Below are 45,801 nucleotides of genomic sequence, written 5' to 3'. Positions count from 1 at the left end.
CCACTACATCTTGCGATGCCTCATCCACTCCGGACAACTACAGGACAAAATCAACGCACTCTAAAACCGGAAGGGCCCCTTTAGCTAGTTTCAGAAGCTGCGCCATTGGGCTCCCGCGCGCCGGGCTCAACATGACACAACCCACGGAATCCGTGAAGGAAACCGTGGGTTGTTTCTTTGTACTGAGTGCTAAAAGAAGAGGTCAGAAACCCAAAAATCCTTTAGCAGTCGTAGTACATCTCAAATTCCTGCGGAGTCGGGCGCAGGCGGACCGGTGCGATTTCGTTCTCACGCTTGTAGTTGATGTAGGTCTCGATGAGATCCTCGGAGAAGACATCGCCCTCAGTGAGGAACTCGTTGTCCTCCTCAAGCGCTGCGATGGAGGCCTCCAGGGAGGTCGGCGCCTGCGGGATGGACGCAGCTTCTGCCGGCGGCAGCTCGTAGAGGTCCTTATCCACCGGAGCGTGCGGCTCAATGCGGTTCTTGATGCCGTCGAGGCCTGCCATCATCATGGCAGCGAAGCCGAAGTAGGGGTTGCCCGACGGATCCGGCGCGCGGAACTCAATGCGCTTGGCCTTCGGGTTAGAACCGGTAATCGGGATACGGATAGCAGCCGAGCGGTTGCGCTGCGAGTACACCAGGTTAATCGGTGCCTCAAAGCCCGGAACCAGACGGTGGTAGGAGTTCAGAGTGGGGTTAGTGAACGCCAGCACAGCCGGTGCGTGGGTCAAGATGCCGCCGATGTAGTAGCGAGCCATATCAGACAGACCGGCGTAGCCAGCCTCATCGTGGAAGAGCGGCTTGCCGTCCTGCCACAGGGACATGTGGGCGTGCATACCGGAACCATTATCGCCGGCCAGTGGCTTCGGCATAAAGGTTACGGACTTACCGAACTGCTCAGCGGTGTTCTTGATGATGTACTTGAAGGTCTGAATATCATCAGCCGCGTGCAGCAGGGAGTTGAAGCGGTAGTTGATCTCGTTCTGGCCGCTGCCCACCTCGTGGTGGAAGCGCTCGATAACAAAGCCGGCCTTCTGCAGCTGCTCCACCATGGCATCGCGGACCTCGCCGTGCTTGTCGACGGGTGCCGTAGGGAAGTAGCCGCCCTTCACGCGAGTCTTGAAACCGGTGTTCGGGGTGCCATCGAAGTTGGTCTCAGAACCGCGGTTCCACCATCCCTCATCGGTATCAACCTCGTAGAAGCCGTTGTGTACGTCGGTGCCGTAGCGAACCGAGTCGAAGATGTAGAACTCAGCCTCGGCGCCGAAGTTACAGGTATCCGCGATACCAGTCGAGGCGAGGTACTCCTCAGCCTTGCGCGCGATGTTGCGCGGGTCGCGGCTGAAAGGCTCCAGGGTAAACGGGTCGTGGACGAAGAACTTGATGTTCAGGGTCTTCGCGGTGCGGAAAGGATCCACGAAGGCGGTCTTCGGATCCGGCAGCAGCGTCATATCGGACTCATCGATGGTGGTGAATCCGCGGATGGAAGAACCATCAAAAGCGAGGCCTTCGGCAGCTGCGTCCTCAGTAAACTCCTCGGCCGGAATAGAGAAGTGGTGCTCAGTGCCGGGGACGTCCGTAAACCGGATGTCAACGAACTTGACGTCCTCTTCCTTGATGAATGTGATGACGTCCTGGATTGTCTCAAAGGACACGGTGGTCTCCTGTTGGTTGACGTGTAGTACTCCCGACTAGTTTACAGGTATTGGCTGCTTCACTGGGGTGCCTGGGGCACCTAGATGTAAATTTTCTGCTTCGCGGAGCCGACGGCTAGATTGGTGAACATGGCAGATAACAACGACGGCTTTGAGCACGGGCAGTGGCCTGGGCAAACAATGGGCTTGCCCAAGGAGGGGCCAGGTGCCCTGGCTTCTGTAATGCGGCGCACTCTTGGCGTGCTCATTGACTGGATCTTGGCGATGATCATTGCCAATCTTCTTGAGCTCTTTACGGATTCGCTCGGCGGCCCAGCCTTCTTGGGTTATGCAGTGTGGGTAGTCATGGGCATCGTGTGCGGATGGCTCTTCGCTCGCACCCCGGGAATGGCCATGCTGGGTATGGGCGTGGCCCGCCTCGACGTGCCGGGTACCTCTGTCGGTTTGTGGCGGGCGGCGGTCCGCACGCTGCTGACTGCTGTGCTGTTCCCCGCAGCGATGGTCGATGCCGACGGCCGCGGCCTCCACGACCGCGCCACCGGCACCGCCGTCATCATGGCCTAAAGCTTGTTCAGCGCCAGCCGGTCGTATCCACCACAAGCTTCGCGCGGGGTATGGGGTCAGATGGCTTCCAGCGAACGGTATCTGGCAAATGGCACCTGGTAAAAGACGTCTGGCTAAAGGCATCTGTTGTATGGCGTTTTCAGGGCTAAAGACGCCTTTTGGGAGATGCCAAGTAGAAGGTGCTTGCTGAGCAGAAGATTCTGCTGTGGCCAATGCAGGGAACAAGGCTCAGGGACGTCCTTAAAGCCAATGAAAAAGGGGTCCCTTCCGAGAATCTCGGAAGGGACCCCTTCTTGTGCGGAACGAGGTGGCTTATTTGCCGCCCTTGCGCTCCTGCATGCGGCGCATGCGGCGGTTCATGCCCGCCATGTTCTGAGCCTGGCGGGGCATCGGGCCCTTCGGCAGACCCGGAGTAGTACCCGGCAGATCATCCATGGCCTCGATGCGGCGAATGTTGTCGTAGGTTTCGTTCTTGTTGTAGTTGCGCGGCAGCTTCATGATGTGAGTGCGCAGCTTGGACACCGGCACCTCATCCTCACCGCTGCCCACGAAGACCTCGTAGACCGGCACGCCGCCAGCTAGGCGGTCAACGCGCTTCTTCAAACGGTTGAGAGTAGGGGCGACGCGCTTGCGGTCACCTTCGACGACGAAGATGACGCCCGAGTTACCAATCACGCGGTGCACCAGATCCTGCTGGCGGGTCGCCGCCACGCCCGGCTTGACCTTCCACACCACGCCCACGGTGTTGCGCAGCTGTTGCTCCAAAGCCCAGCCGGCGACACCAGGCTGGTCCTCCACCTTCTTGTACATGTCGCGCTCGAGGCGGCGAGTGAACAGGAACATAGCGAGCATTGCGCCAAGGCCCAAGCCGATGATGAGCATGAACCACTGGCCGTTGAAGAGCAGGCCGATAAGGAAGAAGAGCAAGCCCACACCCAAGAATGCAGCCAGCATGATGGGGATGAGAGCCTTGTCCTGCTTGCGCTGCATGTTGAACGCTTGCCACATCTGTGACCAGTTCTGCTTGCGCTGGGCGCGCTTGGCTGCCCGCTCTTGCTTCTTCGCTTCCTTGAGCGATGCCTTGTCGTCGTTAGCCATGGCTCCTACTTTAGAGGTCAGAGGGTGAAAAAGAGAATCGAACTAGCGAATGGTGGACGCCGCCGAGTTCCGGTTCGCTGCACCGGCTGGGGTCTTGACCATGCGGGTCGTCACTGGGGTCTCCTCGGAGGGGCCGTACTTCTCCAGCAGGGTGGAAGCTTCTTGGGCGGTAGCGCCCTGGGAAGTCTCCGCTAGGTGCTTCAGGTTCTCCGGAAGCTCGAGACCGCGTGCCTCCATGGCTTGCACGTAGAGGCGGCCAGCACGGTAGGAGGAGCGGACCAGCGGGCCAGACATGACGCCGCCGAAGCCGAGCTCCTTGGCCAGCTTGGAGTGCTCCACGAACTCCTCTGGACGCACCCAGCGCTCGATCGGGTGGAAGCGCGGACCAGGGCGCAGGTACTGGGTGATCGTGATGATGTCGCAGCCTGCCGAGCGCAGGTCGCGCAGTGCTTCCTCGATCTCCTCTGCGGTTTCGCCCATGCCCAGGATGAGGTTGGACTTGGTGATCAAGCCAAAGTCGTGGGCCTGGCGGATGACGTCGAGTGAACGCTCATAGCGGAAGGCCGGGCGGATGCGCTTGAAGATGCGCGGCACGGTTTCCAGGTTGTGAGCGAAGACCTCGGGGCGGGCCTCAAAGACCTCTTGGAGCAGGTCCGGCTTACCGGAGAAGTCCGGGGTGAGGTTCTCCACGCCGGTGTGCGGGTTGAGCTCATGAATCTTGCGCACCACCTCGGCGTAGAGCCAGGCACCCTCATCCGGCAGATCATCGCGGGTCACACCCGTAATGGTGGTGTAGTTGAGATCCATTTCCTGGATATTCTCTGCCACACGACGCGGCTCGTCTCGGTCCAGTTCCTCCGGCTTGCCGGTGGCGATATCGCAGAAATCGCAGCGGCGGGTGCACTTGTCACCGCCGATGAGGAAGGTGGCCTCGCGCGATTCCCAGCACTCATGAATATTGGGGCAGCCAGCCTCCTGACACACGGTGTGCAGGGAAGCACCAGACACGCGAGATTTCATGTCCTCATACCCAGGGCCGGTGCGAACCTGGTTGCGGATCCAACGCGGCTTCTGTTCGATGGGAGACTCCGCATTCTTCTTCTCAATGCGGAGCATCTTGCGTCCTTCAGGCTTAACAGTCACGAAACCTCACTTTAGGTGTTGAACTAGCTCTTTCTAATACAAGCCCTGCGGGTGGTTGCTTTATTCCACCGAGGGGAGCCGCTATTTTCTTGCGCGGCTTTGCGGGCTTGGCGGGCCTTCTCGTTGGCCACTTTGATGGGATCAGGGGCCGAGGCAAAGGTGTGGTCGGCCACCGTTAATTCCCCGGAGAGGGCTTTGAGGAGGGCGTCGAGAAGCGGCGCTTCTGCCTCCTCCATAGTCACCGGGCGGCCCAGCTCAAGCGACAGCGTGGACACATCCGCATCATCGATGCCACAGGCCACGATGTGCTCGTAGTACTCCAAGGTGTTGGTGCAGTTGAGCGCTAGGCCGTGCATGGTCACGCCGCGGGTCACGCGAATGCCCAAGGCACCTAGCTTGCGGTCGCGCTTCGGGGCGGCGGGGTCGGCAGCCTGGGTGGTGGAAGGAACCCATACGCCAGAGCGACCATCGATGCGCCCAGCGGTGCTCACACCGAGTTCGCGGACGGCTTGGATGATGGCCTCCTCAAGGCGGCGGACGTAATCGACAACGTCTACCGGCTCGGCCAGCTTGATAATGGGGTAGACCACCAACTGGCCCTCACCGTGCCAGGTGATGCGTCCTCCCCGGTCGACATCAATGACCGGCAGGCCATTATCAGGCATATCCTCCGGCTGCGTGCGCTTGCCAGCGGTGTAGACGTTGGGGTGCTCCACCACGAGGATGACATCACCCTGCGTACCCGCCGCCCGCGCCGCCGCGAGCTCAGCCTGCAGATCCCAGGCCTCTTGGTAGCCCATGCGGCCCAAGCGGCGGATCTCCAGTTGTTCGTCGGAAGCGCGGATGGAGCGATCAGCGGGAAAGAAAGGTTCGCGGGGAGCAGTCATGAACCCAATCCTAAACCCCGCGAAAAATCAGCCCGAAAGGGGCTGAGTCTGCGCTGCTCAAACGTTGTTTTAGTCAACGCCGTTGGCGGAGGCGTACTCGTCGGCGGTCATCAGCTCGCCGACCTCGGTGACCTCGACCTCGAAGAGCCAGCCCTCACCGAAGGGATCGTTGTTGATGACTGCGTAGTCATCGTGCACGCCCTCATTGACGGCGGTCACGGTGCCGGTGACCGGGGAGTAGAGGTCAGACACGGACTTGGTGGACTCGACCTCGCCGCAGGTCTCGCCGTGCTCGACGGTATCGCCCACGGCAGGCAGCTCAGCGAAGACGACCTCACCCAGGCGGTCGGTGGCCACGGAGGTGATGCCGATACGGACGGTAGAACCAACGACGGAGTCAGCGGTGGCGTTAATCCACTCGTGGTCCTCGGAGTAGGAGAAATCGGAAGGAAGATTAGCCATGAGAAGGGGTGTCCTTTCGGTAGTTGACTTCAGTAGTGGAGTTTACTTATCGCGCTTGTAGAAGGGCAGCGCGGAAACTTCGAAGGGGTAGCGCTTGCCGCGGATATCCACCTCGACTGCCGCACCCGGCTCGAGTCCAGAGGCGGTATCGATGAGCGCGAGTGCCACCGGGTGCCCCAGGGTGGGGGAGGGCTGACCAGATGTAACCGTGCCCACCTTGTTCTCACCCACGTAGACCTCGGAGCCGGCACGGGCGGCGCGGCGCTGGGAGGAGACAAGTCCGGTGATAACGGCCTGCGGGCCCTCCTCAGCGCGCTGGCGCAGCACCTCAGCGCCCACGAAGTCCTGCTCCTTCTTGGCAAAGGCGCGGGACATTCCGGCCTCCACTGGGGTGATATCGCGGGTGAGCTCGTTACCGTAGAGCGGCATGCCAGCCTCCAAGCGCAGGGAGTCGCGCGCTGCTAAGCCACAGGGCTTGATGCCGTATTCCTCGCCGGCCTTGAGCAGCTCTTCCCACAGCTCCGGGGCATCGGAGTTGTAGACGATGAGCTCGAAGCCGTCCTCACCGGTGTAGCCGGTGCGGCAGATGAACGCATACTTACGGGCCACCTTGCCGGTCATCGCGGCGTAGTAGGGCAGGTCCATCACGGCCTGCTGCTTGGTGTCCTCCACCAACGGGACGAGGATCTCCAGCGCCTTCGGGCCCTGGACAGCAATCATCGCCACATCGCGGGACTCGTTCTTCAGGTCCACGTCGAAGCCCTCGGCGCGCTGGTTAAGCGCCTCCCACACGGTATCGGCGTTGCCGGCATTGGGCACGACGAGGAACTTGGTCTCCTCCAAGCGGTAGGTGATGAGGTCATCGATGATGCCGCCATCCTCAGCGCAGATCATGGAGTACTTTGCCTTGCCCTCCTTAAGGGTGGCGAGGTTGGAGATGAAGCAGTAGGAGAGGAAATCGGCGGCATCCGGGCCGTTGACCCAGATTTCACCCATGTGGGAGAGGTCGAAGAGACCAGCGGCATTACGTACCGCGCGGTGCTCCTCAAGCTCGTTGTCATACTTCAGCGGCATCTCCCACGGCCCGAAGGGGGTGAAGGTAGCACCGAGTTTCTCGTGCTCAGCGTGTAGCGGGGAGTGCAGGTAGTCAGTCATTGCTTAAACCTCCTGGTTGTCGTCGGAGTAGTCAAAAGCCTCTGGCGGCGGGCAGGTGCACACCAGGTTGCGGTCACCGTAAGCCTCGTCGATGCGGCGCACCGGCGGGAAGTACTTATTAGCGCGCAGGGAGGTCACCGGGTAGGCGGCCTGCTGGCGGCTAAAGGCATAGTTCCACTCGTCGGCGGCGACGGATTCGGCGTTGAACGGTGCATGGTGGATGACGGAGTCCTCGTAGGCCACCTTGCCGTCGATGATCTCCTGGATTTCAGCGCGGATGGAACGCATGGCTTCGATGAAGCGGTCCAGCTCACCCAGGTCCTCAGACTCGGTGGGCTCCACCATGAGGGTGCCGGCCACCGGGAAGGACAGGGTCGGTGCGTGGAAGCCGTAGTCCACGAGGCGCTTGGCCACATCGGCGGCGGTGACACCGGAGGCGTCGGTCAGCTCGCGCAGGTCAAAGATGCATTCGTGGGCGACCAAGCCGGCATTACCCGTGTAGAGAACGGGGAAGGAATCCTTCAGGCTCTGCGCTAGGTAGTTCGCGCCGAGGATGGCATGGCTCGTGGCCTCCGTGAGTCCTTGCGAGCCCACCATAGCCAGGTAGGACCAAGAAATCGGCAGCACGCCGGCGGAACCGTAGCGCGATGCGGTGGACGGAACGCCGGTGCCCTCCGCAGCCGGCTGCGCGGGGTCCAGCTGGGGGTCGTTGGCATCCGTCGGCAGGAAAGGCACCAAGTGCTTGGCGACGCCCACCGGGCCCACACCCGGGCCACCTCCGCCGTGCGGGATGGTGAAGGTCTTGTGCAGGTTGAGGTGGGACACATCGCCACCAAAAGCACCCGGGCGGGCCCAACCGGTCAGCGCGTTCATGTTCGCGCCGTCGATGTAGACCTGGCCGCCGGCTGCGTGGATTTTGTCGCAGACCTCGCGCACCTCTGGGTCGAAGACGCCGTGAGTGGAGGGGTAGGTAATCATGATGCCGGCGACGTGCTCGCCGTGCTGCTCGAGCTTGGCGTCGAGGTCGGCAACATCAATGGAGCCGTCGTCAGCGGTCTTGACCACGACAACGCGCAGGTTTGCCAGGGTGGCCGAAGCGGCGTTGGTGCCGTGCGCGGAAGCCGGAATGAGGATGACATCGCGGCCGTGATCACCGTTGGCAACGTGGTAGCGGCGGATGGCCAACAGGCCTGCCAGCTCGCCTTGGGAACCAGCATTGGGCTGGATGGAAACCTGTGCGTAGCCGGTGATTTCGGCGAGCCAGGACTCGAGTTCGTCGATCAGCGCGCGCCAGCCAGCGGTGGTTTCCTCCGGGGCATAGGGGTGGATGCCCGCGAACTCCGGCCAGGAGATGGGTTCCATGGCGGAGGTGGGGTTGAGCTTCATTGTGCACGAGCCCAGCGGGATCATGGTGCGGTCGAGAGCCAGGTCATTATCTGCCAGGGTGCGCAGGTAGCGCAACATTTGGGTCTCGGAGTGGAGGGAGTTGAAGATCTCGTGCTGCAGCGGCTCCTCGGAGCGCTGGACGGAGGACGGAATCTCGAAGGAGGCGGCGGTCGCCGCAGCGGAGTCCGCGGCGCCGAAGGCGCCGGCGAGGATGTTGACATCCTCGCTGGTGGCGGACTCGCCGAAGGAGACCGAGACCTTGTCCGCGCCGATGGCGCGCACCAGGTAGCCCTGCTCCTGCAGCTGGGTCTTGATAGCGGCGGCATCCACGCAGGTGACGGTGACGGTGTCGAAGAAGTCGCGGGAGACAATCTCCTTGCCTGCGCCGGTGACTGCCGCGGCGAAAGCAGAAGCGCGGTCATGCACGCGCTGGGCAATCTCCTTCAGCCCCTTCGGGCCATGGTAGACCGCATACATGGAGGCCACGTTGGCCAGGAGGGCCTGCGCAGTACAGATATTGGAGGTGGCGCGCTCACGGCGGATGTGCTGCTCGCGGGTCTGCAGCGCCAGGCGGTAAGCGGGGCGGCCGGCAGCGTCCTTGGACACGCCCACGATGCGGCCCGGCAGCTGGCGCTTGAGCTTATCCGTGACGGACATGAAGGCTGCGTGCGGGCCGCCGAAGAAGAGTGGGACACCGAAGCGCTGCGAGGAGCCGAGGACAACATCTGCCCCCATCGACCCCGGGGCTTCCAGAAGCAGCAGGGAGAGCGGGTCAGCGACAACGGCAGCTAGGGCGCCGCGGGTGTGCAGCTCTTCGATGGCAGCGCGCGGGTCGACGATATCGCCCTCGGTGCCGGTGTAGGCCAAGACTGCGCCGACGAGGTCTTCGCCGACGATGCCATCGCGGACATCAGCAATCTCGACCTCCAGCTCGATGGCGCGGGCGCGCTCGGCGGCCACGGCCAGAACCTGCGGGTGCAGGCGCGAATCCAACAGCACTCGGCGGCCCTTCTTGACCGCGCGGGCCATCAGGCCGACGGCTTCGGCGGTGGCAGAGGCTTCGTCGAGAAGCGAGGCGTTGGCGATAGGAAGGCCGGTCAGGGACTCAATCATGGTCTGGAAGTTCAGCAGTGCCTCGAGGCGGCCCTGCGAAATCTCCGGCTGGTAGGGCGTGTAGGCGGTGTACCAGCCGGCATCCTCCAGCAGGCCGCGGCGAATGACCGCCGGGGTGAGGGTATCGGAGTAGCCCTGGCCATAGAAGGACTTCAGCACGACGTTCTGGGAGGCGTACTCGCGCAGCTTCGCCTGCGCATCATCTTCGCTCAAAGCCTCCGGGAGGTTCAGCTCCTCGGTGGCGCGGATAGAGGTAGGCAAGGCGGCATCGACCAGCGCGTCCACGCTGTCATAACCCACTGCCTTGAGCATCGTCTCACGCTCGGCTGCATCCGGGCCGAGGTGACGAGAGATGAAATCCATATGGTGAATCTCCTTCGTGGCGTTAGTTTGTGTGACCTAAACTGCCCCCAAGTATAAGGCGGATGCCATGACATTAACCCCGGTTACCCCTGATTCGGAGATGTAGCGCCACGGCAGTCAGCGCCGCGACCGCGAGTCCAATGATGAAGGCGGTGGAATAGCCTGTGATAGGGCCCAAAAGGGAGAGGATGAAGGGGGCAAAGAAGCCTAGATAAGTTAGCGAATAAACCACCCCCGTTGCTGCCCCGAGCTCCGCTGGGTCGGCGATGGCTTGGGTTTCTGCGAGCCCGCTGAGCATGCCGATTCCATAGGAGCTACCCATGATAATGGCTGCGAGAGGCAGGAGGAATACTGCCCAGCCGTGGTGTGCTGACACGACGACGATGAGACACAGCACCATGCCTAGTGCGGCCAGCACCATGCCGTGGAAGGCGTTAACCCGGATACGTCCCGCCAGCTGTTGGATGATCACGCCGCTGCCCATGGTGAGCAGCGCGCACAATCCGGCGATGAGAATGGGGTGGCGCAGATGCTCGCTGAGCTGTGCAGGCAGGAACACGAAAGCGGTGGTGGCGGAGCCGAAGACCCACGGCGCGTAGGCCACGACGGGTAGGTAGCTAGGAGTAATCAGGCTTGCCGGTATGAAGGTGCGCCGCTGCGTCCGCGGTGTTCTTGTTTGCTTTTCGGGCACCGTCCACACGAGTGGGACCACGACGAGGGCAAGTGCGATGTGTAATAGATAAGGCAGGACGGTGGGCCAGGGAAGGAATTCCGCGGCGATGCCAGCGACTCCAGGCGCGGAGGCGAAGCCGGCCGACAGGGCAATGGAGGAACGCTTGGCGCCCACGCTGAGGTGGGTGCTGAGCTCCTTGATCCACGCAGCGCCGGAAGACATGGCCAGTCCCACCGCAGCCCCGGCACATAGGCGGCCAATCAACAAGGGGAGGAAGGCGCCGCCTGCGCCAGCGAGGAAGACCAGTGAGCCAGCAGTGGTGGTGAGGACGGCTGGGCGCATGACGGCGCGGCGCCCCAGTGAATCCGAGAGTGGGCCGCCAATGAAGAGAGCCACCATGATGCCGAGGGCATAAATGCCAAAGAGGAAGGTCGTCTGCAGAACTCCCAGATCCGTGGTGACTTGGTAGACCACGACCATAGGGGCGAAAAGATTGGCGCCGCACGCGACGAGGAACATGCCTAAAGCGACGCGGAACCACTTCTGAGAAACCATGCGCCACAGTCTAGTGTGCTGAGTCACAGTTAGGCATGGAAATGGAGCAGCGGGGCTCGGAAGGCGCCTATCTGCCAAAGTTATTGAACTCGCCGCAGCATCTGCGGCAACTTTCGTCAGGTAGGCGGGGTGCTGGCATGAGAGCGCTTGTCGCTGGGCCGCCCTGGGCCGCTGTGCGGCGTTGGAGGAGAGAAGCAGCGCGCACAACGACGAAGCTCCCCCGCCGCAGTGGCGGGGGAGCAGCCTCTTAAGAGTTGGAGCCTTGTAAAGACTTAGAGGTCAAGGTCGGCTTCGAAATCAGCGGTCTCGAGGCGGTCCTTGATGGTGGTGATGAAGCGACCAGCGTCGGCACCGTCGACCACCTGGTGGTCGTAGGTGAACGGCAGGTAGCACATCTGGCGGATAGCAATCGCGTCCTGGCCGTCCTCGGTGACGACGACCGCGCGCTTGGTAATAGCGGCGGTGCCCAGGATGCCGGCCTGCGGCGGAACCAGAATCGGGGTATCCAGCAGGGCGCCCTCGGAGCCGATGTTGGTCACGGTGAAGGTAGCACCGGTCAGATCATTCGGCTTGAGCTTGTTGTTGCGTGCCTTATCAGCCAGCTCGGCGATCTTCTGGGCAATCTCCGGCAGCGTCAGCTCCTGGGCCTTGTGGATGACCGGAGTCAGCAGGCCGCGCGGAGTATCCACGGCGATGGCCACGTTGACGTCAGCGTGGTAGGTCATCTCCTTGGTCTCCGGGTTGTAGGACGCGTTGACGTTCGGGTGGGAGACCAGTGCTTCAACGGTGGCCTTCACGATGAACGGCAGGAAGGAGAGGTTGGCCTCGTACTTGTCAATGAACGCCTGCTTGGACTGCTTGCGCATATCCCAGATAGCAGTCATATCGACTTCCTGAACGTGGGTCAGCTGAGCGGAAATCTGAAGGGCCTCAACCATCTTGGACGCCGTGATCTCGCGGATACGGTTGACCTTCTGGGTGGTGCCGATGAGCTCCTGCTTCTCCGGATCCACGGACTTGGTGGACCAGCGAGCGCGCGGGTTGCTGGAGGAGGCGCTAGCGGAGGAAGCCGGTGCCTCGCCCTCGCCAGCAGCGGCCAGGACGTCCTGCTTGCGGATGCGGCCGCCGACGCCAGTGCCGGAGACGGTGGACAGGTCAACGCCGTGCTTCTCAGCCAGCTTGCGCACCAGCGGGGTCACGTACGGGACGTTATCGCCGTTGTTGACCTTGGTGGAAGTCTCAGAAGTCTTCGGCTCGGAGGACTGGGAAGCAGCAGGCTTCTTCTCTTCTGCCTTCGACGCTTCCTTCTTCTCCTCAGCCTTGGGCTCTTCCTTCTTTTCCTCTGCCTTTTCTTCCTTGGCAGCGGGCTTCTCGGAGGCTGCGGCGGAGCCGTCGCCGACGCGGGCGATGACGGCGCCGACGTCGACGGTGTCGTCTTCCTCGGCGAGGATTTCAACGAGGGTGCCGGCGACCGGGGACGGGATTTCGGTGTCGACCTTGTCGGTGGAGACCTCGAGGAGTGGTTCGTCGACCTCGACGGTGTCGCCGACGGACTTCAGCCACTGGGTGATGGTGCCCTCGGTGACGGACTCACCAAGCTCCGGCATCTCTACGTCGGTGGCGTCACCAGAAGCAGCCGGCTTGTCCTCAGGCTTCTCTTCAGCCTTGGGTTCTTCCTTCTTTTCCTCTGCCTTTTCTTCCTTGGCAGCGGGCTTCTCGGAGGCTGCGGCGGAGCCGTCGCCGACGCGGGCGATGACGGCGCCGACGTCGACGGTGTCGTCTTCCTCGGCGAGGATTTCAACGAGGGTGCCGGCGACCGGGGACGGGATTTCGGTGTCGACCTTGTCGGTGGAGACCTCGAGGAGTGGTTCGTCGACCTCGACGGTGTCGCCGACGGACTTCAGCCACTGGGTGATGGTGCCTTCGGTGACGGACTCACCAAGCTCCGGCATCTCTACGTCGGTGGCGTCACCAGAAGCGGCCGGGGCCTCAGACTCAGCGTCCTCAGCAGGCTTGTCCGGGGTCTCAGCAGCCTTCTCGGAGGAATCCTCGGACTCCTCAGCAGCCGGTGCGGACTCGCCCTCATCACCGATGATGGCGATGACCTCGCCCACGTCTACGGTGTCATCTTCCTCAGCCTTGATTTCGAGGATGGTGCCGGCGACCGGGGAGGGGATTTCCGTGTCGACCTTGTCGGTGGAGACCTCGAGCAATGGCTCGTCGACCTCGACGGTGTCACCGACGGACTTCAGCCACTGGGTAATCGTGCCTTCGGTTACAGATTCGCCCAGTTCGGGCATCACAACAGAGTGTGCCATAAGTGTTAAGACTCCTCGAAAGTTGGAATTAGTGAAACGCTAGTGATTGATTCTACAGCGTGTTTATAAAAGCTGCGCATGGGTGGGGTGAATTGGGGCATCCTCCGCACGAAGAAGCTGAAGGTGGCCTCCGGTAGGCTAAAGAGCCATGTTCAACCCCTTCCGCCGCAATAGCTCTAAGTCCCAACTGCGCCCGCCCCGCGCACCGGGGGAGACCATTCGCGCAGAAGACGCTCAGGAGCTCCAAGCTTGGGCGCAGGGACGCGCTTATATTGAGGCTTTTGTGGAGCCGGAGACCGTGGTCAACGAGATGTCGGTTGTAGTAGTTGATGAAGGCGGTGCTTTCATCCGCCGCCGCATTGGTGGGCCCAAAGGGATTGACGCGGTGGCCAAGCTTCTGCGCTGCGATGTGTATGACGTCGAAGAGACTGGCTATCCCCAGCGCATGCGCGAGCGCATCGAGCGAGAGCGCATTCTGCGCAAGCGGGAGGAGCAGCGCGAGCGCCGCGAACGCTTTGAGCAGCGCCAGCAGCAGAACCAACAGGGCGATAGCTAAACAGCCACAACGCCTGTTGCCTATTCGCTAACGATGGTGGCGCCTGCCTTGGCCAGTTCCTCCAGGGCGGCAGCGCCGCGGGTCTCGTCGACGGGCGCGCAGTAGTCCGCCAGAACTCGCACGGTGAAGCCTTCCTTAAGGGCATCGGCAGCCGTCGCGCGCACGCAGTGGTCGGTGGCAATGCCAACGATGTCCACGGCGGTGACATTGTGCTCGCGCAGCCACTCTGCCAGGGGAACACCGTCGGCCGCGCCCTCGAAGCCCGAGTAGGCGGCGGTGTACTCACCCTTCTTGAAGTAGGCCTGGGCGGGTGCGATGGCCTCGTGCATGGCGGCGCCGAAAGAATCAGCTACGCAGTGCGTGGGCCAGGTATCGACGAAGTCGGGATTCTCAGAGAAGTGGGTGCCTGGATCGATATGCCAATCCTGTGTGGCTACGACAGTTTCATAAGAGGCTTGGAGAGCGCCAATGCGCTCAGCAACTTCGTTGCCGCGTTCGGTGCCGAGGGCTCCGCCGGGGCAAAAATCATGTTGGACATCGACAATGATGAGTGCAGGTGTCATACGGGGCAATTCTATACCCTGGGAAGCGATGAAGACACCGATTCCTTTTTATCTACAGAAAATCCTCGATGGCGTTCACGATCACGATTCCGGGGAAGTCGCGGACTATATCCCGGAACTGGCCAGCGCAAACCCAGACCAGTTGGGCGTTGCGCTGTGCTCTGTCACAGGCCACCTGTATAGCGCCGGTGACGCAGAAAACCGCTTCACCATCCAATCCATCTCCAAACCCTTCGTCTACGCCCTCGCTTTGAGTGAGCTGGGCTTAGACGCGGTGCGTGACGTCGTCGGCCTCGAGCCTTCTGGGCAGGCTTTCAACGAGCTTTCCCTCGCCAAAGATCACCGCCCAGTAAACCCGATGATTAACGCCGGTGCCATTGTGGTCAACCAGCTCATCAACGGAGTGGACTCCAGCGTGGAGGACCGCGTGGAAAAGATTCGTTCCTTCATTTCACAGCTGGCGGGGCGCGAGGTGGATGTCGACAAGCGCCTGTGTGACTCCGAACTTGAGCATGCCGAGCGTAACCTCTCCCTCGCACACATGCTGCGCTCCTATGGCATCATTCAGGACGATGCCCACGATGCCGTGCTGTCCTATACCTCGCAGTGCGCGCTGTCGGTCGATGTGCGCGACCTTGCCGTCATGACCGCGACCTTGGCCAATGGTGGGCGCCAGCCGGTAACAGGAGAGAAGATTCTAGACGCCGATGTCTGCCGCATGACCCTGGCGGTGATGAGCTCTTGCGGCATGTACGACGGCGCTGGGCGCTGGATGGCGGAGGTGGGAATCCCCGCGAAGTCCGGCGTATCCGGCGGGCTCATTGGTACGCTGCCGGGGCAGAGCGGCGTGGCGACGTTCTCGCCGCGCCTTGATGAACAGGGCAATAGCGTGCGCGGCACCGCAATCTTCCGTGAGCTCTCCTCGGACATGGGCCTGCACCTGATGTCCACAGAGAACCGCTTCGGTGTGCACCCAGTACGCAGCGTTGATGAAGATGATGAGACGGCGATCATTCGACTGCAGGGTCATATCAACTTCACCGCCACGGAAGCCATCCTCCACGAGCTGGAGGAGCGCCAGTTCTCCGGCAAGCGCTTGGCCTTGGACTTCTCCCAGGTCTCTGGGCTGCACAAGGTGGGCCGGCGCATGCTCAAGGAAGGCCTGCGCCGCCTGCGTGAGGAAGACAACGAGGTCGCGCTTGTCGACGATGACGGGCTCGTCACCGACCGCGCCATGTCAGATGGCACCGTCCTCCCGTTGGCGGACAAGGAGGACTACGTCATCGCCGGCGAAGAAGTGTGAGCGGCCTCAAGCCGCTCACACGAAGGGCCGAATTGACGACGCTCTGATCTAGGCTTCTGCGATCTCGCGTAGCGCTGCCACCACGGTGCGCACCGGCACACCGGTAGCGCGCTTCGGGGTGTAGCCGCGCGGGGCGGAACCATTCCAGGACGGGCCGGCGATATCGATGTGGGCCCACTCGATGCCCTCGCCCACGAATTGCTTGAGGTAGGTGCCGGCGAATTCCATGCCGCCCTCGCGCTTAGCGTTGATGTTGCGGATGTCTGCGGCCTGGGACTTGATCTCCTCGTCGTGCTCTTCCAGCAGCGGCATGGCCCAGGCGCTCTCGCCCACCTCGCGGCCGATTTCGGCCAGGCGATCGCGGAAAACCTCGGAGCCCATGATGCCGGAGGTGCGCGAACTCAGCGCCACGATCTGTGCGCCAGTCAGCGTCGCGGTCTCGATGAGGTAATCCGGCTTATCCTCGCTGGCGCGGGCGATGGCGTCCGACAGCACGAGGCGGCCCTCAGCGTCGGTGTTGAGGACCTCGGAGGTCAGGCCGCCGTAGTGGGTAATGACATCGCCCGGGCGGGTGGCACCAGAGCCCGGCATGTTCTCCGCCAACGGCAGGGTAGCGGTGATCTGAACCGGCAGCTTCAGCTTGGCCGCAGCAATGATGGTGGCCGCCATGGCAGCGGAGCCGCCCATATCCGAAATCATGTCCCACATGCCATTGCCCGGCTTCAAGGAAATACCGCCGGTATCGAAGGTGATGCCCTTACCCACGAGGGCCACGTGCTTCTTGGCCTTCTTGGGCTTCCAGCTCAGGCGCACCAAGCGCGGCGGGCGGGCCGAGCCCTTGCCCACGGCCAAGATTCCGCCGAAGCCCTGCTTCTCCAGCTGCTTTTCATCGAGAACCTCGACGTCAAGACCGGCCTCCTTGGCCTGGCCGGAAAGGAAGTCGGCGTAGGACTCCGGGTAAAGCTCGTTGGCGGGGGCATTCACTAGGTCGCGGGCGAGCAAGACGGACTCGGCCACGGTGCGGGCGGCCTCGAATTCCTCGGAGACAGACTTATCGGCCACGACCACGAAGGTGGCGGGCTGTTCCTTGTCCTTGAGTTCGGTGGAGCGGATTCCGCGGTAGGCGTAGCCGCCGAGGATGAGTCCCTCAACGGCGGCCGTAACGCCGAAGTCCGCCAAGGTGGTCACGATGGTGCCCACGCCCGCAGTGGCGCGAGCGGCGCTGCCGGCGGCGCGGCGCAGAGCTTCATCGTCGAGCGCCTCAACGTCACCCAAACCCAGTGCTATGACCTGGGCGGCACCTGCCTTCTGTGGGGCAGGAACCTTCACGATCTCCCCGGCCTTACCCGTCGCGCCCACGGCGGCGAGAGCCTCATACGTCGAGCGCAGCGCGGAGGAACCGAGCAGAGAGGTACCCGGCACCTCGAGCCCCTCCTCACCAGAAAAGGCAGCGATGAGCAGGGCGTCTGCCTGCTTGGGGGCCTTTTTGGCCAACTCAACGGTGGGGAATAAGCCGCGTGCGGGCAGTTCGAACGTGGAAGAAGCCACGATGTCCTCCTTGAGAAAATGACAATGGGATACTCCTCACACCCTACCCGTGTCCATGACGTGGAACGCGGAGGGGCAATGTACGCGAAGGTTGACTATTTCAGGCAATACTTCGCTTGGGCATTTCTGCACTTCTATAGGTGTCTGGGGAGTACGCTGTGAGGCATGTTGAATTACACCGTGACGCGAACTGAAAACCCCACCTCCCCGGAACGCCTGCAGGAGATTCTGGCGAACCCGGGCTTTGGTAAGTACTTCACCGACCACATGGTGACGATTGACTGGACTGAGGACAAGGGGTGGCACGACGCGCAGGTGCGCCCTTACGCACCGTTCAGCATGGACCCGGCCTCTACCGTCTTCCACTATGGCCAGGCCATCTTCGAGGGCATCAAGGCTTACCGCCAGCCTGACGGCAGCATCGCCACCTTCCGCCCAGAACAGAACGCGCAGCGTCTGCAAGCCTCTGCTGAGCGCATGGCAATGCCGCAGCTGCCGGAAGAGGAGTTCATCGAATCCCTGCGCCAGCTTGTCGACGTCGACCAGGCCTGGGTCCCCGAAGCCGGCGGCGAGGCAGCCCTGTACTTCCGTCCCTTCATGATCGCTACTGATGTCTCCCTGGGCGTGCACCCGGCGCATTCTTACCGCTATGTCGTCATCGCCTCCCCGGCGGGCGCGTATTTCTCCGGTGGTATCAAGCCGGTGTCCGTCTGGCTGTCCACCGACTATGTACGCGCCGCTCCCGGCGGCACCGGTGCAGCGAAATTCGCCGGCAACTACGCGGCTTCGCTGCTCGCGCAGGCGCAGGCAGCGGAGAAGGGCTGCGACCAGGTGGTGTGGCTGGATGCCATCGAGCGCACCTATATCGAGGAAATGGGTGGCATGAACCTCGCCTTCGTCTACGGCGAAGAGGGAAACCAGACCCTGGTCACCCCAGAGCTGTCGGGCTCGCTGCTGCCGGGTATTACCCGTAAGTCTCTGCTGCAGGTGGCCGAAGACATGGGGCTCAAGGTGGAAGAACGCCGCATCACCTACAAGGAGTGGGAGCAGGATGTTGCCTCCGGCGCCATGGTGGAGGCCTTTGCCTGCGGAACCGCAGCCGTTATTACCCCGGTGGGCCACGTTATGGGCACCGATACCGACTTCCACATCAACAACGATGAGGCGGGTGCTACGACGATGGCGCTGCGCGAGCGCCTCACCGGCATCCAGCGCGGGTCCGTGGAGGATACCCACGGCTGGCTGCACACGCTGGTTGAAGCTAAATAAGTGGGCTGCCTAGGCGAGCTCGGCGGCCAGCTGCACCAGCGGCAAGGCCGCGAGCGCGCCGAGGGGGAAACCTTCACTCAGGTTTAAATCAAGCAGTGGGTTAAGCCCCAGCTCCTTGAGAGCGAGGGCGTGTGACGGTTCGGGGGTGGTGGTTCCCGCGCGAAGCCAGCCCTTCACACCGGGCGCAGTGCGCTCGGCTAGGACGGCGGCGGTGGCGGCGAGGGGGCCGTCGATAAGCACCGGCGTGCGCCGCGCCGTGGCCTGCGCGATGAAGCTCACCAACGCCGCGAGAGCCGGGGAACCGATGGTCTGCACGACCTCCCAGCCCTCTAGGTTGCGGGCGCGGAACATGGAGTCACGCACAACGCTCACGCGGGCCTTCCACATCGCATCCGTGATACCGCTGGCGAGAGTATTCGTTCCCACGATCGCTACCGGTTCGGTGTGGGTGATCCGGCCCATAACACTGGTGGCAACGGTCTCCGTGTCGATTCCACAAGCGGACGTGATGAGCAGGTCGGCGCCGGAATCGATCTCCCGATCTGCCGTGGTCATGCCTAGGCTGAGGAAGGACTCGCACTCCGCAGGGGACATGGCGGTAGTGCTGTCGTACGGTTCAGAGTTTTCGGAGTCGCCGCTGGTGCACTCGACGAAGTCGATGCCCGCCCCTGCCCGCTGCGCAGCGCTGAGGAGATTATCGCGCCACTGTTCCTCATCAACGGAGGAATGTTGCGTGATACCCACGCCGTCGACAGTGCGTTCAGCGGTGGGCCGGGCGTCTTCAAAGACGATGGCCCGGGGCCGCTCAAGAGGTGTGGCCTGCGGAGACTCCTGCGCTGCCGCCAGCCATGCAGCAATCTCTGCCATGCGGTTTGGTTGAGCTGCGGTTGAAGGGCGCAGCTGGGGAACCGCGGTGAATTCAGGCATGTGTCCTCCGGCTTAGACGGTAGCTCCGCGCTCCACCTGCGGACGCGGCGTGCGCCACTTGCGCGGTTGGGAGGCGCGGGAGTACGCGTAGAACCCTAGACCAAAACCGGCCTCGGTGGTGCCGGGGAACTTCAGGCGCACTGCGTTGTTGCACTTACGCGCGAGCCAGAATCCCTCGACAGCGAAGACTACGATGACCGCCATGGCGCCAATCGAGATGATCTGGGACAGGCGCGGGTCCCGGGTGCTGACGAACATGAGCACCAGCAGCACGATGGCAAAGGGCATGACCCACTCGTTAATGAAGCGGTGGGAATCTACCCAATCGCGCACGTAGCGGCGGACCTCGCCCTTATCGCGGGCGAGGAGGTAGCGCTCGTCACCAGCGGCCATGCGCTCCTGTGCCACCTTGTTGCGCTCGCGGGACTCTTGGCGCTCCTTGCGCTTATATTCCTTCCACTCTGCCTTAGACATGGAAGCCTTGAGTTCCTTGCGGTGCTGGTAGCGCTGCGCGTCCGACATTCCCCGGGGATCACGCTTGACGCCGCGGGCGATTTCCTGCGCATCACGCTTAGGCGTGGGGCGGCCTTTCGGCGGCGTGTAGCCCTTGCGGTGCGGTTTCTCGGCGGCGGGTTGCTCTTCCGGCGCCGGGGTGCGCTCAGCGGGGGAAGAAGTCTTGTCATCTTTTTGCCACGGAAGTTTCACGCTGTTTAGCGTACAAGGTCGCGCGGACATAACGGGAATAGGCCCGCGGGAGATAGCGTTGTGGTCAGGGAACAGGGCACCAGTGAACCACTAGTGAACTGTGAGGCATCCTTTCTTCCTCTTGTATGAGGGGGTAGGGTGGGCTCCAGAAAAAATTCCGTAAACATAAGAGGAGAAATCATGACCGCTCCCGCGTCTGCAACCGGAGTAATCCTGACCGAGGCCGCTGCGGCCAAGGCAAAGTCCCTGCTTGATCAGGAAGGCCGCGATGATCTGTCACTGCGCATTGCTGTCCAGCCGGGCGGCTGCGCGGGCTTGCGCTACCAGCTCTACTTCGATGACCGCACCCTGGATGGTGACAAGGTGGACTCCATTGGCGGCGTCAACCTCGTCGTAGACAAGATGTCCATCCCGTACCTCACTGGCGCCAAGATCGACTTCTCCGACACCATTGAGGCCCAAGGCTTTACCATCGATAATCCCAACGCTGGCGGTTCCTGCGCTTGCGGTGACTCCTTCAATTAAAGTCACATAGACGATATGTCGAAGCCCTCGCCATATGGCGAGGGCTTCATTTTTATTCTCTATTTTATTAGAGCTTCACGGGGTAATCGCGCTGCTCAATCTTCGGGTCGATGCGCTCTTCCACGAAGATGCCATGCCAAATCATGAAGGACAGCACCGTCCACAGGCGGCGGGAATGATCGGTGATTCCGTCACGGTGCTCCTTGAGCATCTCCAGAACTTCCTTCTTGTTGAAGATGTCCTCGGTCTGGGACTCCGTGATCTGATCCTGGGCCCATCCATAAAGCTCATCGCCGGCCAACCAGTGGCGCATAGGAACCGGGAAGCCCAGCTTCTTGCGGTGCAGTACGTGCGGCGGGACGATCTGTTCCATGGCTTTGCGCAGCGCGTACTTGGTGGTGCCGTGCGAAATCTTGAGGTCGTAGGGGATAGTTTCCGCGACCTTGAATACTTCTTTGTCCAGGAAAGGAACGCGCAGCTCGAGGGAGTTGGCCATGTTCATCTTGTCGGCCTTGACCAAAATATCGCCGCGCATCCACGTAAACAGGTCGAGGTGCTGCATGCGGGCTACCGGGTCAAAGTCTTGGGACTGCGCATAAATCGGAGCGGTAACCTCGCGGTGGTCCCACTCCGGCTTGGCCCACGGGAGCACCCGCTGGAGTTGCTCGAAGTTGAAGGAGCGGGCGTTGCCGTAGTAACGCTCTTCCATGGTCATGGAACCGCGGTTGAGCAGGGACTTGCCCTTCATTCCTTCTGGGAGGACCTGTGAGAGCTTGCCCAAGCCGCGGCGCAACGGGGAGGGGATCTTCTCGAACGGAGCTAGCGAGAGCGGCTCCTTATAGATGGTGTAGCCGCCAAAAAGTTCGTCGGCACCTTCACCAGACAACACCACCTTGACGTGCTTACGGGCCTCCTGGGCCACGAAGTACAAGGGGACAAGAGAGGGATCTGCCACGGGGTTGTCCAGGTACCACATGATCTTCGGAACAGCCTCGGCGTATTCCTCGGGGGAGACAATCTTAACGATGTGCTCTACACCAATGGCGGCGGCAGACTCGGCCGCGACGTCGACCTCGGAGTAGCCTTCGCGCTCGAATCCGGTGGTGAAGGTGAGGAGGTCCGGGTTGTGGCGCTTGGCCAAGGCTGCGATGGCGGTGGAGTCAATGCCGCCGGAGAGGAAGGAACCGACGGTCACATCGGCACGCATGTGCTTCTCGACGCTATCCTCCAATGCCCGCGCAATCCTATCGAAGAGCTTCTGCTCCTCGCCCTGCTTCACAGGTTGAATGGGGAAGCGGGGCTTGAAGTAGCGATCCGATACAACTTTTTCGCCAGGGCGAAGCGTTACGGTGCAGCCAGACTCGACGCGGCGAATAGTGGCGTGGAGGGACTCCGGCTCAGGCACGTATTGCAAGTCCACATAGTGCTCGATGGCGCGCTTATCAAGGCTGAGGTCTAGACCCAGCGAATCGGCCATCGACAGGATGCACTTCATTTCAGAGGCGAAAACGGTGCCGGCGTCGGTGGTGGCGTAGTAGAGGGGCTTGATGCCAAACTGGTCGCGCGCGGCGAACATGGTCCGAGTTTCGGTATCCCAGATGACGAAACCGAACATGCCGCGCAGGTGCTCGACAACGTCCTTGCCCCAATGGTGGTAGCCGACGACGATGGGTTCGCCATCGCCTTCAGTATTGAAGGTATAGCCGGCGGCACTAAGCTCTTCGCGCAGCTCCACGTAGTTATAAATCTCGCCATTGAAGGTGAGGGCATAGCGCTCGGGGTTGTCTTCAGGGCCCCAGCGAAGCGGCTGGTTTGAGTGTTCTAGATCGATAATGGATAGACGGTTAAAGCCGAAGGCTGCATCCTCGTCATGCCAGGTGCCAGCAGCGTCGGGGCCGCGGTGGCGCATGCACTGGAGGGATTGCTCGAGGGCCTCCAGGTGCTGGGCGGCATTGCGATCGGCGCTCAGTAGCGCGCAGAGTCCGCACATATACTTGCTTCTCCTTATATATCAAGCTTCATCTTTGACACACTTTACGGCCGGATCTGGAGGATCTGCGAACCCCGCGCCGCGCTCCCCGTTAGGGTGCGAACTTTCGGATGATGTACAGCTATGCGCTCTGTGAATTGGGTCATAGCGGGTAGGGGGAGGGTGGGGTAGTCGGTGTGACCTTGTGCAGGTGGGCCGGTAACATCCCGTACGTTCACTATTTATAGAGCGGAGCCAGCGTCTAATCAGTCCAGTGAAAAGGTCTGAAATTCAGGCAGGATCCTCTATCCTGATTGGGTAGGAATGCTCTGTGAGTATTCGAGAAGTTTGTGTGCACAGAAAGGCAGAACACACGTGGGACAGCGTAAGCAACGCAACCTCGGCCGTAAGGCGGGCCTAGCGGGCGTCATCGCTCTGGGCGGTCTAGCTCTGGCGGGTTGTGACGTCGCAGCACCGACGGCCGTTGAGAACCTCCTTGGTATGGGTTGGCCGAAGGGCGTGACCCCTGAGGCGACCTCGATGTACAACTTCTGGATCTGGGTCTGGGTTGCTGCATGGATCATCGGTTTCATTATGTGGGGTCTGTTCCTCACCGCTATCTTCCGCTGGAATGCGAAGAAGGCTGAGAAGGCTGGTAAGGGCGAGTTCCCCAAGCAGCTGCAGTACAACGTGCCGCTGGAGATGGCTCTGACCATCATTCCGATTCTCATCATTATGGGCCTGTTCTTCTTCACGGTTCAGGCACAGCAGAAGGTGACGGCATTGGATAAGAACCCTGAGGTTACCGTCGATGTCACGGCTTTCCAGTGGAACTGGAAGTTCGGTTACGCCGAGAACAAGGTTGATGGCGAGAACTACGATGGTGCCGATGCTGAGCGCCAGAAGCTCGCTGAGGAATCTTCCATGGATCCGGAGGGTACTGAGAACCCGAACCCGATCCACGGTAAGTCCATGGGCGATATCTCTTACCTCAACTTCAACAAGATTGAGACCGTTGGTACCACCGAAGAGGTTCCGGTGCTGGTTCTGCCGGTAGACACCCCGATTGAGTTCCGCCTCGCCTCCGGCGATGTTTCCCACTCCTTCTGGGTTCCGGAGTTCCTGTTTAAGCGCGATGCTTACGCACACCCGGAGAACAACTCTCAGGAGCGTCGCTTTCAGGTAGAGAAGATTGAGGAAAAGGGCGCCTTCGTTGGTCGCTGTGCTGAGATGTGCGGTACCTACCACGCCATGATGAACTTTGAGATTCGCGTCGTTGACCGCGCAGACTTCAACGAGTACCTCAAGTTCCGTGAGGAGAACCCGCAGGCAACCAACGCCGAGGCTCTCGAGCACATCGGTGAAGAGCCCTACGCAGTTACCACCGCTCCGTTCAACTCTCTGCGCGACACCCGCGATGCCGACAACTTTGTCGACACCGCTGAGGCGGCATAAGAAAAGGAACTGATAGAAAATGCGTGCAACATCTAAGGTCTTTTATTCCATCGCGACCTACCTCTTCGTGTCGCTCATCGTCTACATCATTGGCGTTAACTACGTCAAGGATGATGGCTACATGTACGGCACCGAGTGGGTCGGCATCGTGGGCATGGTCCTCGCTATGCTGCTCTGCCTCATGCTGGGTGGCTACCTGCACTTCACCGATAACCGTTCCGACATCGCGCCGGAAGATTGGGAAGAAGCGGAGACTGAAGACGCAGCTGGTATTCTCGGCTTCTTCTCTCCCAGCTCCATCTGGCCGCTGTGCATGACCGGTTCAATCGCAGTTCTTGGTCTAGGCATTATCTTCCTCTACTTCTGGATGATCATCTTGGGCGCAGTCCTGCTCGTCACCTCCGTGACCGGCCTGTCTCTGCAGTATGGCCTTCCGAAGGAAAAGCACTAAGGCTTAACCTTTTCTGCCGCGCTTTCTAGCGTCACGACTTCTCAAGCCTCCGCCACACCTCGTGGCGGAGGTTTTGTCGTTGATAAGACTGCGTCGTACTGCGTTGCGGAAAGTTCCCAACAAGTCGAAAAAATATCGCTATGGGTGGGGCGCTGGGGGAAGCAGGCGGCCGCCGAAAGCGTGTACCTGGAGGTCTGGGCTTAGAATTCCAGCACGTTAACGGCCATTTTTACGGGGGTCAACCGAAAGTTGCAGTCCTGCACTTTCGCCTATGGGGGTGGGTGTGATTTATCTCATTAGGGAAGGACCGCCCCGTGCCGGATTGCGGGCGAACCGTACCTCTTCTTGTCCTGTTGCTGGCTTCACAACATGCGTTGCCAAGACTCACTACCTGCAGGGATGGGGCGTCGTAAAGCGCGCTAAAAAGTTCCCGACTACTTCCTGGAAGATTTATAGTTCCTGTCCGGGGTGAAAACTGTGAAGGTCTAGGTCGTGGCCTCAAAAAAATCGGGGGGAAATGAGATGACTTATGCGGTCAGACCAGCCATACTGTTAGGCGTGACGAGCGTAGTTTCTAACCAAGGTATGGCAGCACCACGTGTTGCCGCGCTGAACCGACCCAACATGGTCAGCGTCGGCACCATCGTGTTCCTGTCTCAGGAATTGATGTTCTTTGCTGGACTGTTCGCGATGTGGTTCACCTCGCGTGCGAACGGCCAGGAGGGTGACTGGGCAGAGCACACGGCGCACATCAACGTGCCCATGGGCTTCCTCATTACGAGTGTCCTGGTTCTTTCCTCCGTGACCTCTCAGTTCGGCGTGTTTGCAGCAGAAAGGGGTGACGTTTACAAGCTCCGACTCTGGTACTCGGTAACCATCGCGTTGGGTGTTGTCTTCTTGGGCATCATGGCGTTCGAGTGGACAGAGTTGATCATGGCAGGTCTCACTGTTCAGTCCAGTGTCTTCGGATCGGTCTTCTACATCCTGACCGGTTTCCACGCGGCACACGTGACTGCGGGTCTGATCGCCTTCGGAATTATCTTGGCGCGCATTGCTCGCTCCAAGTTCACGCCTGCACAGGCCACCGCGGCAATGGCAGTGTCTTACTACTGGCACTTCGTTGACGTTGTGTGGATTGGCGTGTTCGTAGTCATCTACCTAGTTCAGTAGGCCGTAGTCGCCGGAGAATAGCCGGCCTACAGTCATTCATCTCCATGTACGAGTTATCTAAAGGAAAATGATGGATAACATCCAGCAGCCCGCCGCAGTGGAAGACACCACTGCCGCGGCTAAGAAGACCCGCCGTCGCCGCAAGGCGAAGCGCACGCTTGCTGGCGTCTTTGCATTGAGCATCGGGCTCACCGGCGCAGGTGTCTTGGCTTCCGCCCTGACCCCTGACGCACAGGTGGCCACCGCCGCAAAGGATGACCAGGCACTCGTTCAAGAGGGCAAGGACATCTACGAAGTCGCTTGTATCACCTGCCACGGTGCGAACCTGCAGGGTATCCAGGACCGTGGTCCTTCCCTCGTTGGTATTGGCGCCGGCTCCGTGTACTTCCAGGTTCACTCCGGCCGTATGCCGATGATGTCCAACGACGCTCAGGCCGAGCGCAAGACTCCGCGCTACACCGAGCAGCAGACCCTGGCGCTTGCCGCCTACGTCGCTGCCAACGGTGGCGGTGCCGACATCGTCTACGACGAGGATGGCTCCGTTGCGCAGGAGTCCCTGCGTGGCGCTAACTACAACGGCCAGATCCAGGCCGAGGACGTAGCAAAGGGCTCCGAGCTCTTCCGTATGAACTGCGCGTCCTGCCACAACTTCACCGGTAGGGGAGGCGCTCTTTCCTCCGGTAAGTTCGCGCCGCCGCTCGACCCGGCCAACGAGCAGGAGATCTACCAGGCAATGCTGACCGGTCCGCAGAACATGCCTAAGTTCTCTGACCGTCAGCTGACCGCAGATGAGAAGAAGGACATCATCGCCTACCTCAAGTCTGCGAAGGAAACCCCGTCTCCGGCTGGTTGGTCGCTCGGCGGCCTCGGTCCGGTGGCTGAGGGCCTGGCAATGTGGATCATCGGCATCAGCCTTCTGTGCGTTGCCGCTATGTGGATTGGATCTCGCTCATGAGCAACGTAAAGAAGAATTACTCTCGTAAAGAGCTCGATGCTATGAGCAACGACGAGCTCGCAGCGCTCGGTACCGAGCTGGATGATGTCACCGTCGCATTCCGCAAGGAGCGCTTCCCAGTCGAGGGCGATCCCGCTGAGAAGCGCGCTGCTGGCAATGTCATCTTCTGGCTGATCATCTCCGTCCTGATGGGTATCGCTTTCCTCGGCGTGTACCTCTTCTGGCCGTGGGAGTACAAGATGTTGGGTGAGGATGGCCTGTGGTGGCACACCCTGTACACCCCGCTGCTTGGCCTGACCTCTGGTCTGTGCATCCTGGGCCTGGGCTTTGCCATTGTTCAGTACGTCAAGAAGATTCTCCCCGAGGAGATTTCCGTTCAGCGTCGTCACGATGGCCCCTCTGATGAGGTTGACCGTCGCACGCTGACCGCGCTGCTGAATGATTCCTGGACCACCTCGACTCTGGGTCGTCGTAAGACCATCAAGGGTCTGCTCGGTGGTGCCGGCGTTCTCTTCGGCCTGACCGTTATCGCTCCGCTCGCCGGCGCTATCAACAACCCGTGGAAGAAGCGCCACGACTTGGACTACACCGGTGATGGCACCCTGTGGACCTCCGGCTGGACCATGCACGAGAAGGGCGTCAAGCTCTATCTCGCTCGCGACACCGGTACCATCGCAGAGATGCACGAGGGTGAGTCCGGCTCTCACTACACCACGCGTGGCGTCACCCGCCTGGTGCGTGTTCGCCCGGAGGATCTGGCTGCCGGTGGTATGGAGACTGTCTTCCCGCTGGCTGCTGAGGATGTCAATGATGGTGCGGAGTACTCCGAGGACAAGGACGTCTACACCAACCACATGCACTCTATCCATGGCAACCGTAACGCCGTGATGCTCATCCGCCTGCGCAACGATGACGCCAAGAAGGCCATCGAGCGCAAGGGGCAGGAAGACTTCCACTACGGCGATTACTACGCCTACTCCAAGATTTGTACCCACATTGGTTGCCCGACCTCGTTGTACGAGGCTCAGACCAACCGCATTCTTTGCCCGTGCCACCAGTCGCAGTTCGATGCTCTGCACTACGGCAAGCCGGTCTTCGGCCCAGCCGCCCGTGCGCTGCCGCAGCTGCCGATTGACGTGGACGAAGAGGGCTACCTCATTGCTAAGGGCAACTTCATCGAGCCCGTCGGACCTGCATTCTGGGAGCGTAAGTCATAATGAGTAACAAACTTGCACAGATGGGTAACAACATGGACGAGCGGTACTCCGCCGCCGGCGTCCTGCGTACCCAGCTCAACAAAGTCTTTCCCACTCACTGGTCCTTCATGCTCGGTGAGATGGCACTGTACAGCTTCATCATCTTGGTGCTGACCGGCATCTACTTGGCGCTGTTCTTCGATCCTTCCATCACGAAGGTCATCTACGACGGCGGCTACACTCCGCTGAACGGCGTCGAGATGTCCCGTGCTTATGCAACGGCTCTGGATATTTCCTTTGAGGTGCGCGGCGGCCTGTTCGTTCGCCAGATGCACCACTGGGCAGCACTCATGTTCATGATGTCCATGATTGCCCACATGCTGCGTATTTTCTTCACCGGTGCGTTCCGCCGCCCGCGTGAGGCCAACTGGATTATCGGTTGCGCTCTGATCCTACTGGGCATGGTCGAGGGCTTCCTCGGTTACTCCCTCCCGGATGACCTGCTCTCCGGTGTTGGTCTGCGAATCATGTCCGCCATCATCCTGGGTCTGCCGATCATCGGTACCTGGCTGCACTGGGCCATCTTCGGTGGCGACTTCCCGTCCGACCTTATGCTGGACCGCTTCTACATCCTGCACGTGCTGGTTATCCCGGGCATCATCCTGGGTCTCATCGCAGCGCACCTCATCATGGTCTGGTTCCAGAAGCACACCCAGTTCCCTGGACCGGGTCGCGCTGAGAACAACGTTGTCGGTGTCCGCATTATGCCGGTCTTCGCCACGAAGGCCATCGGCATGGGCATGATGGTTGCCGGCGTGCTGGCTCTTATCTCCGGTCTGATGACGATTAACGCCATCTGGAACCTTGGCCCGTACAACCCGTCCCAGGTCTCCGCTGGTTCCCAGCCGGATATCTACATGCTGTGGACTGACGGTGTTGCTCGTGTCATGCCGGCATGGGAGCTCTACATCGGCAACTACACCATTCCGTCTGCGTTCTGGGTCGCACTGCTCTGTGGCCTGATGGTTGTCCTGCTCTTCGCCTACCCCTTCATTGAGAAGAAGCTGACGGGCGACGACGCTCACCACAACCTTCTGCAGCGCCCGCGTGACGTTCCGGTTCGCTCCGCTATCGGTGCGGCTGCCATCGTCTTCTTCCTGCTGGTAACGCTGTCTGGTGGTAACGACCACGTGGCACACTTCTTCCAGATCTCGCTGAATGCGATGACCTGGGTTGGCCGTATCGGTCTGATTGTCCTGCCGCCGATTGCATACTTCATGACCTACCGCATCTGCGTTGGTCTGCAGCGCTCCGACCGCGAGGTGCTGGAGCACGGTATTGAGACCGGCGTTATTAAGCAGCTGCCGAACGGTGCCTTCATCGAGGTTCACCAGCCGCTCGGCCCGGTCGATGACCACGGCCACCCGATTCCGCTCGAGTACGCTGGCGCCCAGGTTCCGAAGCAGCTTAACCAGCTTGGTCTGGCTGACTCCGAAACGCAGGGTATCTTCTCCACCGATGACCCGGCTATCGTGTCCCGCGTCAACGAGATTCGCCACGAGAACCACGCTGAGGAGACGGAGATGTTCCGTCAGCTCAACGAGGCTAACCGTCGCGATGACGAGGAGAATGGCCGCATCTAGCGCCTTCACTCACTGAAACACGCTCACAGAGCCCGCACCGCCTTCCGAATAATAGGGAGGGGTGCGGGCTCTCAGCGTTTTATTGCATGAGGTGCATTAGGTGAAGTCTCGTCAGCCTTTTCCTTACCGCCCCCGACAGGCATTTGCGGTCTTCCGCTTGCCTGGCTTCCCTCACGCTGTGATCTCCACGAAGTAAGTGGGGTAGGGGGCCTTCTATCTGGGCGTGTGCAGCGCGGGTAGAGCGTGACCTATATAGAGCAGTAAGTCTCGTCCATGCGATGGACGGGACGCTTTTTCGTTCTTGCCGCTTATGCGGGCCGCTTGCAGGTGCTAGCAGGGCTAGAGGGCCGTTGGGCCCTTTTGCATTCCCTAATCTGTTCTTTCGGCGATACCGTCGCTCGAGATAGAGCGCTGGGCGTCGGCCGGAAGTACTTCAAGGGAAGAGGTAGGGGCAATTACTGAGTCAAGCGGCAAGTCCCGGCGTTCATGATTCTCTTCGGCTTCGCGCGTCCTTAGTAGTTGATTTCGAACGGTGCGCTAGGTCCCTTGATTGTCGTCGCTGCGTTGAGCGTCGTGCGTGATTGGACAGTGCGCTTCCCGTGCTTCTCTTTATATATATGGCTGCTGTTGCATCAGCGTTGTTCGCTAGTGATGGGAGGCGGAATGCGTGCGGGCCTGGGAGGGCGGATTTCCTTCTGCGATTAGTGTCGTTTGAAGCTCGGATGAGAGTTGGTGGTGGGTCAAATGGGGCTTTTGTTAAAGCGCATTACGGCGGTGTGACGAAGGTTACACAGCCAGTTTTGTAGAGCTTTTCTGTTGGCGTAGTGTGGCAATGGTCTAGGGGCGGCGCGTGTTCCTGAGGCCCTGATGTCGCTGCTCAGGGCAAGCTTCCGGCGATAGTTATTGTGCATTGGAGTGGAAGAATTGTGCACTATGTCGTTTAGGTTGCCATTTGATAACAGGACGGTAACGGAGTCGGTTTTGCGTTTCTGACTCGACATTGCTTGTGATGGTTTCGTAACCTATTCGAGACATTGAGTTACCGACACGGTGTACACATCACCGGTGCTCAATACGAACTGAAGATTTAAGCGCCGCGTCTGGCCCCTCCTAAAAATTCGGGGGCCGAGTGGAGATGGCTCTACAGGAATGGGTCATCGTCGAACACTAGGCCCGTCCCTTGGGTCAGAGCTTTCATCCGCGTTGCAGAGAAGATAAACGCAAGGTTGTCCTCTTGGCGGAGAAAAGTAGGCGCGCAGGAAGATTTGGAGTTTAAATTCGTGGCTAAGCACCGTCGTCAGGGCAACCTGAACACCCGTCGCATTGCATCCACCGCTGCTATCGCAGCAACCGCAGCGGTTGTCACCCCGGCAGCCGCCAACGCCGCCGAGGTTGTCGTTCCGAACACCGACATCCGCTTCGACGTTGCCGGCCTGGAGAGTGTCCCGAACATTCAGCAGCTGCCGAACGTTGACCGCTACATCCCGGCTTTCAAGGCTAACCAGGGTGGCGGCTACGCCGCTGCTGTTGAGACCCCGGCCGCCGCAGCCCCGGCCCCGGCACCGTCCCAGTCTGTTGGTGAGAAGGTGCTCGCAGCCGCTCGTTCCGCAATCGGTTCCCCGTACGTCTACGGTGCTAATGGTCCGAGCGCCTTCGATTGCTCTGGTCTGACATCCTGGGCCTACCAGCAGGCTGGCGTGTCCATCCCGCGCACCTCCCAGGCGCAGGCTTCCGCCGGTACCCCGGTGTCCCTCGATGCGCTGCAGCCGGGCGACATCATCGTGTACTACTCCGGTGCATCCCACGTCGGCATCTACGCTGGCAATGGCACCATCATTGACGCTCTGAACTCCGGCACCCCGGTGGGCGAGCGCTCCCTGCACTACATGCCGATTCACTCCGCAGTTCGCTTCTAAGCGCGCTGGGTAGTCTTTTCAACCCCTTCCGCTGCTCTTGCCATGTTGATGGTGAGGGTAGGGAAGGGGCTCGGCTATTCTTGTAGCCGTTATGTTTTTGCTCGACTGAGGGTATGATCCAGTCAGCTATTAACCTTCTCTAAGTTTCGGGGGTACCCATGTCGCGTCGTGGCCTTGCGTGTGCGGTCGCTGCACTTGCCTTGAGCACCGTTCCAGTAGCCGTCCTTTCACCATCGGCTATGTCCCAGGAGGTTTCTCCGGAGCAGCAAGAAAGCACCCCGCAAGCGCAGGAGCCTGAAGATCTCCCTGGCCTCATTGCGCGTATGGCGGACGTCGCCCAGCGCGTGTCTGCCAAGGGTGAAGAGGTCAAGGGGCTTGAGGATGAGCTCGCCGAGTCGGAGAAGGCCATTGAAGAGTTGGACCGCAAGGCCGAGGAAGCGCACCGCAGTTCCGAGGACGCCTCCGCGGCGGTAGCTGCGCAACAGGAACGCATCGATGCGCTCGCGCAAAAGCGTTATCGCAGGAATGCTGCATCGACCTCAGTTTCGGCTGCTCTTAACGCCAATGACGTCGCCAGCGCGGTCGAGCGCATGGGCTACCTGGGCGCGTTGTCCAAGGCTGCGAAACGTGAAGAAGTTGCGATGGTAGCTGCCTCTGCCGCCGCAGATGATGCGCACCAGGAAGCTGTCGATGCTGCCGCGGAAGCCCGCCGCAAGCGTGATGAATTGCAGGAACAGCGGGATACTGTTCTCAAGGAAAAGGCCGAGCTGGAGGAACAACAGAAGGAACTAGAAGTCACCGTTGATGGCCTCAGCCCCGAAGCGCGGGAGGCGTGGATCCAGCACTTCGGCGGGTCTTCCGGTCTTGACTTAGCCGCGTTGGCTGATGGCTCTGGCTCCGCCGCCGTCGAGGCCGCTCTTACCCGCATCGGCGCTCCCTATGGGTGGGGTGCTACCGGTCCCGATGCCTTTGACTGTTCGGGTCTCATGGTGTGGAGCTACCAACAGATGGGCAAGAGCATTCCACGTACCTCCCAGGCGCAGCTTGCCGGTGGCACACCAGTGCCGATGGATCAGCTGCAGCCAGGGGACATCGTGGGCTACTATCCCGGCGTGACCCACGTGGGAATGTATATCGGTGATGGCCAAGTAGTTCACGCCTCCACCTATGGTGTGCCCGTGGCCGTGGTGCCGCTTAATTCCATGCCCGTCCAAGGCGCTGTTCGTTACTAGGCTATGGCGCGCACCCTCCTCGTCACCAATGACTTCCCGCCTACTATTGGCGGGATTCAGTCCTATCTTCGAGATTTTCTAGCCACCCTCAACCCGCAGGATGTCGTGGTCTTCGCCTCGACTCAAGATAGTGACGCTGCCGCGGAGTATGACGCGACGCTGCCCTATACCGTGGTCCGCTGGCCACGCAGCATTATGTTGCCGACGCCCGCCACAGCTCGTCGTATGCAGCAGCTCATTCGTGAAAACAACATTGAGACAGTCTGGTTTGGTGCTGCAGCTCCGCTGGCGCTTATGGCGCCGTCCGCGCGTGCGGCTGGGGCAAGCCGCATTGTGGCAACGACGCACGGGCATGAGGTGGGGTGGTCCATGCTTCCCTTGGCGCGGCAAGCCTTGCGCAGAATCGGTCAGAATGCCGATGTCATCACGTATATCTCTGAGTACACGCGCAACAGGCTCGAGCCCGCGTTCGGCACGCGTGCCCGGTGGGTGCACCTGCCCTCGGCGGTCAACCTAGAGGATTTCACCCCGGCTACTACGGAAGAGAAACAAGCAGCACGGGAGCACTTCGGGCTAGGCCCAGGCCCGGTCATCGTCTGCATCTCCCGCCTGGTCCCGCGGAAAGGCCAAGACCAGCTGCTGCGCGCAATGCCGGAAGTGCGCGCGCGAATTCCAGATGCCCAGTTGCTCATCATCGGGCGCGGTCGTTATGAGTCGACTGTGCGTGAGCTTGCGCGCCTGTACTGCCCGGACGCCGTGGTGCAGGAAGCACGGGATACGGCGGAATTGCGGATGGCGCTACACGCCGCCGACGTGTTTGCCATGCCGGCGCGCACCCGGGGTGGCGGCCTCGACGTCGAAGGCCTGGGAATTGTCTACCTAGAGGCGCAGGCGGCGGGCCTGCCAGTGATTGCAGGGGATTCTGGCGGTGCGCCGGAGACAGTAACGCCGGAGACGGGCATAGTTGTGCGCGGTTCCTCGGTGCCGGAGCTTGAGCTAGCGTTGTGCACGCTGCTTGGCGACGTCCCCGGAGCCCACCGTATGGGGGAAGCTGGACGGCGCCACGTGGAAGAGCATTGGACGTGGGAGATTATGGGCGCACGATTGCGTGAGGTTCTTGAATGTGATCGTGGGCAGGACGCGGTATATCCTACTAGTCATGCTTGAACACTTTCCCTCCGCTGAAGGCGGCCACGCTGGCCTCACCATCGGGTTCGATATCGGTGGAACCAACCTGCGTGCTGCGGTGATTGATCCCTCCGGAGAGATTGTGGATTCGCTGAGTGTGCCCACCGCCACGGATGCGCAAACACTCGAAGATGACATCGTGCGCTGCGTAGACAATCTGGCCGCATCCCATGACATCGAGGCCGTGGGGCTTGCTCTCGCAGGCTTTTTGGATCCCGAGTGTGAAGTCGTTCGTTTCGCACCGCATTTGCCGTGGCGTGATGCCCCAGTACGCGAGATCCTCAGCAACCGTATGGACATCCCGGTTCGCCTAGAACACGATGCTAACTCGGCTGCTTGGGGGGAATGGCGCTTCGGTGCTGGACGGGGTGCGAAGGACTGGGTCTTTTTTGCCGTGGGAACCGGCATTGGTGCCACGCTTTTTACTAACGGCACAATCTACCGAGGAGCTTTCGGTACCGCACCAGAGTTTGGGCACCTTGTCGTGTCACCGGGTGGGCGCCTGTGCTCCTGCGGCAAGCGTGGTTGCCTCGAGCGTTACGCCTCCGGCACCGCATTGCCGGATACCTGCGAGGAATTGCGCGGCGACTATGATACCGCCCTTCCGCTAAACCCCTCCGGCGAGGAGATCACCGCTGCGGCTCGACAAGGTGATCCACTGGGATTGGCCGTCATGGAGAACTTCGGCCAGTGGCTCGGGCAGGGGTTGTCCATGGTGGCAGATGTGCTCGATCCAGAGCTGATTGTAATCGGCGGCGGGGTGTCCCAGGACGCGGATCTTTACCTAGATCAAGCGCGGGAGTCCATGGCTAGCCAGATTGTCGGGGCCGGTCACAGGCCCCTGGCCCGAGTCGCAACCGCGAAGTTGGGTTCGGCGGCAGGTATGATCGGAGTCGCTGATCTCGCCCGCCAGGAGCACCGAGGTTAACACCGCACATTTTTCTTTCACCGGGCAGCACTGCCTGTTCGGCACATACAGATAGGACTATAAGCGATGCGAAACAAGTGGTACTGGGCCTTCAAGCACATCTTTTTCGGCCCGGCCCTTCGAGTGTGGAACCGCCCATGGTCCGAAGGAATGGATCGCATCCCGGAGTCCGGACCGGCTATCTTGGCCTCCTCCCACCAAGCGGTGATGGATTCCTTCTACTTCCCGCTTCTGTGCCCGCGGCAGATTACCTTCTTGGCAAAGAGCGAGTATTTCACTACCCCCGGCTTCGTCGGCCGCATGCAAAAGTGGTTCTTTAGCTCGGTCGGGCAGGTGCCGATTGACCGCGTCAACAAGGACGCTAGTGACGCGATGCTGGCGAGCGCGGAACGCATTATTGGCCGCGGAGATCTTTTTGGCATCTACCCGGAGGGAACTCGCTCACCTGATGGGCGTATCTACAAGGGGCGCACCGGCATGGCGCGCATCGCGCTGACCACGGGTGAAAAGGTCATTCCGATCGCCATGATCAATACCCGGAAGGCCAACCCGATCGGTTCGTGGATTCCGCGCCCAGTTCGCGTCGGCATGCGCGTGGGAGAGCCCATCGACCCCCGAGCATGGGCCGCTGAGCGTAACCTCGACCCGCAAGATCACGCCACCGCTCGTGCCTTTACGGATTACGTGATGAAGCAACTCTCGGAATTGACGGGCGAACCTTATGTCGACGTGTACGCTTCCGATGTCAAGGCTTCCTTGCAAGCCGGACACGGCTACCCGGAAGGGGCCGAGCCCGGTTCGGAGGCGCGGTAATCAGTGACTTCCTCCCCCAAACAGCGATTAGCCTGACCCGATGTAGCAAAGGGGATCTCCATCTTGGGCGTCGTGCTGTTGCACATCACGCTCACGGTTCCAGAATCCAAGGACACGTGGCTGGCTGCCTTCAACGTGTGGCTGGACCCCTTGCGTTTGCCTTTGTTCTTTTTGGTGAGCGGCTTCTTCGCACAAAAGGTGTTTCGCTTCAGCTTCGCAGAGCTTTTCACGCGCCGCCTATTTCCGGGATGCCATTGCTGCATTCACCTCCGCCATCGAGGCACCGTTTAAGGGAACGTGGGATCATCGTAGCTTCTGGGCATATTCCGGGATGACCGTGGCCTATGCCATCGGATTTTTCACCCGCCGCGCGTGGGATAACTACTCAGCGCCTGACCGTTCTTTATGGCTACCCCATGGCGCTCCACCCGCGGGAGGTCACCCTGGCGGGTCAATGGCCGCTGGAAAACACCTGGTTCTGGCTCAGCATGTGCGTGCTCTATTGCGCTGTTGCGTCCTTGGCCCTATGGGCCCTAGGCAAGGTACCCGTCTTGGGCTGGGCGCTGACCCCACCGCCGATCGGAGCCAGTCGGCGGAAGAAGGAACCTTCCTCCAAAGGTGTGAGCTTGAGCCAGCAGCTCAACGCAACGAGGAATACGACAAGCAAGAAGTAGTCATTGCCCGGAATCTGCTGCCACCACGACCACGTCAGTTCGAGTTGCTCACCGTGGGGGACAAGCCAGTGACCGCGGGCTAGAAGAACTAGCCATGTGAGGCTGGCAATGAACCAGCGGCGGCGGGCAGTCAGATACACCGCCGCCAAGCACAGCCACGTGAAGTGGTGCGACCACGAGACAGGTGAACACAGCAGCGCTGCCGACGAGGCTAGCAGCAGAAGCTCAATCTGTGAGGATGTGCGCTCCATGACCCACCACAACGTCGCCACGATGAGGAGGCACCCGACTATCCAGAGGGCTGTTGCCTGCTCAGGGATGACGCGGCTGAGCAGGCCCCAGAGGGATTGGTTGCTGGAGTAGGTCAGTGTGCCGATGCGGGAGGAATCCCGGATGGTATCGCTCCAATACACCGTGGAGCTTGCCGGCGAAGCGAGGTGGCCCACCACGCCGCAGACCGCAAAGGAACCTAGGGCCGTAGTGAAAGCACGCCACTCGCGGCGGATGACAAAGACCGCAAGGAAGACCGCCGGGGTTAGTTTGATAGCCATAGCCACGCCGCTAAGGACTCCACGCCACGGGCTCCGCGAGTTCAGCAGCAGGCAATCGACAACGACCATCGCTGTCAACAGGAGATTGACTTGGCCGAAGCTGAGAGTATCGATAACGGGCTCGCACAGCAGACACACACAGAGCGCCCACGAAGACCACCAGCCGGGCCTGTGAGTGGTGCAACTCCGAGAAAGGACGGCGTAGAGGCAGCCCCAGAGCGCTGCCACCGATGCCGCAGTGAGGAGAAGTGAGAGTAGCCACAGCGGTATCCACGACACCGTGGCAAAGAGCACTGCGGCAAAAGGCGGGTACGTAAAGGGCAGTGAGACGCCGTTGTCGAGTACATAGCTTTGCGTGTAGAGATTCTCTCCGCGCAGCAGCGCGCGCCCTCCTTCGCGATATACATCGAGGTCAACGTGGTAATAGGGAAGCACGGAGCCGCCGCTGAATAACGCTGCAGGCTGGATAATCCACGGTAGGGCTGCCAGCCCAGCGATTATCAGGGGGAGAAAGGGAGAGGAAAGGGCTTTCTTCACGCAGCTGAGTATAGGCCCCCAGTGGCAAGGCAGCTCTAGGCGGCAGACTAGGATACGGGACGTGCGCTACTTCTACGACACCGAATTCATTGAGGACGGATCGACCATCGAGCTGGTCTCCATCGGTATTGTCGGGGAAGACGGAAGCGAGTACTACGCGGTGTCCACAGATTTCGACCCCGCGAAGGCTAATGCGTGGGTGCGGGAGAACGTCTTGGATAAATTGCCAAGCCCCGCAGACCCAGTTTGGAAATCACGTGAGACCATCCGCGAAGAGCTCTTGAAATTCTTGGGCCGGCATTCCACGCCCATTGAGCTGTGGGCTTGGGTAGGAGCCTATGACCATGTGGTCCTCGCACAACTGTGGGGAGACATGGCTAGCCTGCCCAAGGGGATGCCGCGCTATACCCGCGAACTGAAGCAGTATTGGGAGTTTGCTGGCCGCCCTAAGCTGCCTCCAGTACCCAATGGCAACCATGATGCGTTGGTCGACGCCCGCCATAATCTGGCTAAGTTTCGAGTCTGCGAGCAGCAATTGCCGCTGACTAGGGGCAACCGCGTGCATTAATCGTGAATTAATACCGCGGCCGAAAAGTCCATTAACTAACGCGTGACAGGCCCAAGATGGTTAAATACTGGGTGTGAGTTGGACAGTAGATATTCCCAAAGAAGTGCTTCCTGATCTGCCGCCGCTGCCGGAGGGGATCAATGAGAAGTTCCAAGACGCCATTTCCCGCGAGGCAAAACAGCAGCCGAGCTGGGATCAGCTGCAGGCTGATAACGTGCGCAAGATTCTTGAATCCGTACCGCCTATCGTCGTGGCCCCGGAAGTTGAGGATCTCAAGCGCAAGCTTGCCGACGTCGCCTTGGGCAAAGCCTTCCTCCTCCAGGGTGGCGATTGCGCCGAGACCTTCGAATCCAACACTGAGCCGCACATCCGCGGCAACATCAAGACGCTGCTACAGATGGCCGTGGTGTTGACCTACGGCGCGTCCACTCCGGTAGTAAAGCTGGGACGTATCGCCGGCCAGTACGCGAAGCCGCGCTCCTCTGATCTGGACGCGAACGGCTTGTACAACTACCGCGGTGACATCGTTAACGGCGTGGAAGCTAACGAAGAGTCCCGCCGCCACGATCCTGCCCGCATGATTCGCGCCTACGCGAACTCCTCGGCGGCAATGAACCTGGTCCGGGCGCTGACCCACTCCGGAACCGCAGACCTGTACCGCCTCCACGAGTGGAACCGCGAATTCGTGGCTAACTCCCCGGCGGGTGCGCGCTACCAGGCGCTGGCGGATGAGATTGAGAACGGCCTGGCCTTCATGAACGCCTGTGGGGTTTCGGACGAGACCCTGCGCTCGGCGGAGATTTACTGCTCCCACGAGGCGTTGTTGAAGGACTACGAGCGTTCCATGCTCCGACTGGGCACGGATCTCAACGGCGAAACCAAGCTTTATGACTTGTCTGCACACCAGCTGTGGATTGGTGAGCGTACCCGTGGTCTTGAGGACTTCCACGTGGCCTTTGCTTCTATCATCGGCAACCCCGTGGGCATCAAGCTTGGCCCTGGCGTGACGCCGGAGCAGGCAGTGGAATACGCGGAGAAGCTTGACCCGAACCGTGAGCCGGGCCGCCTCACCATGATTGCCCGTATGGGCCACGATAAGGTGCGCTCCGTGCTGCCCCCGATCATCAAGGCAGTGGAGGACTCCGGCCACAAGGTTGTGTGGCAGTCCGATCCTATGCACGGAAATACCTTCACGGCATCGAACGGTTACAAGACCCGCCACTTCGACAAGATCGTCGACGAGGTCCAAGGCTTCTTCGAGGTCCACCGTGAACTGGGCACCCACCCGGGCGGCGTGCACCTGGAGTTCACCGGTGAGGACGTCACCGAGTGCCTTGGCGGCGCTGAGGACATCACGGATGTGGATCTGCCGGGCCGCTACGAGTCCGCCGTGGACCCGCGCCTAAACACCCAGCAATCGCTGGAGCTGTCTTTCCTTATCGCTGAGATGCTGCGCAACTAGGAGCTGCGCAGGCTAATACGGCCTCCAGAGAATCGGCCACGTGCCGTATTCTCCGGAGCCGAACCACCAAGCCGCCACGGCGACGGCCAAGGTGGCGAGGCCGACGAGGACGAGGAAGCCAATGAGGGCTATCGCGCTGCGGTTGCTCAAGGGCCGTTCTTCCGGCTCTTCCTCGGCCCCGGCTGGAGGAACGGGGGCAGAAGGCTCCGGTACCGCAGGGGAGGGTGCCGGGGGCTCGACAGGCTCGGCTGGCGGGAAGAAGGCGTCGTTGCGCGGCTCTACCCGGGTTTCCCGCGTTGGGGGCTGGGGCGCAGGGATAGCTGAGGTCGCTTCAAAGACCCGGGTATTATCCGTGCCCGAAAAATCCGTTGGCACGGCAGCAGTACGTGCGGCAGCTGAGTTCCGCGGAATGGGGACAGTGAACTTCGGGAGCTGTAGCTCGCGGGAGACATCATCCAAGGCATCGAGGAATTCGCCGGCATCCGCAAACCTTTCGGCTGGCTGGCGTGCAGTGGCGGTGGCCACGAGGGCGTCGAAAAGCATGGGTACCCCCTCGATGCGGGAGGAGGGCGCCACCACATCCTCGTGCACGCGCGCGGTGGCGTGCGCCAGCGGGGTATCGCCGTGGAAGGGGACTGTGCCGGTCAATAGTTCAAAGAGCACGATTCCCGCGGAGTACACGTCGGAGGCCGGCGTGATATCCGCGCCAGTGACCTGCTCGGGGGAGAGGTAGCTGACGGTACCGACGATCTGGCCGGAGCTATCGTGCTCCGCCTTGGCGGAGCGAACCAGACCGAAATCGCCGACCTTGACGCGGTGGCTATCCGTGATCAGAACATTGTCCGGCTTGATATCTCGGTGCACGAGGCCGGCATGGTGCACTTCGGTGAGCCCGGCCAGCACGGAGTGCATGACGCCGGCTGCGGCATGCGGCGGCATGGGTCCGCGTTCCGCAAGGAGCTCGCGCAAGGTACCTCCGGTGATGAGCTCCATGATGAGATAAATGGGTAATCCATCCGCGGAAAAGTCATGCACGGCGACGAGATTGGGGTGGCTCAGCTGCGCCATCGCGCGTGCTTCGCGTTCGAAGCGGGTGACGAAGACGGGGTCATCGTGATAGCGCTCATCCATCACCTTGGCCGCCACTGCGCGACCCAAACGCATGTCAACGCAGCGATACACGGTGGACATGCCGCCCCGAGCGATCGGCTGATCGATGCGGTAGCGTCCCTCAAGAATGTCGCCCACGTTCAGCCTTGTCATGGATTCCAGTATGGCTGATCGGCGCCCCAAAGTGTGATCCGGCTACAGTTGTGTCCGTGACTAAGTCTGAGAAAAACACCGAGAATCCGCACCCAGAACTGCCGCAGCTCCTCGCCGGGGAAAAGCTGCTGACGCTGAAGGAGGTCGCTGAAAGGCTCGATCTCCCGATCACGCGTGTCTTCGATCTTCTCAATGCGCGCAAGTTCATTGTGTGGCGCAATGCCGAGGGAGAGCGCCTCGTTCCGGAAGCATTCTTCAACGCCAAAGGCGTCATTTCCAAGCATGTGTCTGGAGTGATTACGGTCCTCTCCGACAACGGGTGGGGCGATAACGAGATTCTGGCGCACCTATTTACCGAAGATGATTCTTTGCCAGGCCGCCCCATTGACGCGCTGCACGGGCACCTGGCGCGCGAGGTTATTCGGCGCGCACAGGCTTCGGCTTTTTAGAACCCTCATCGGGCTTCGGGGCCGCGGTGGTGCGTGGAACACCATCGAAAATCCATTGCGTTGCTGACCAAGCTACGACCACCATGGCGATATCCCAGAACCAGTTATAAAGCTGGTGGTTCCCGTCGCCGGCAAAGGCGACGCCGATGAAAATAGCCACGCCGGTGGTGAGCTTGATCAAGGGCAATGGCGGGCGGAACGTTCCCATGAGCGTGAGCACGGAGGCGTAGTACCAGGGCAGCGTCACAGAGTTGAAGACGAATGCCACCTGGTAGGCAGCGGCCGTGGCGGCGATAGCCCGGCGCACGCCCGTGCGACCCCACCACCATACGAGGACGAGGCCGAGGATCATGAGGAACATCGCAGCCGAGCGCAGCGCGGTGAGCACACCGTTATAGGTGGTATCGGGGGAGAAGACCTGGATGAGCGGCACGAGGATGTCAGCCAGCAGGGTAGGGCCAGCTAGAGGGTTGATGACCTTGGAATTGCCGCTGATCTGTGACAGCCAGCCCCACGAGCTTCCCGACACCCACGTAATCGCCGCCACCGCCAGTGCGACCTCCACCACGGCAAGGAAGCCGGACAGGAGGAAGACTCCGAAGCGCTTGATGGGCTTCGTCCCCTTTGGGGCCCAGTGGTGCAGCATGAGCCACACGATAAAAGGTGCGGCGAAGACAGCGGTGGCCTTGAGGGAGACTGCCACACCGACGAGAAGGAGGCTGACATGGAACTTGTGGTGCACTGCAGCAAGCAAGCCCAGCGATACTAAGCCCACCATGACTGATTCGTTGTGCATTCCACCGACGAGGTGCAAGAGCATCACTGGATTCGCCACGCCCAACCAGAGCGCGAGGGCAGGATCGCCTCCGATGCTTCGGGCTAGCCGTGGAATTGACCAGGCGATAGCTGCAAAACCCAGGACCGAAATTGCCTTGTAAACGATGATGCCCGCGGCGACGTTTTCTCCTACCAGGTGGGTTACACCATTGCCCATCCACAGATGCAAGGGGCCATAAGGGGTGGTGGTGTTGCGCCAGTCGTGGGAGACCTCCAAGAGGAAGGGACCAGGGTTCACCGCCGCGCCTTCGACATAAGGGTCGAAGCCATCACGCACCATCGCACCTTGCATGAGATAGGAATACACATCGCGAGAAGCCAGCGGTGCCGCACACAACAAAGGGGCAACCCAGCACAGCAGCATCCGACGAATATCGGACAGCGCGCCGTCTGGTTGTGGGTTCTTCAACTGCGGGGCAATGAAGTAGCGGCCGGCTAAAACCCATGCGGCAACCAAACCGAAAAGGCCAACCCAATAGAGGACCATGCCGATGTTGCGGCCATGGCCATAAGCCAGAAAGCCGATATTGAGCGCCTCAAGGAATCCACCGCGATTGCGGGTAGCGCCACCGGAGAAAGAGGCAAGCGCCAGCACGACAGCGGCGATGATGCCCAAAGGCAGGGGATGGGGAATGCGCAGGGGCACGCGCGTGGTTGTGGGACGAGCCATGCTACATCCGGCGGGCCGTGGACTTGTGAGCCAGCTCTTCCAGAGTCTTCGTAACCTCGGGGGAAACCTGAGCATTGTGAAGGTGGTCAAGGCCCGAGCGCGTGAGATCGTTGATGCGCTGCTCGACGACATCCGGTGCACCCGAATCCGCAATGATCTGCGCCATGCGGGCAATCTCTGCGGGATCCTCTGTCTGACCGATGAGGCGACGCAATTCCGCAGCCGCGGCGGGATCGGAGGCATCCGCGCGCTGCAGTGCCAAGGACAAGAGGACTGTGCGCTTGCCCTCGCGCAAATCATCACCGGCCGGCTTGCCGGTCACGGCGGGGTCACCGAAGACCCCCAACAAATCATCGCGCAGCTGGAAGGCGACCCCGATGTCTTGGCCGTAGCCGCGGAAAGCAGCGACGAGCTTTTCGGGGGCGCCGGCTATGGCTGCGCCCAAGTGCAGGGGGCGCTCAATGGTGTAGGCGGCGGTCTTGAAACGGTTGACGGAATCAGCCAACGTGGCGTCCTCAGAACCTTCCGCTTCGAGGCAGATATCCAGCATCTGCCCGCCGATTACCTCGCGGCGCATAGCGCGCCAAGGGGCGCGGGCACGCGCGAGTGCCTCAGGGCTCAGGCCGGAGTCTTGGAGCATGTCTTCCGCCCAGACCAGAGCCATGTCACCCACGAGGATGGCAAGGGACTGGCCGAAGAAATCAGCATCGCCGTGGAAGCCGAGTTCGCGATGGCGGGCTGCTACGCCACGGTGAACGGTTGGGTTACCGCGCCGAGTATCGGAGGCATCCACGATGTCATCGTGGATCAGGGCGCAGGCTTGGATGAACTCCAAGGATGTGGCTGCGCGGAGCATGGCCTGCGGGGACTCCGACCCTTCCAGCCCGCGTGCGCCGATAAAACCTGCCCATGCGTAGAGGGGACGGATGCGCTTGCCGCCATCCAGCACGAAGGATTCCAAATAGGAAATCGCGTTGGTTACCGGAGCGCCGATGGATGCGATGGCATCACGCTGGCGGTCTAGAAAAAGCGCGAGCTCCTCGCGTACGGCTGCGGGAATTTCGTCCAAGGAAGGTATCTGCGGTGTAGTCACGCTTGCCACTTTACCTGGGCAGGTTCAGGGCTAAGGCGCCAGGTTAAGTGGTGTCGGTTGGCGCGAGCGGCACAGTAGATTGCAGGATTGCGAAGGGGCGGGAATCAGCGGGGTAATGGAGGTCGCGCAGGAAATCGCCAAAGCCCATCTTGCGGTAGAGCCCAAAGGCGGAGTTGGCTTCATGAGGAACTTCCGGTGTGGAGAGCAAAATATAGTGAGCGGGAAGATTCCAGGCTAAGGCTTCTAGTAGTGCGCGGCCCAGGCCGTGGCCTTGTTTCGCGGGGAGCACGTGGATTTCTGCCAGCTCGAAGTAATTGTGGAGAATCTCTTCTTGCTCTGGGGTAGGGCCGCCGCAGGCGGCGAGTGCACGGCGGAGCTGTTTATCCCACCAGGTATCGGGGGTGCCTAGGAAGCCGTAGGCAAAGCCGACGATGCCATATTCATCGGTGGCCACAACGCAGGAAAACCCTGGGCGTATGAGATCTGCGCGCCATCGTGAGATGGACCCCTCGCGCACCGAGGGGTTGTAGTCCATCGCTGCAATGTAGATATCTACCAAGTGCGGGAGGGCAATGGCGAACTCTTGGGGGCTTAAGCGGCGCAGCGTGTAACTCACATGTCTAATAACAACAGATTCTCGCGGTATGTGAAAGCACTCGGGGAAACTTCCATCAAGCGTCGTGGTGTGCGTGTTCGAAAACATTCGAAATGATGCTTTAACACCATTGTTTAATTCGAACACGTGCTCTAAAATTGGAGGTGGATGTAGGAAGGTGGTTTTAAGGTGAATCGCAACAACGAACAACAGCAGACAATCAACAGCATCAACGGCACAGTCTTTATCGACAAACTGAGGAAGAAGCCCAAGGGGGAGAGGACATGGCACAGGTAATCTCAGCAACAGCGGCGGCCCGCAGCCGGAACCGTGAGGCTATGCAGCGGGTGCAGCGAGACCGTTTTGTGAACCAAGCACTAGACCTCTTAGCGGATGCGCGGAGAAGCGCAGCGGAGGGAAGCTTTGCGGATGCATTGGAAATGGCTTACCGCGCCTCGCTACGTGCAGCCGGGGCACGCGTGGCGGCGTCCACGGTGTCGCGCCGCCGGCGCTTGCCTACTTCCGCCTGGGAGCAGGTGGCTCTCATTGGCCTGGCTGATGCGCAGTGGGCAGAGGAGTTTAAGGAGTACTCCCGTGTGCGCTCACGTGTGGCCTCTGGGCTAGATCCGGTCCCTGAGCCGGATTCGGTTTATCAGTACTTAGCGCTTGCCGCACGTTATGTGGATGCGACTGAGTCCGAGCTGGGCTTCGGGGTAATGGCGGCCTAAGACTGGGGCCGGGGTCATAGGCCGTGAGGGGGTAGTGCGGCCAAATTATGGACTGTCTTTGTGGGAACTATCTCGCTATCCTTGACGTTATAGAGGTAGTAACCCACATTCCCAGTATTACTACCTAAACCCCAACCCATTACGGAGGACGCTGTGGCCCTTTCTGAGCACGAACAGCAAGCGCTGCGTGAAATTGAACAGTCGTTGCTGGCCAATGATCCTGATTTTGGCGCGTCTGTGTCCGGTGAAACATCTTTCGGCGGAAACTCGGGTGCCATCACCCTCCGCGGAGTGGCCTTGATTGTTGTTGGTCTCTGCATGATGGTGGGCGGTATCGCGTTGGCTCAGCAATCTCTGTGGTTTGTCAGCCTCTCCGTCCTTGGCTTCCTCGTTATGTTCGGCTCCGGTGTCTGGATGCTGCGCGGAAAGTCTGAAGATTCTCTGGTTGCAGTCGGCACGCATGCCCCTGCGCGCGGGCACAACAAGCAATCCAAGAAGGGCGGCAGCGGCGTTGGAAACCGCCTGGAAGACAATTTCCGCCGTCGCTTTGAAGAACGCTAGGCCCCAAATAAGGCGCTCATGGGCGTTGTATAGATAGCTGTACTCTCGCCCCGCAGCCCTCCGCGTTAATTCGCGGAGGGCTGCTTTGCTCTTAGCTGTTCTTAGTCGGTTTTATCTGTCCTGGTCTGC

42 protein-coding genes (1 of these 42 cut by a window edge) are annotated in these 45,801 nt (G+C 60.7%); 22 read left to right on the top strand and 20 right to left on the bottom strand.

What is annotated here, in order from left to right; all coding sequences use genetic code 11:
- Positions 1-221: 221 nt before the first annotated feature.
- Positions 222-1,655, bottom strand: a complete 1,434-nt coding sequence (gene glnA / locus QP363_RS00995; protein WP_070447412.1) for a type I glutamate--ammonia ligase — start codon at positions 1,653-1,655, stop codon at positions 222-224.
- A 129-nt stretch (positions 1,656-1,784) separates the two neighbouring features.
- Here glnA and QP363_RS00990 point away from each other — a divergent pair, with 129 nt between their 5' ends.
- The gene (locus QP363_RS00990) at positions 1,785-2,219 is read left to right on the top strand and encodes an RDD family protein (RefSeq protein WP_070447409.1); all 435 of its coding nucleotides are present in this window, start codon (positions 1,785-1,787) and stop codon (positions 2,217-2,219) included.
- 312 nt (positions 2,220-2,531) lie between these two features.
- On the opposite strand, the gene QP363_RS00985 is transcribed toward QP363_RS00990, so the two are convergent.
- The 8 genes from QP363_RS00985 to sucB form a co-directional block, all read right to left on the bottom strand.
- Positions 2,532-3,317, bottom strand: a complete 786-nt coding sequence (locus QP363_RS00985) for a DUF4191 domain-containing protein (RefSeq protein ID WP_070729750.1) — start codon at positions 3,315-3,317, stop codon at positions 2,532-2,534.
- A 42-nt stretch (positions 3,318-3,359) separates the two neighbouring features.
- A complete protein-coding gene (lipA, locus tag QP363_RS00980) occupies positions 3,360-4,433 on the bottom strand; it encodes a lipoyl synthase (protein WP_284761978.1) in 1,074 nt (357 codons plus the stop codon).
- Between the two features lie 50 nt (positions 4,434-4,483).
- Positions 4,484-5,347, bottom strand: a complete 864-nt coding sequence (lipB, locus tag QP363_RS00975) for a lipoyl(octanoyl) transferase LipB (RefSeq protein ID WP_284761977.1) — start codon at positions 5,345-5,347, stop codon at positions 4,484-4,486.
- Positions 5,348-5,416: 69 nt separating this feature from the next.
- Positions 5,417-5,809 carry a glycine cleavage system protein GcvH gene (gene gcvH / locus QP363_RS00970; protein WP_070711481.1) on the bottom strand — a complete coding sequence of 131 codons (393 nt, stop codon included), beginning with the start codon at positions 5,807-5,809 and terminating at the stop codon, positions 5,417-5,419.
- Positions 5,810-5,851: 42 nt separating this feature from the next.
- Positions 5,852-6,964 (bottom strand): glycine cleavage system aminomethyltransferase GcvT, encoded by a 1,113-nt coding sequence (gene gcvT / locus QP363_RS00965; protein WP_284761976.1) that lies wholly within the window; start codon positions 6,962-6,964, stop codon positions 5,852-5,854.
- Between the two features lie 3 nt (positions 6,965-6,967).
- Positions 6,968-9,826, bottom strand: a complete 2,859-nt coding sequence (gene gcvP / locus QP363_RS00960; RefSeq protein ID WP_284761975.1) for an aminomethyl-transferring glycine dehydrogenase — start codon at positions 9,824-9,826, stop codon at positions 6,968-6,970.
- A 73-nt stretch (positions 9,827-9,899) separates the two neighbouring features.
- On the bottom strand, positions 9,900-11,054 hold the full coding sequence (locus QP363_RS00955; protein ID WP_284761974.1) for an MFS transporter: 1,155 nt from the start codon (positions 11,052-11,054) through the stop codon (positions 9,900-9,902).
- Positions 11,055-11,326: 272 nt separating this feature from the next.
- Complete coding sequence (gene sucB, locus QP363_RS00950; RefSeq protein WP_284761973.1) at positions 11,327-13,372, bottom strand: 2-oxoglutarate dehydrogenase, E2 component, dihydrolipoamide succinyltransferase; 2,046 nt, start codon at positions 13,370-13,372, stop codon at positions 11,327-11,329.
- Positions 13,373-13,520: 148 nt separating this feature from the next.
- Between sucB and QP363_RS00945 the strand changes: the two genes are divergently transcribed.
- The gene (locus QP363_RS00945; RefSeq protein WP_216379808.1) at positions 13,521-13,928 is read left to right on the top strand and encodes an oxidoreductase; all 408 of its coding nucleotides are present in this window, start codon (positions 13,521-13,523) and stop codon (positions 13,926-13,928) included.
- A 20-nt stretch (positions 13,929-13,948) separates the two neighbouring features.
- Here the strand turns inward: QP363_RS00945 and QP363_RS00940 are convergent, their stop codons facing one another.
- Complete coding sequence (locus QP363_RS00940; protein ID WP_070643641.1) at positions 13,949-14,491, bottom strand: isochorismatase family protein; 543 nt, start codon at positions 14,489-14,491, stop codon at positions 13,949-13,951.
- A gap of 28 nt (positions 14,492-14,519) precedes the next feature.
- Here QP363_RS00940 and QP363_RS00935 point away from each other — a divergent pair, with 28 nt between their 5' ends.
- Positions 14,520-15,794 (top strand): glutaminase, encoded by a 1,275-nt coding sequence (locus QP363_RS00935; RefSeq protein WP_284761972.1) that lies wholly within the window; start codon positions 14,520-14,522, stop codon positions 15,792-15,794.
- Positions 15,795-15,842: 48 nt separating this feature from the next.
- Here the strand turns inward: QP363_RS00935 and QP363_RS00930 are convergent, their stop codons facing one another.
- Positions 15,843-17,342, bottom strand: a complete 1,500-nt coding sequence (locus QP363_RS00930; protein WP_284761971.1) for a leucyl aminopeptidase — start codon at positions 17,340-17,342, stop codon at positions 15,843-15,845.
- 165 nt (positions 17,343-17,507) lie between these two features.
- On the opposite strand from QP363_RS00930, the gene QP363_RS00925 reads away from it, so the two are divergent.
- On the top strand, positions 17,508-18,611 hold the full coding sequence (locus QP363_RS00925) for a branched-chain amino acid aminotransferase (protein ID WP_284761970.1): 1,104 nt from the start codon (positions 17,508-17,510) through the stop codon (positions 18,609-18,611).
- A gap of 9 nt (positions 18,612-18,620) precedes the next feature.
- Here QP363_RS00925 and QP363_RS00920 read toward each other — a convergent pair whose 3' ends face one another.
- Positions 18,621-19,538 carry a nicotinate-nucleotide--dimethylbenzimidazole phosphoribosyltransferase gene (locus QP363_RS00920; RefSeq protein ID WP_284761969.1) on the bottom strand — a complete coding sequence of 306 codons (918 nt, stop codon included), beginning with the start codon at positions 19,536-19,538 and terminating at the stop codon, positions 18,621-18,623.
- A gap of 12 nt (positions 19,539-19,550) precedes the next feature.
- A complete protein-coding gene (locus tag QP363_RS00915; protein ID WP_070719497.1) occupies positions 19,551-20,243 on the bottom strand; it encodes a DUF3043 domain-containing protein in 693 nt (230 codons plus the stop codon).
- 180 nt (positions 20,244-20,423) lie between these two features.
- Here QP363_RS00915 and QP363_RS00910 point away from each other — a divergent pair, with 180 nt between their 5' ends.
- Entirely contained in the window at positions 20,424-20,768 is a 345-nt protein-coding gene (locus QP363_RS00910) for an iron-sulfur cluster assembly accessory protein (RefSeq protein WP_010190580.1), read from the top strand.
- Positions 20,769-20,835: 67 nt separating this feature from the next.
- Here QP363_RS00910 and asnB read toward each other — a convergent pair whose 3' ends face one another.
- Positions 20,836-22,758 (bottom strand): asparagine synthase (glutamine-hydrolyzing), encoded by a 1,923-nt coding sequence (gene asnB, locus QP363_RS00905; protein ID WP_070711472.1) that lies wholly within the window; start codon positions 22,756-22,758, stop codon positions 20,836-20,838.
- 354 nt (positions 22,759-23,112) lie between these two features.
- Between asnB and QP363_RS00900 the strand changes: the two genes are divergently transcribed.
- From QP363_RS00900 to QP363_RS00845, 12 genes are all read left to right on the top strand, one after another.
- Positions 23,113-24,192: a cytochrome c oxidase subunit II gene (locus QP363_RS00900; protein ID WP_070445204.1), complete on the top strand. Its 1,080-nt coding sequence runs from the start codon at positions 23,113-23,115 to the stop codon at positions 24,190-24,192.
- 19 nt (positions 24,193-24,211) lie between these two features.
- Positions 24,212-24,643 carry a cytochrome c oxidase subunit 4 gene (locus QP363_RS00895; protein ID WP_070445207.1) on the top strand — a complete coding sequence of 144 codons (432 nt, stop codon included), beginning with the start codon at positions 24,212-24,214 and terminating at the stop codon, positions 24,641-24,643.
- A gap of 558 nt (positions 24,644-25,201) precedes the next feature.
- The gene (locus tag QP363_RS00890) at positions 25,202-25,813 is read left to right on the top strand and encodes a heme-copper oxidase subunit III (protein ID WP_232745219.1); all 612 of its coding nucleotides are present in this window, start codon (positions 25,202-25,204) and stop codon (positions 25,811-25,813) included.
- A gap of 67 nt (positions 25,814-25,880) precedes the next feature.
- Positions 25,881-26,768 (top strand): c-type cytochrome, encoded by an 888-nt coding sequence (locus tag QP363_RS00885; RefSeq protein ID WP_029159009.1) that lies wholly within the window; start codon positions 25,881-25,883, stop codon positions 26,766-26,768.
- Entirely contained in the window at positions 26,765-27,985 is a 1,221-nt protein-coding gene (locus tag QP363_RS00880) for a ubiquinol-cytochrome c reductase iron-sulfur subunit (protein ID WP_284761968.1), read from the top strand. The genes QP363_RS00885 and QP363_RS00880 overlap by 4 nt, the downstream gene beginning before the upstream one ends.
- Complete coding sequence (locus QP363_RS00875) at positions 27,985-29,607, top strand: cytochrome bc complex cytochrome b subunit (protein ID WP_070445213.1); 1,623 nt, start codon at positions 27,985-27,987, stop codon at positions 29,605-29,607. The genes QP363_RS00880 and QP363_RS00875 overlap by 1 nt, the downstream gene beginning before the upstream one ends.
- A 1,280-nt stretch (positions 29,608-30,887) precedes the next feature.
- Positions 30,888-31,523 carry a C40 family peptidase gene (locus tag QP363_RS00870; protein ID WP_070445698.1) on the top strand — a complete coding sequence of 212 codons (636 nt, stop codon included), beginning with the start codon at positions 30,888-30,890 and terminating at the stop codon, positions 31,521-31,523.
- Between the two features lie 158 nt (positions 31,524-31,681).
- Positions 31,682-32,755 carry a C40 family peptidase gene (locus QP363_RS00865; RefSeq protein WP_284761967.1) on the top strand — a complete coding sequence of 358 codons (1,074 nt, stop codon included), beginning with the start codon at positions 31,682-31,684 and terminating at the stop codon, positions 32,753-32,755.
- Positions 32,756-32,758: 3 nt separating this feature from the next.
- The gene (locus QP363_RS00860) at positions 32,759-33,922 is read left to right on the top strand and encodes a glycosyltransferase family 4 protein (protein WP_284761966.1); all 1,164 of its coding nucleotides are present in this window, start codon (positions 32,759-32,761) and stop codon (positions 33,920-33,922) included.
- Entirely contained in the window at positions 33,915-34,871 is a 957-nt protein-coding gene (locus QP363_RS00855; RefSeq protein WP_070643669.1) for an ROK family protein, read from the top strand. The genes QP363_RS00860 and QP363_RS00855 overlap by 8 nt, the downstream gene beginning before the upstream one ends.
- A 66-nt stretch (positions 34,872-34,937) precedes the next feature.
- Positions 34,938-35,684 (top strand): 1-acyl-sn-glycerol-3-phosphate acyltransferase, encoded by a 747-nt coding sequence (locus tag QP363_RS00850; protein ID WP_070711469.1) that lies wholly within the window; start codon positions 34,938-34,940, stop codon positions 35,682-35,684.
- Positions 35,685-35,756: 72 nt separating this feature from the next.
- Complete coding sequence (locus QP363_RS00845; protein WP_246817306.1) at positions 35,757-35,975, top strand: hypothetical protein; 219 nt, start codon at positions 35,757-35,759, stop codon at positions 35,973-35,975.
- 208 nt (positions 35,976-36,183) lie between these two features.
- Here QP363_RS00845 and QP363_RS00840 read toward each other — a convergent pair whose 3' ends face one another.
- On the bottom strand, positions 36,184-37,446 hold the full coding sequence (locus QP363_RS00840) for a glycosyltransferase family 87 protein (RefSeq protein ID WP_284761965.1): 1,263 nt from the start codon (positions 37,444-37,446) through the stop codon (positions 36,184-36,186).
- Positions 37,447-37,507: 61 nt separating this feature from the next.
- Here QP363_RS00840 and QP363_RS00835 point away from each other — a divergent pair, with 61 nt between their 5' ends.
- Together QP363_RS00835 and QP363_RS00830 are read left to right on the top strand one after the other, a co-directional pair.
- The gene (locus QP363_RS00835; RefSeq protein ID WP_070445233.1) at positions 37,508-38,014 is read left to right on the top strand and encodes a polyadenylate-specific 3'-exoribonuclease AS; all 507 of its coding nucleotides are present in this window, start codon (positions 37,508-37,510) and stop codon (positions 38,012-38,014) included.
- A gap of 73 nt (positions 38,015-38,087) precedes the next feature.
- On the top strand, positions 38,088-39,476 hold the full coding sequence (locus QP363_RS00830) for a class II 3-deoxy-7-phosphoheptulonate synthase (protein ID WP_070445234.1): 1,389 nt from the start codon (positions 38,088-38,090) through the stop codon (positions 39,474-39,476).
- Positions 39,477-39,488: 12 nt separating this feature from the next.
- On the opposite strand, the gene QP363_RS00825 is transcribed toward QP363_RS00830, so the two are convergent.
- Positions 39,489-40,739, bottom strand: coding sequence for a protein kinase (locus QP363_RS00825; RefSeq protein WP_070445237.1), 1,251 nt, complete (start codon positions 40,737-40,739; stop codon positions 39,489-39,491).
- 50 nt (positions 40,740-40,789) lie between these two features.
- Here QP363_RS00825 and QP363_RS00820 point away from each other — a divergent pair, with 50 nt between their 5' ends.
- Positions 40,790-41,188, top strand: a complete 399-nt coding sequence (locus QP363_RS00820; protein ID WP_070445241.1) for an Rv2175c family DNA-binding protein — start codon at positions 40,790-40,792, stop codon at positions 41,186-41,188.
- Here the strand turns inward: QP363_RS00820 and QP363_RS00815 are convergent.
- The 3 genes from QP363_RS00815 to QP363_RS00805 are packed head-to-tail and all read right to left on the bottom strand — an operon-like array spanning position 41,157 to position 44,404.
- Entirely contained in the window at positions 41,157-42,695 is a 1,539-nt protein-coding gene (locus tag QP363_RS00815; protein WP_284761964.1) for an alpha-(1->6)-mannopyranosyltransferase A, read from the bottom strand. The genes QP363_RS00820 and QP363_RS00815 overlap by 32 nt on opposite strands.
- Before the next feature lies 1 nt (position 42,696).
- Positions 42,697-43,788, bottom strand: a complete 1,092-nt coding sequence (locus tag QP363_RS00810; RefSeq protein ID WP_070445246.1) for a polyprenyl synthetase family protein — start codon at positions 43,786-43,788, stop codon at positions 42,697-42,699.
- Positions 43,789-43,831: 43 nt separating this feature from the next.
- The gene (locus QP363_RS00805; protein WP_284761963.1) at positions 43,832-44,404 is read right to left on the bottom strand and encodes an N-acetyltransferase; all 573 of its coding nucleotides are present in this window, start codon (positions 44,402-44,404) and stop codon (positions 43,832-43,834) included.
- A gap of 263 nt (positions 44,405-44,667) precedes the next feature.
- Here QP363_RS00805 and QP363_RS00800 point away from each other — a divergent pair, with 263 nt between their 5' ends.
- Positions 44,668-45,111 carry an SAV_6107 family HEPN domain-containing protein gene (locus QP363_RS00800; protein WP_070729774.1) on the top strand — a complete coding sequence of 148 codons (444 nt, stop codon included), beginning with the start codon at positions 44,668-44,670 and terminating at the stop codon, positions 45,109-45,111.
- Between the two features lie 153 nt (positions 45,112-45,264).
- Positions 45,265-45,672: a DUF3040 domain-containing protein gene (locus tag QP363_RS00795; protein WP_070445255.1), complete on the top strand. Its 408-nt coding sequence runs from the start codon at positions 45,265-45,267 to the stop codon at positions 45,670-45,672.
- Between the two features lie 111 nt (positions 45,673-45,783).
- Here QP363_RS00795 and QP363_RS00790 read toward each other — a convergent pair whose 3' ends face one another.
- Positions 45,784-45,801: the 3' portion of a TetR/AcrR family transcriptional regulator gene (locus QP363_RS00790; protein WP_070445258.1), read on the bottom strand. It continues 585 nt past the right edge of the window; 18 of the gene's 603 nt are visible here — the last part of the coding sequence; its start codon lies off the right edge, out of view — the gene reads right to left on this strand; the stop codon is at positions 45,784-45,786.

The organism is Corynebacterium sp. UMB6689 (assembly GCF_030215295.1).
Lineage (GTDB): Bacteria > Actinomycetota > Actinomycetes > Mycobacteriales > Mycobacteriaceae > Corynebacterium > Corynebacterium aurimucosum.
The sequence above is the reverse complement of the archived record's forward strand: the minus strand, read 5'-3'. Positions and strand labels throughout refer to the sequence as shown.

What these genes read in the sequence shown, in the direction of transcription:
- QP363_RS00990 (WP_070447409.1), top strand. Translation starts at nt 1,785, where the DNA reads ATGGCAGATAACAACGACGGCTTTGAGCACGGGCAGTGGCCTGGGCAA.
- QP363_RS00985 (WP_070729750.1), bottom strand. Translation starts at nt 3,317, where the DNA reads ATGGCTAACGACGACAAGGCATCGCTCAAGGAAGCGAAGAAGCAAGAG.
- lipA (WP_284761978.1), bottom strand. Translation starts at nt 4,433, where the DNA reads ATGCTCCGCATTGAGAAGAAGAATGCGGAGTCTCCCATCGAACAGAAG.
- lipB (WP_284761977.1), bottom strand. Translation starts at nt 5,347, where the DNA reads ATGACTGCTCCCCGCGAACCTTTCTTTCCCGCTGATCGCTCCATCCGC.
- gcvH (WP_070711481.1), bottom strand. Translation starts at nt 5,809, where the DNA reads ATGGCTAATCTTCCTTCCGATTTCTCCTACTCCGAGGACCACGAGTGG.
- gcvT (WP_284761976.1), bottom strand. Translation starts at nt 6,964, where the DNA reads ATGACTGACTACCTGCACTCCCCGCTACACGCTGAGCACGAGAAACTC.
- gcvP (WP_284761975.1), bottom strand. Translation starts at nt 9,826, where the DNA reads ATGGATTTCATCTCTCGTCACCTCGGCCCGGATGCAGCCGAGCGTGAG.
- QP363_RS00955 (WP_284761974.1), bottom strand. Translation starts at nt 11,054, where the DNA reads ATGGTTTCTCAGAAGTGGTTCCGCGTCGCTTTAGGCATGTTCCTCGTC.
- sucB (WP_284761973.1), bottom strand. Translation starts at nt 13,372, where the DNA reads ATGGCACACTCTGTTGTGATGCCCGAACTGGGCGAATCTGTAACCGAA.
- QP363_RS00945 (WP_216379808.1), top strand. Translation starts at nt 13,521, where the DNA reads ATGTTCAACCCCTTCCGCCGCAATAGCTCTAAGTCCCAACTGCGCCCG.
- QP363_RS00940 (WP_070643641.1), bottom strand. Translation starts at nt 14,491, where the DNA reads ATGACACCTGCACTCATCATTGTCGATGTCCAACATGATTTTTGCCCC.
- QP363_RS00935 (WP_284761972.1), top strand. Translation starts at nt 14,520, where the DNA reads ATGAAGACACCGATTCCTTTTTATCTACAGAAAATCCTCGATGGCGTT.
- QP363_RS00925 (WP_284761970.1), top strand. Translation starts at nt 17,508, where the DNA reads ATGTTGAATTACACCGTGACGCGAACTGAAAACCCCACCTCCCCGGAA.
- QP363_RS00920 (WP_284761969.1), bottom strand. Translation starts at nt 19,538, where the DNA reads ATGCCTGAATTCACCGCGGTTCCCCAGCTGCGCCCTTCAACCGCAGCT.
- QP363_RS00910 (WP_010190580.1), top strand. Translation starts at nt 20,424, where the DNA reads ATGACCGCTCCCGCGTCTGCAACCGGAGTAATCCTGACCGAGGCCGCT.
- asnB (WP_070711472.1), bottom strand. Translation starts at nt 22,758, where the DNA reads ATGTGCGGACTCTGCGCGCTACTGAGCGCCGATCGCAATGCCGCCCAG.
- QP363_RS00895 (WP_070445207.1), top strand. Translation starts at nt 24,212, where the DNA reads ATGCGTGCAACATCTAAGGTCTTTTATTCCATCGCGACCTACCTCTTC.
- QP363_RS00885 (WP_029159009.1), top strand. Translation starts at nt 25,881, where the DNA reads ATGATGGATAACATCCAGCAGCCCGCCGCAGTGGAAGACACCACTGCC.
- QP363_RS00880 (WP_284761968.1), top strand. Translation starts at nt 26,765, where the DNA reads ATGAGCAACGTAAAGAAGAATTACTCTCGTAAAGAGCTCGATGCTATG.
- QP363_RS00875 (WP_070445213.1), top strand. Translation starts at nt 27,985, where the DNA reads ATGAGTAACAAACTTGCACAGATGGGTAACAACATGGACGAGCGGTAC.
- QP363_RS00865 (WP_284761967.1), top strand. Translation starts at nt 31,682, where the DNA reads ATGTCGCGTCGTGGCCTTGCGTGTGCGGTCGCTGCACTTGCCTTGAGC.
- QP363_RS00860 (WP_284761966.1), top strand. Translation starts at nt 32,759, where the DNA reads ATGGCGCGCACCCTCCTCGTCACCAATGACTTCCCGCCTACTATTGGC.
- QP363_RS00855 (WP_070643669.1), top strand. Translation starts at nt 33,915, where the DNA reads ATGCTTGAACACTTTCCCTCCGCTGAAGGCGGCCACGCTGGCCTCACC.
- QP363_RS00850 (WP_070711469.1), top strand. Translation starts at nt 34,938, where the DNA reads ATGCGAAACAAGTGGTACTGGGCCTTCAAGCACATCTTTTTCGGCCCG.
- QP363_RS00825 (WP_070445237.1), bottom strand. Translation starts at nt 40,739, where the DNA reads ATGACAAGGCTGAACGTGGGCGACATTCTTGAGGGACGCTACCGCATC.
- QP363_RS00815 (WP_284761964.1), bottom strand. Translation starts at nt 42,695, where the DNA reads ATGGCTCGTCCCACAACCACGCGCGTGCCCCTGCGCATTCCCCATCCC.
- QP363_RS00800 (WP_070729774.1), top strand. Translation starts at nt 44,668, where the DNA reads ATGGCACAGGTAATCTCAGCAACAGCGGCGGCCCGCAGCCGGAACCGT.